General features: G+C 75.0%; 30 protein-coding genes. 20 read left to right on the top strand and 10 right to left on the bottom strand.

Going from position 1 to position 43,363, the window contains the following annotated elements; translation table 11 throughout:
• Positions 1-140 precede the first annotated feature (140 nt).
• Positions 141-3,017: an ATP-binding protein gene (locus ITX44_RS41960; protein WP_236062464.1), complete on the top strand. Its 2,877-nt coding sequence runs from the start codon at positions 141-143 to the stop codon at positions 3,015-3,017.
• Positions 3,018-3,043: 26 nt separating this feature from the next.
• Positions 3,044-3,544: a hypothetical protein gene (locus ITX44_RS39350; protein WP_205364658.1), complete on the top strand. Its 501-nt coding sequence runs from the start codon at positions 3,044-3,046 to the stop codon at positions 3,542-3,544.
• Between the two features lie 116 nt (positions 3,545-3,660).
• Here the strand turns inward: ITX44_RS39350 and ITX44_RS39345 are convergent, their stop codons facing one another.
• A complete protein-coding gene (locus ITX44_RS39345) occupies positions 3,661-5,673 on the bottom strand; it encodes an N-acetylmuramoyl-L-alanine amidase (protein ID WP_205364656.1) in 2,013 nt (670 codons plus the stop codon).
• A gap of 279 nt (positions 5,674-5,952) precedes the next feature.
• Entirely contained in the window at positions 5,953-7,029 is a 1,077-nt protein-coding gene (locus ITX44_RS39340) for an aminoglycoside phosphotransferase family protein (RefSeq protein WP_205364655.1), read from the bottom strand.
• 227 nt (positions 7,030-7,256) lie between these two features.
• Here ITX44_RS39340 and ITX44_RS39335 point away from each other — a divergent pair, with 227 nt between their 5' ends.
• The gene (locus ITX44_RS39335) at positions 7,257-8,750 is read left to right on the top strand and encodes a DNA-binding protein NsdB (RefSeq protein WP_205364653.1); all 1,494 of its coding nucleotides are present in this window, start codon (positions 7,257-7,259) and stop codon (positions 8,748-8,750) included.
• Between the two features lie 120 nt (positions 8,751-8,870).
• On the opposite strand, the gene ITX44_RS39330 is transcribed toward ITX44_RS39335, so the two are convergent.
• Positions 8,871-10,319: a PP2C family protein-serine/threonine phosphatase gene (locus tag ITX44_RS39330; RefSeq protein ID WP_205364651.1), complete on the bottom strand. Its 1,449-nt coding sequence runs from the start codon at positions 10,317-10,319 to the stop codon at positions 8,871-8,873.
• Between the two features lie 467 nt (positions 10,320-10,786).
• On the opposite strand from ITX44_RS39330, the gene ITX44_RS39325 reads away from it, so the two are divergent.
• The 4 genes from ITX44_RS39325 to ITX44_RS39310 all read left to right on the top strand — a co-directional run bounded on the left by ITX44_RS39325 (position 10,787) and on the right by ITX44_RS39310 (position 15,645).
• The gene (locus ITX44_RS39325) at positions 10,787-12,214 is read left to right on the top strand and encodes a HEAT repeat domain-containing protein (protein ID WP_205364649.1); all 1,428 of its coding nucleotides are present in this window, start codon (positions 10,787-10,789) and stop codon (positions 12,212-12,214) included.
• A gap of 151 nt (positions 12,215-12,365) precedes the next feature.
• Positions 12,366-13,487: a glycosyltransferase family 4 protein gene (locus ITX44_RS39320; protein ID WP_205364647.1), complete on the top strand. Its 1,122-nt coding sequence runs from the start codon at positions 12,366-12,368 to the stop codon at positions 13,485-13,487.
• On the top strand, positions 13,484-14,674 hold the full coding sequence (locus ITX44_RS39315; protein ID WP_205364645.1) for a glycosyltransferase: 1,191 nt from the start codon (positions 13,484-13,486) through the stop codon (positions 14,672-14,674). Before ITX44_RS39320 ends, ITX44_RS39315 begins: the two co-directional genes overlap by 4 nt.
• The gene (locus ITX44_RS39310) at positions 14,671-15,645 is read left to right on the top strand and encodes an SGNH/GDSL hydrolase family protein (RefSeq protein WP_205364644.1); all 975 of its coding nucleotides are present in this window, start codon (positions 14,671-14,673) and stop codon (positions 15,643-15,645) included. Before ITX44_RS39315 ends, ITX44_RS39310 begins: the two co-directional genes overlap by 4 nt.
• Here ITX44_RS39310 and ITX44_RS39305 read toward each other — a convergent pair.
• The 3 genes from ITX44_RS39305 to ITX44_RS39295 are packed head-to-tail and all read right to left on the bottom strand — an operon-like array spanning position 15,537 to position 17,817.
• The gene (locus ITX44_RS39305; protein WP_205364642.1) at positions 15,537-16,442 is read right to left on the bottom strand and encodes a 5-oxoprolinase subunit C family protein; all 906 of its coding nucleotides are present in this window, start codon (positions 16,440-16,442) and stop codon (positions 15,537-15,539) included. The two genes, ITX44_RS39310 and ITX44_RS39305, sit on opposite strands and share 109 nt — an antisense overlap.
• Positions 16,439-17,059 (bottom strand): 5-oxoprolinase subunit B family protein, encoded by a 621-nt coding sequence (locus ITX44_RS39300; RefSeq protein WP_205364640.1) that lies wholly within the window; start codon positions 17,057-17,059, stop codon positions 16,439-16,441. Before ITX44_RS39300 ends, ITX44_RS39305 begins: the two co-directional genes overlap by 4 nt.
• Entirely contained in the window at positions 17,056-17,817 is a 762-nt protein-coding gene (locus tag ITX44_RS39295) for a LamB/YcsF family protein (RefSeq protein WP_205364638.1), read from the bottom strand. Before ITX44_RS39295 ends, ITX44_RS39300 begins: the two co-directional genes overlap by 4 nt.
• Before the next feature lie 136 nt (positions 17,818-17,953).
• Here ITX44_RS39295 and ITX44_RS39290 point away from each other — a divergent pair, with 136 nt between their 5' ends.
• The 3 genes from ITX44_RS39290 to ITX44_RS39280 all read left to right on the top strand — a co-directional run bounded on the left by ITX44_RS39290 (position 17,954) and on the right by ITX44_RS39280 (position 25,324).
• On the top strand, positions 17,954-19,483 hold the full coding sequence (locus tag ITX44_RS39290; protein WP_236062463.1) for a hypothetical protein: 1,530 nt from the start codon (positions 17,954-17,956) through the stop codon (positions 19,481-19,483).
• 175 nt (positions 19,484-19,658) lie between these two features.
• Entirely contained in the window at positions 19,659-20,546 is an 888-nt protein-coding gene (locus ITX44_RS39285; protein ID WP_205364635.1) for a hypothetical protein, read from the top strand.
• Between the two features lie 80 nt (positions 20,547-20,626).
• On the top strand, positions 20,627-25,324 hold the full coding sequence (locus ITX44_RS39280; protein ID WP_205364633.1) for a hypothetical protein: 4,698 nt from the start codon (positions 20,627-20,629) through the stop codon (positions 25,322-25,324).
• A 209-nt stretch (positions 25,325-25,533) separates the two neighbouring features.
• Here ITX44_RS39280 and ITX44_RS39275 read toward each other — a convergent pair whose 3' ends face one another.
• Positions 25,534-25,920 (bottom strand): hypothetical protein, encoded by a 387-nt coding sequence (locus tag ITX44_RS39275; RefSeq protein ID WP_205364631.1) that lies wholly within the window; start codon positions 25,918-25,920, stop codon positions 25,534-25,536.
• A 202-nt stretch (positions 25,921-26,122) separates the two neighbouring features.
• Between ITX44_RS39275 and ITX44_RS39270 the strand changes: the two genes are divergently transcribed.
• The 8 genes from ITX44_RS39270 to ITX44_RS39235 all read left to right on the top strand — a co-directional run bounded on the left by ITX44_RS39270 (position 26,123) and on the right by ITX44_RS39235 (position 34,546).
• A complete protein-coding gene (locus ITX44_RS39270) occupies positions 26,123-28,732 on the top strand; it encodes a nitrate- and nitrite sensing domain-containing protein (protein ID WP_307795699.1) in 2,610 nt (869 codons plus the stop codon).
• Entirely contained in the window at positions 28,729-29,154 is a 426-nt protein-coding gene (locus ITX44_RS39265; protein ID WP_205364627.1) for a roadblock/LC7 domain-containing protein, read from the top strand. Before ITX44_RS39270 ends, ITX44_RS39265 begins: the two co-directional genes overlap by 4 nt.
• Positions 29,155-29,185: 31 nt before the next feature.
• The gene (locus tag ITX44_RS39260) at positions 29,186-29,599 is read left to right on the top strand and encodes a DUF742 domain-containing protein (RefSeq protein WP_205364626.1); all 414 of its coding nucleotides are present in this window, start codon (positions 29,186-29,188) and stop codon (positions 29,597-29,599) included.
• A gap of 146 nt (positions 29,600-29,745) precedes the next feature.
• Entirely contained in the window at positions 29,746-30,357 is a 612-nt protein-coding gene (locus tag ITX44_RS39255; protein WP_205364624.1) for a GTP-binding protein, read from the top strand.
• 198 nt (positions 30,358-30,555) lie between these two features.
• On the top strand, positions 30,556-31,425 hold the full coding sequence (locus ITX44_RS39250) for an NUDIX hydrolase (protein WP_205364622.1): 870 nt from the start codon (positions 30,556-30,558) through the stop codon (positions 31,423-31,425).
• Positions 31,426-31,549: 124 nt separating this feature from the next.
• On the top strand, positions 31,550-32,485 hold the full coding sequence (locus ITX44_RS39245; RefSeq protein ID WP_205364620.1) for a hypothetical protein: 936 nt from the start codon (positions 31,550-31,552) through the stop codon (positions 32,483-32,485).
• A complete protein-coding gene (locus ITX44_RS39240; RefSeq protein ID WP_205364619.1) occupies positions 32,466-33,800 on the top strand; it encodes an adenylosuccinate synthetase in 1,335 nt (444 codons plus the stop codon). The genes ITX44_RS39245 and ITX44_RS39240 overlap by 20 nt, the downstream gene beginning before the upstream one ends.
• A 206-nt stretch (positions 33,801-34,006) precedes the next feature.
• Positions 34,007-34,546, top strand: a complete 540-nt coding sequence (locus ITX44_RS39235; RefSeq protein WP_307795698.1) for an NUDIX domain-containing protein — start codon at positions 34,007-34,009, stop codon at positions 34,544-34,546.
• Here the strand turns inward: ITX44_RS39235 and ITX44_RS39230 are convergent.
• Positions 34,513-36,864: a glycoside hydrolase family 31 protein gene (locus ITX44_RS39230; protein WP_205364617.1), complete on the bottom strand. Its 2,352-nt coding sequence runs from the start codon at positions 36,862-36,864 to the stop codon at positions 34,513-34,515. The genes ITX44_RS39235 and ITX44_RS39230 overlap by 34 nt on opposite strands.
• A 244-nt stretch (positions 36,865-37,108) precedes the next feature.
• Here ITX44_RS39230 and ITX44_RS39225 point away from each other — a divergent pair, with 244 nt between their 5' ends.
• A complete protein-coding gene (locus ITX44_RS39225) occupies positions 37,109-39,124 on the top strand; it encodes an acetoacetate--CoA ligase (protein ID WP_205364615.1) in 2,016 nt (671 codons plus the stop codon).
• Between the two features lie 159 nt (positions 39,125-39,283).
• The gene (locus ITX44_RS39220) at positions 39,284-40,384 is read left to right on the top strand and encodes a DUF8829 domain-containing protein (protein ID WP_236062462.1); all 1,101 of its coding nucleotides are present in this window, start codon (positions 39,284-39,286) and stop codon (positions 40,382-40,384) included.
• 345 nt (positions 40,385-40,729) lie between these two features.
• Here ITX44_RS39220 and ptsP read toward each other — a convergent pair whose 3' ends face one another.
• Together ptsP and ITX44_RS39210 are read right to left on the bottom strand one after the other, a co-directional pair.
• Positions 40,730-42,400: a phosphoenolpyruvate--protein phosphotransferase gene (gene ptsP, locus ITX44_RS39215; protein WP_205364613.1), complete on the bottom strand. Its 1,671-nt coding sequence runs from the start codon at positions 42,398-42,400 to the stop codon at positions 40,730-40,732.
• A gap of 4 nt (positions 42,401-42,404) precedes the next feature.
• The gene (locus tag ITX44_RS39210) at positions 42,405-42,854 is read right to left on the bottom strand and encodes a PTS sugar transporter subunit IIA (RefSeq protein ID WP_205364611.1); all 450 of its coding nucleotides are present in this window, start codon (positions 42,852-42,854) and stop codon (positions 42,405-42,407) included.
• Positions 42,855-43,363 lie beyond the last annotated feature (509 nt).

The raw sequence follows: 43,363 nt of genomic DNA, 5'->3' as shown, positions 1-43,363 counted from the left end.
GTAACCGGTCGACCCGGCCGAAACCTTCGCAACCTCCTCACACAGCGCAGTCGGAGGCGTACGCTGTGGGGCCATCGGACGCTTGTCCGTACGGTACGGCCGGCGATGGGGCGCACGGCCGCCGGGTCAGGGGGGTCACGATGCCGCCGCACCGTACGGGTGCGCTGTTGGAGCGCGACGGCGAACTCGCCGCCGTGGACGGCGCGCTGGACGAGCTGGCCACGGGTACCGGTGGGCTGATCGCGTTCGCCGCGCCCGCGGGACTGGGGAAGACGACACTGCTGGCCGAGGTACGGCGGCGCGCGGCCGCACGGGGCTGCACCGTGCTGTCGGCCCGGGGCGGCGACCAGGAGCAGCAGGTCGCCTTCCATGTGGCCCGCCAACTGCTCCAACCCCGGCTGGCCGGCCTGACCGACGCCGAACTGCGCGGCACGCTCGGCGCCTGGTACGGCATCGTCGGCCCGGCGCTCGGCGTGTGCACCGCCGACGGCCCGCCGCCGGACCCGCAGGGCCTGCGCGACGGCCTGGACTGGGTGCTCACCCACCTCGCCGTCAACCGCGCGCCCGTCGTCCTGGTGCTCGACGACGCCCACTGGGCCGATCCCCAGTCGCTCGACTGGCTGGCCGCCTTCGCGCCGCGCGCCGACGACCTCGCGCTTCTGCTGGTGGTCGCCTACCGGCCGGACGAACTCCCGGCCGGCGCGCGGGCGTTCCACGGCCTGTCCGGCCGGGCCGGGCACCGCCCGCTGGGCCTGGAACCGCTGACCGCCGAGGCGGTCGGCCGGCTGGTGCGGGCGTCGCTGGGCCAGCACGCCGACGAGGAGTTCTGCCGCGAGTGCTGGGCCGTTACGGCCGGTAACCCTTTCGAGGCCGTCGAGCTGACCGCCAAGATCCGCGACCGCGGTTTGCGCCCCCATGGGCACAGCGCCCCGCTGCTGCGCGACCTGGCCGCCGCGGTCAAGGGCCCCGGCCTGATCTCGCGGCTGGAGCGGCTCGGCCCGTCCGCGACCCGGCTCGCCTGGGCCGTCGCCGTTCTCGGCGCCGAGGCCCGGCCCACGCTGGCCGCCGCCGTGGCCGGCCTCGGCCCGGAACAGGCCGCCGACTGCGCGGCCCGGCTGCGCGAGGCCCGGATCCTCGCCACCGAGCGGGCTGAGCGTTCCGAGCGGTCGGAGCGGCCCGAATGGTCCGAGCGTTCCGAGCGGTCGGAGCGTTCCGAGCGGTCCGAGAGGCCCGAGCGGTCGGAGTCGCCCGAGCGTTCCGAACGGCCCCAGCGGACCGGCCGGTTCGAGCGGATGGGCCGGCTGGGGCGGCCGGGGTCGCGGCCCGAGCGCGGCGGTCCCACCGAACCCCTGGAGTTCGTCCACCCGCTGATCGCGACCGCGGTCTACCGCGCCATCCCCGACGCCGTACGGGTCGCCCTGCACGGCCAGGCCGCCTGGACCGTGATGGACGCCGGGCTCGGCGCGCGGGCCGCCGCCCGCCACCTGCTGGAGACCCACCCGGAGGGCGACCCCTGGGTGGTCGAGCAGCTTCGGGCCGCCGCCGGGGAGATGCAGCGGGCCGGCGCCGCGGAGGCGGCCCGCGCCCATCTGGCCCGGGCCCTGCGCGAACCGCCGCTGCCCGAGCAGCGCGCCGCCGTCCTCTACGAACTGGGCTGCGCCTCGCAGTTGCTGGAGCCGTCCACCACCGTCAACCACCTGCGGGCCGCGCTGGCCGAGCCGATCGACGACCCGGCACTGCGCGACGGCATCGTCTTCCGGCTGTCCCAGTGCCTGGCGCACACCGACCGGATCAGCGAGGCCGCCGAAGTGGTCGGCGAGGCGGCGCGCACCGCGACCAGTGCCCGTACCCGGCTGCGGATGCAGGCCGAGCAGTTCATGTGGGACGCCTTCCGCTCCGACGAACCCGACTCGCCCAGCCGCTCCCGCCGGCTGACCCGGCTGGCCGACCGGCTCACCGGCCGCGACCTGACCGAGCGGTACATCATCGGACTGCGCGCCTGGGACGCGGTGCTGCGCGGCGAACCCGCCTCCGTCGCGCTGAAGCACGCCGGCCGAGCGCTGACCGGCGGCCTGCCCTGGGCGGACGAGGACCGCGGCTTCGAGGTGCCGGTCCTGGTCGCCATGGCGTACGTCTACGCCGACCGGCCCGAGCGCGCCGAGGAACTGTTCGCCACCGGTATCGCCGACTTCGAGCAGCAGGGCTGGCGCGGCGCCCACCTGTCCTTCGGCTACCTGCTGCTCGGCCACCTGCGCTACCGCAGCGGGCGGCTCGCCGAGGCCGAGAAGCTGGCCCGGCAGGGCGTGCGGCTGGCCGACCGGGTCGGCCGCGGCACCCCCGCGCAGTGGTACTCGGTGGCCGTGCTGATCCAGATCCTGGTGGCCCGCGGCCGTATCGAGGAGGCGACGGCGCTCGCCGCCGAGTACGCCTTCGGCGCGCCGTTCCCGGCCGCGGTCACCTTCCCCGACGCGCAGGCCGTGTACGGCGAGCTGCTGCTGGCCCGCGGCCGGCACCGGGACGCGGCGGCGGAACTGGCGGCCGTCGGGCGCCGGCTGGACCCGCGCGGCATGCGCAACCCCGCCTGGTGCCCCTGGCAGCTCCACCTGGCGCTGGCCGAGGCGCCGGACGCCCCGGGCAGGGCCCGGGCCCTCGCCGAGGATGCGCTCGCGCGCGCCCGCCAGTTCGGCGCGCCCTCCACCGTCGGCATGGCGCTGCGGGTCACCGCCGAGGTGACCGGCGGCCCGCAGGCGCTGCCCCTGCTGGAGGAGGCGGTCACCCGCCTGGAGAACTCGCCCGCGACCCATGAGCTGGCCCGCGCCCTGATCGCCCACGGCGCCGCGCTGCGGGCGGCCGGCGCGCACTCCGCGGCGGCCCGGCGGCTGCTGCGGGGCCTGGAGGGAGCGCGGGACAGCGGCGCCGACGGGCTGGCCGAGCTGGCCCGAGCGGAGCTGGCCCTGCTGCCCCGGGCAGGACTGCCGGAGCGCACCCCGCAGGCAGCCGCTCCCGGGTCCCCGTGACGTCACGCTGCCCGTACGATGGCGGCATGGCCTTCCTCCGCCGGCGCACCCCGGCCACGCCCACCGGTCCGGACTTCGATGTCCTCGCCATGGACCCGGGGGACTGGCCCGGCGACCTGGGCGCCGGGCTGCTGCCCGGGCCCGACGGAAGCTGCCAGGGCATCTACCTGCGCTACGACCTGTTCGGCGGGCGTGGCCCGGCGATGCTGATCGGGAACCTGCCCGAGGGGTCGCCGGCCCGGGAGCTGGAGGAGGGCCAGGTGCCCTTCGAGGTGGCGCAACTGCTGGCCGCGCTCGGCAACGACGAGCCCGCCGAGGTCACCGGCGTCGAGGACACCCCGGTGATGCACGGCGACAGCCTGCTCATCGTGCGCCGCGTCAAGATCTCCGAGTCGCGCGTCGCCTGCGCCCAGTTCGACCGCAGCGACGGCGTCCAGGTCACCATCGCCACCTGGGACCGGCCGATCACCGACGACCTGTACCAGCTGCTCAAGCCGCTGCCCGCGGAGATGTTCCGGGCCGGCTGAGTCCGCGGCACGCTCGCGACGTACGAACGACGTACGAAAGCCGCACGAACGACGTACGAAAGGCGCCGCCGGACCGGATCCGGCGGCGCCTTCTCGCGTACGAGCGGTCTGAACCGTCAGTGCGACGCGCCCACCGGCGACAGCCGCAGGTCCACGTCGTCCGCCCGGACCCACTCGACCCGGTGGCCGAGCTGGACCTCGTAGTAGAGCTGCTTGCCGCGCACTACGGTGTGGCTGGTCGAGGGGTCGTACGTCACGGCGTAGTAGTACTCGCCGTGCACCGCGCCGCCGACCACGTACCGCTGCCCGGCGAGCACCTGGTACGGCATGGCGTACAGGCCCTGCACCGGCACGCCGGCCGGGTAGGCGGACGCCTCGGGGTAGGCGCGGCCGTACACCGGGATGCTCGCCAGCCCCGGCTTCGGGGTGGCGACCAGGGCGAGCGCGTTGACGGCGGTGGGCGCCGCGGCCGGGTTCCAGAACCAGGCCTCCTGGCCCAGGTACCAGATCGCCGTCCAGTCGCCCTGCCGGTCCGCGACCGCGAACTGCTGGCCGGTCGAGGCCCGCGCGCCCACGTCGTTGACGTCGGTGGTGCTGGCGCCGGTCGCCCCGTGCAGGCCGATGTCCTTCACCAGCGGCGCGTCGAAGCTGGGCGCCGTGTACAGCCGCACCGCGTCCGAGCCGTGCGCCGGGCAGGGGGTACCGGCCTTGACGCAGCCGGTGTACAGCGGCTGGTTGGTCTCGTACTGCGGGTCGATGGTCACCGCGCCGCCCCAGGGGCCCGCGGTGGGGTGCACCGGCGCGCCCAGCAGCTCCATGTAGTGGCCCCAGTCCCAGTACGGGCCCGGGTCGGTGTGCATGCCGCTGATGTACGAGGCGGTCGGGCCGGGCACGTTGTCGTGGCCCAGGATGTGCTGGCGGTCCAGCGGGATGTCGTACTTGGCGGCCAGGTAGCGCACCAGCCGGGCCGACGAGCGGTACATCGCCTCGGTGTACCAGGTGCCCGGGTCGACCAGGAAGCCCTCGTGCTCGATGCCGATCGACTTGGCGTTGACGTACCAGTTGCCCGCGTGCCAGCCGACGTTCTTGGTCAGCACGTGCTGGGCGACATGGCCGTCGGAGGAGCGCACGGTGTAGTGCCACGCCAGGTACGTGGGGTCCTGGACGAGCTGCATCGCCGTGTCCCAGTAGCCCTCGGTGTCGTGGATGACGATCGTGTCGATCTTCTCGTCCACCGGCCGGTTCGCCAGGTCGTAGTTGCCGTAGTCGCCGCCGCCCAGGTCCTGGTACGGCGCCGGCACCCACTCGCAGCCCAGGCCCGGCGGGCACTCGGTGCCCGCGTCGTTGGTCTTGCGCAGCCCGATCCTGGCGCTCTGGCCGGCGGCCGGCTTCAGCCCGGGGTCGGCGGCCAGTGTGACCTGCTCGCCGGTGTCGGTGAGCCGGCTCTGCCCGCCGGCCAGGACGTCGAAGACGTCGTCGGCGAAGGAGGCCGCGGTCTGCGCGTCGTCGGCGCCGGAGTACCGGGCCACCGCCGCGTACCAGTCGGCGGGGTCGGAGCCGAGCGGCTCGCCGAGCCCGCGCTGGGCGTCGGCCAGCAGCGCCGCGCCGCCGGCCACATTGGCCGCGGGGTCCTCGCGCAGGGCCTGGTCGGACAGGCCGGTGAGCGTGGCGGCCTTGTCCACGGTCGTCAGGTTCGCCGGCAGCGCGGCGACATCGGGGGCCTGCGCGGTGGTCCGGGTGATCAGCGGGCGGGAGTCGTCGCCGCGCCCGTCGTCGCCGCCGTCGCCCATGGCCTGCTGGGGGAAGTCCGCCAGCGCGGTACGGGCGTCGGTCAGGTGCATCGGACCGTAGCCGCCGGTGACGCTCGGCAGGCCCTGGTGGGTGTCCCAGCGGGACTCCATGTACGACACGGCCAGCAGCACGCTGCGCGGCACCTGGTAATGCGCGGCGGCGTCGGCGAAGGCCTGCTGCAACGGGCCGGCCTGCGGCGCGGCCGGTTCGGCCGCGTGCGCGGTGCCGAGGACCGGCAGCAGGGCCGCCGCGGCCGTGGCGGCGGTCAGCGTACGCAGCGTGCGCCGGCCGCGGGGTCTGTCGGACGGGGGAGCGGTTCCTTGCACAGCCACCTCCATGGATGCCGGTTCATTGGCATCACACAGGTATCGGCTGGCGAACCGCCCGTCAACTATCCGTATACGACGTCGTCTTCGCACGTCAGTGCCGGTGTGGCCGCCTCGTGCGGTACTTTCGGCGGCCTTGGCGCGCCGACCTGGTGCGCATCAGTGGTGTGGACCAATGGGGCGGGTGGGGCGCTCCGTATCGGAGCCGTGACAGTCCCGCCCGTAGGCCGCACGGGGGTCGCGCAAGGCACCGCGGGAGATCCCGCGGAGAGTGGGGGGATGACGCCGGGGTCAGCGGGTGCCGACCGCGGCCCGTACCGCGCGGCGGGCCATGCCGCAGTCGTCGTGCAGCCGGCGCAGCAGCAGCCGCTGCTCCTCGCCGGCCTCGACCGCGCCCGGCGTCACCGGTCCTGGGCCCTGCATGGTGCGCTGCACGGCCGTCTCGTAGGTGCGGATCTCCCGGGTGAGCACCAGCATCAGGTTCACCAGGAAGGCGTCACGGGCGTCGGGGCCGGCCGCCTGCGCCTGCTGGCTGATCTGCCGCCGGGCCGCCGGGTCGTCGCCCAGCACCGACCACAGCACCGCCAGGTCGTAGCCGGGCAGATACCAGCCGGCGTGCTCCCAGTCGACCAGGGACGGCCCGGCCGGGGACAGCAGCACGTTCGACAGCAGCGCGTCGCCGTGGCAGAACTGGCCCTGGGTGTGCGCCAGTCCGTGCAGCAGCTTGTGCAGGTCGCCCTGGTCCCGGTCGGTGAGCAGGCCGAGCTCGTGGTAACGGCTGATCCGGGCCGGGTAGTCCACGGGCGCGTCGAACGATCCGGCCGGCGGGCGCCACAGGTTGATCCGGGAGTACGCGGACAGGGCCGCCCGCACGTCGCCGCGGGTCGGCTGCTGGGACGGGTGCCGCTGCGGGGAGACCATCCGGCCGGGCATCCGCTCCAGCACCAGGACGCAGCTGTCCGGGTCGGCCGCGATCAGCCGCGGTACCCGGACCGGGGGCCGGTGCCGGACGAAGGTGCGATAGGCGGCTATCTCCTGGCGGAAACGTTCCGCCCCCGTGGGTGAGTGGTCCAGCAGGCATTTCGCGACCGCCGGGGCCCGCCCGGAGGTCCCGATCAGCAGCGCGGTCCGCCCGCCGCGGCGCAGCAGTTGCACGGGGGCGAACTCGGGGCAGATCCGTTGCACCGCGGCGACGGCGGTGCGGATCTGGCCCCCTTGCGGGCCGGTCAAGTCGAGTCTCCCGCTGAGCGGATGGGATGTGCCGGCCATGCCGCGCCGCACGGCCGGTGGCCGTGGTCGCAGCGCCGGCTCCGCCACCGGCCGGACGGGCCGGGCCGGGACGGACACGGAGGTGGATGCCGAGTACATGATGAAGAAGCAGATCCCTTCGCGCGCCGACGACTTCGGGGACGCCGCCCCGGCCCGCCGGCGCACCCTGGGGAATGCGGCGACGGAGCGGGGTGGCGCGTTCCTACCTGACACCCGGGCGCGGGTGGCAGACCATCTGGCGGACCCTGGCGAACCCTGGCGAATAGTCGCGGGGCGATTGTCGGGGGGATTACTGTCAACGCAGCCGAGGAACCTGGGGGCTTGACGTGGGCAACGCAGCCAACACCCGACTCGCGGATCTGTTCGGCCTCACCGGGTGGTCCAAAGGCGAACTCGCACGGCTGGTCAACCGGCAGGCGGCGGCCATGGGTCATCCCCAGCTCGCCACCGACACCTCGCGGGTACGCCGCTGGATCGACACCGGGGAGACGCCGCGCGACCCCGTGCCGAAGGTGCTGGCGGCGCTGTTCACCGAGCGTCTCGGCCGTGTCGTGACCATCGAGGATCTCGGGTTCGACCGGCGCCGGCAAACGGGGAACAAACCGACCGGAGACGGCCTGCCGTGGCCGCCGGAGCGAACCGCCGCGGTCCTCACCGAATTCACGGGAATGGACCTCATGCTGAACCGACGCGGTCTGGTGGGCGCGGGCGCCGCGCTCGCCTCCGGCTCCGTACTCAGTTCCGCCATGTACGACTGGTTGCACTCCGACCCGGCGCTGGCCGCCGACGCCCCGGTGCTCGACGACCCGCTGCACGCCGACCCCGCCGCCTACGACGCCTACGAGGCGGCGCCGGTCGGCTCCCAGGAGATCGAGTCCCTGGAGCACTCGGTGGAGGTGTTCCGGCGCTGGGACGCCTCGCGCGGGGGCGGCCTGCAGCGCAAGGCAGTGGTCGGCCAGCTCAACGAGGTGGGCGGCATGCTCTCCTACCGGCATCCGCCGCACCTGCAGCGCCGGCTGTGGGGCGTGGCGGCCAACCTCGCGGTGCTCGCCGGCTGGATGTCCCACGACGTGGGCCTGGAGCCCACCGCGCAGAAGTACTTCGTGATCGCCGCGCACGCCGCCCGGGAGAGCGGCGACCGGCCGCGGGCCGGCGAGGCGCTGTCCCGGGCCGCCCGCCAGATGGTGCACCTGGGCCGGCCCGACGACGCGCTGGACCTGATGAAGCTGGCCCGGTCCGGCGCGGGCGAGGAGGCCCTGCCGCGCACCCGGGCCATGCTGCTGACCATCGAGGCGTGGGCACAGGCGGCCATGGGCCAGGGCCAGCAGATGCGGCGCACCCTGGGCCAGGCCGAGGACCTGTTCGCCGCCGATTCCGGCGACGTGCCGGCGCCGAGCTGGATGCAGAACTTCGACGCGGCCGACCTGCACGGCATGAACGCGCTGGCCCACCGCACCCTGGCCGACCACGACCCGGCGGCCGCGGTGCAGGCGCAGTACCACGCGAAACAGGCGATCGACCTGCGCACCGGCGGCCACGAACGGTCGATGATCTTCGACTACCTGTCGCTGGCCTCGGCCTGCTTCATCGCCGGTGACCCCGACCAGGCCGACCGCTACGCCCGGATGGCGCTGCTGTCCATTGGCCAGACCTCCTCGCACCGCACCTGGGACCGGCTGCGCGAGATGTACCGGCTCACCGGCCGCTACTCCGACCAGGGCACGGTACGGGACCTGCGGCGCGAGATCGAGACCGCGCTGCCCAGGCCCGGCCGCAAGGGGACCGGGCGGGGCGGCACCGCCGGGCGGATGAACGTATGACCCGAGCACGCACCGGAGCGGTGCGGTCAACAGAACAGGTGCGGTCGACGGAACCGGTGCGGTCAATGGAAGGAGATTCCGGGGCGGCATCCCGGTACGGCCCGTACGGTGCCGGCGCGCTCAGCCGATCCTGGCGATCAGCACGCAGGCGTCGTCCTCGCGCTCGGGGGTGCTGAACTCCTCGGCGAGCATCCGTAGGCACTCCTGCGCGGACCTGGCGGCCGTGAACCGCGCGGCCATCGCCAGCAGCCGGTTCGTCCCGGCGTCGGCGTCCGCTGTGCTGCGGCGCGGCACCAGCCCGTCGGTGTGCAGCACCAGCAGGTCGCCGGTGGCCAGTTGCTCGCTGGCCTGACCGTACCGGGCGCCGGAGGTCGCCCCGAGCAGCACGCCGTCCGGCGGGTTCAGCACGCGCCCCGCTCCGTCGCGGAACAGCAGCGGAGCGGGGTGCCCGGCCTGCGCCCAGTGCAGCGTCCTGGTGTCCGGCTCGTACCGGCAGCACAGGGCGCTGCCCAGCGCGGGCTGCGGGGAGGTGTCCAGCAGGTCGTTCAGCCGGCCCATCAGCGGGCCCGGCTGCAGGCCCGCCACGGCCATCCCGCGCAGCGCGCCTATCAGCATCGCCATCCCGGAGGTGGCCGCCACTCCGTGCCCGGTCAGGTCGCCGACGGTCAGCAGCGAGGAGCCGTCCGGCAATTGCAGCGCGTCGTACCAGTCGCCGCCGATCAGCGCGCTGGTGCCGGACGGCAGGTAATGCGCTGCCAGGTCCATGGTGGTGGGCCCTCCGTCCTGCGGGAACCGCAGGCTGCCGCGCCACGGGGGAAGCACGGCCTCCTGCAGTTCGACCGCCAGCCGGCGCTCGGTCTGCGCGATGTGCCACTGGCGCTCCAGGGAGTCACGGGTCTCCCGAAGCGTCCGCTGGCTGCGGCGCAGATCACTGACGTCGCGCAGCACGGCCCACAAGGACTCCGTGCCGCCGTCGGCGCCCAGCACCGGCTCGCCCACCATGTGCACCGTGCGCACCGATCCGTCCGCGCGCACGATGCGGAACTCACCGTCGATCGGCCGGCCGTCCACCAGGGCGGCGGTCACCATCTCGGTGAGCAGATGCTGATCCTCGGAGAACAGCCACGAGGGCAGCTCGTCCAGGGTCAGCGGGTCGTCCTCCGGGTCCCGGCCGAAGATCCGGTACAGCTCGTCCGACCAGACCACCGCGTCGGTGAGCAGAACCCACTCGGCGCTGCCCGCCCGGCCCAGCGCGCCCACGGCCGCCGCGTCCGGGACCCCGCGGCGCGCGGCCGGTTCCACCACCGGCTCGCCGGCGGCCGGGGTCTCCGGCTCGAAGCCGTCCCTGAGCTGGCCCAGGTGCGTGCCGAGGTCGTCGAGCTGGTGCACCGCCAGGTCGCACAGCGCGCGCTGCCAGCGCACCTGCGGGTCCTCGAGCGCGGTCGCGCTGTCCCGCAGCACCGCGTCGACCCGGGTGCGCAGTTGACGTGCCTGAGTGATCAGCGCATCCACGGCACCGGGATCCGGTGGCTGTGCCGCGGAGTGATCCGCGTGCGTGGGCGACGGCATGACGCACTCCGAACGTGTCTGCTGGCAGGCGCCCTTGGGGCGGAGCGGGGCGACCGGTAACGACTGTTGCACAGGGAGCGACGACCCGTAAGGGTTTCGGCGATACCCGATCCGGTGGTGCTGGCGGCATATGCCGAACGTCCAGCACATTTCCGGCCACCAGCGGCGGGGGCCGCGGAACCGCGGTCAATGACGGCCCTCAGCACTCACCCGGACAGCCGTCACTCTCCCGTGGCGCTCCCGGACCGGCCGGTGCGCCACGGCCCGGTGTACGCCCCGTCCCGGGGCCCGCTTCCGCCGCGCCCCGAAGCGACATCCAGTACCGCGAATCGGTAGGCTTCCGCCGCCCGTCCCCACGCAAACCTGCCCCCCGCCAGGTGTGAATCGCCCGGTCGCCGGTAAGGATGCCGGGCATCGGCAGCGGAAATCCCGTTGCCATGGAATCCCCCGCACCGGATGCTGACCTCATGTTCGACCCAGACATAGCGCCCAGCGGCACCCTTCTCGGCCTCCTCCAGAGAGGACGCGGGGACGGGCCGCTGCACGCCCTGGCGGCGCCGAGGGCCGAGGCCCTCGCCGCCCTGGAGCAGTGCGTGCTGCGCGACCCCCGCCTCGACTGGCGGGTCGAATCGCGCTCCTTGTACTACGCACGGCTCTACTCCGACCTGGAGGGCCCGCTCGACGGGATCGAACAGCATCTTTTCCACCCCGACGACCTGATCGTCCCGGACGAGCACCGCTGCGGGCTGGCGCTCTCCGTGCTCGGCCATCTGGCCGGATACGGCCGCCGCGACGCGCTGCGTCTGCTGCGCCGCTATGCCGCGACCGGCGGCTGCTGGGAATGGGCACTGGACGAGCTCGCGCTGCGTGACGACGAGGCGGGACTGCGTTCCCTGGGCCCCGCGGTCGTGGCCCGCTTCCCCGAGAGCCCCGAGGGCGACGCGGCCCTGGCCGCCGCGGTGCGCGAGGCGTACGAGCCGCGCCCCTGGCAGCTGTGGGCCGAGGACGCCGCGCATCCCGCCACCGCCGGCCGGGTCCGCAAGGCCACCGAGCAGGTCTCCTTCGACCGCTGGCAACGCCAGTTGCGGACCGCGGGGCCCACCCCGGGCTGGAGCGTGGCCGCCGTCCTGGACTGGGCCGAACAGGGCCTGACCGAGTGCCCCCCGGTGGAGCGCGACCAGGCCGCCGCCCGCTGCCTGCACGCGGTCGCCGGACCCGAGGACCGCCCCGCGCTGCTGGCCGCCGCCCGCCGCGGACCCTCCGCCGCCCGCGCCGCCGCCCTGCGCCACCTCGCCGACCGCCTCGACCCGGACCGCCTCGACCTCATCGAGGCCGCCGCCGAGAGCCCTGAGGAACGGGTGGCCCGCGCCGCCGTGGAATCGCTCGAACGGCTACGGGACGACCAGGCCCTGGACCGGGCCCGCCGCTGGGCGGTACGCACCGATCCGCTCGGCGCCGCCGCGGCCCGCCTGCTGGCCCGGCACGGCGACCCGGACGACGGCGACCTGGTACTGGCCGCGCTGCGCCGCACCGTGCAGGGCGGCGGCGCCGACGCCGAAGGACTCGACGCCCTGGTCGAGGGCGTCGGCCGGCTCGGCGAGTGCCGCGCCGCCCCCGTACTGCGCCACCTGTACCGGGAGACCGCCTCCTCGCAGTTGCGCGGCACCGCCGCCCGCGCCCTGGCCGGCGCCGACCCCGGCTTCCCGGCCGGCTTCGCCGTGGAGTGCCTGTGGGACTGCGAGGAGAGCACCAGGGAACTGGCCGCGCGCACCGCCGCCTCCGGGGACGTACGGGTGCTGACGCAATTGCGCCGGCTGGCCGCCGACCCCGCCGAAGAGGCCGAGGTGCAGACCGCCGTACGCGGCCGGCTCAGCTCCGGCGGCTCCGCCAGGTGATGTCCGGGTGACCGCCGGGACCCGCCCGGCGGCACAGCGTCGCACATGACGACGCCCAGGTGGGCTCGCGTGTCCCAACGCTCATGGGGCGTTCCCCTCCGGGTAAGATCCACGTGGCCCTGACAACGTCCAGCCCGGCGACAACCACCGTATGCGTGTCGCCATCGTCACCGAGTCCTTCCCACCCGACATCAACGGGGTGGCCCACTGTGCCCTGCGCACGGCCGAGCACCTTGTCCAGCGTGGTCACGAACCGCTCGTCGTGGCCCCGGCCGGACCCCAGCCGCCCGACCCCGGACAGGACCCCTGCCCGGTCGTCCGGGTCCCGTCCCTCCCGCTCCCCGGCTACCCGCAGGTGCGGGTGGCGCTGCCCGGCCGCCGCACCGCCGCGGCCATCGCCGCCCACCGCGCCGACCTGGTCCACCTGGCCAGCCCCTTCGTACTCGGGGTCCGCGGCCTGGCCGCCGCGACCCGGCTGCGCATCCCGGCCGTCGCGGTCTACCAGACCGACCTGGCCGGATACGCCAAGACCTACCTGAACGCCGGGGAGTCCGCCGCCTGGCGCCGGATCCGCGCCGTCCACACCGCCGCGGCGCGCACCCTGGCCCCCTCCAGCGCCTCCATGACCGCCCTGGAGGACCAGGGCATCCCGCGGGTCCACCTGTGGCCGCGCGGCGTGGACTCCGAGCGCTTCCACCCGCGCCACCGCGACCACGCGCTGCGCCGGGAACTGGCCCCGCGCGGCGAGCTCATCGTCGGCTACGTCGGCCGGCTCGCCCCGGAGAAGCACGTCGAACTGCTCGCCGAGACCTGTGCCCTGCCCGGTGTGCGCGTGGTGATCGTCGGCGACGGCCCCAGCGCCCCCGCGCTGCGCGCCGCCCTGCCCGGCGCGGTCTTCCTCGGCCGCCGCACCGGCGCCGACCTGGCCCGGATCTACGCGTCGCTGGACGTGTTCTGCCACACCGGCCCGTTCGAGACGTTCTGCCAGACCGTCCAGGAGGCCATGTCCAGCGGCCTGCCGGTGATCGCCCCCGCGGCCGGCGGCCCGCTCGACCTGGTCGACCACGGCCGCACCGGACTGCTGGTCCCGCCCGGCGACCCCGCCGCGGTGCGCGCCGCCGTGCGCCTGCTGCACGCCGACCCGCGGCTGCGGGTCCGCTACGGCAGCCAGGCCCGGCCGGCCGTCGCCGACCGCACCTGGGAGGCCGTCGGCGACCAACTGCTCGACCACTACGCCCAGGTGCTCGGCGAGCGCCAGGAGGCCGCGGCATGACCAGCACCGCCGTCCCCTTCGAGCGCGCCCCCCGCAGCGGCCTGCGGATCGTCCGCGTCGCCAACTTCGTCACCCCCACCTCCGGCGGCCTGCGCACCGCCCTGCGCCACCTGGGCGAGGGGTACGCGGCGGCCGGCCACGAACCGGTGCTGATCGTGCCGGGGCCCGAGGCAGGCGACGAACGGACCCCGCAGGGCCGGGTCATCACCGTGCCAGGACCGGAGATCCCCGGCACCGGCGGCTACCGGGTGCTGGCCCGCCGGGCACCCGTCGAGGCCGCGCTGAACGCCCTGGCCCCCGACCGGCTCGAGGTCTCCGACCGCACCACCCTGCGGTGGACGGGGGAGTGGGCCCGGCGCCACCGGGTGCCGTCCGTCATGGTCTCCCACGAGAGCGCCGACGGCGTCCTGGGCACCTGGGGCGTGCCGTCCGGCGCCGCCCGCCGCCTGGCCGACGCCCTCAACCGCCGTACCGCCCACGCCTACACCAAGGTGGTGTGCACCACCGCGTGGGCCGAGGCCGAGTTCGCCCGCATCGGCGCCCGCAATGTGGTGCGCGCCCCGCTCGGCGTCGACCTGGACACCTGGCGGCCGGACTTCCGGAGCGCGGAGGTACGGGCCCGCTGCGACCTCGGCGCGCCGGTCCTGCTCGCCCTGTGTTCCCGGCTGTCCCCGGAGAAGCGCCCGTACACCGCTCTGGACGCACTGGCCGAACTGCGCGCCTGCGGAGTCGACGCGGCACTGGTGGTGGCCGGCGACGGACCGCTGCGGCCCCGGCTGGTCCAGCACGCCAAGGACGCCCGGCTGCCCGTCGCCTTCCTCGGCCACGTCGCCTCCCGCGCCGAGCTGGCCGGGGTGCTCGCCAGCGCCGACGTGGCCCTGGCCCCCGGACCGGTCGAGACCTTCGGCCTGGCCGCGCTGGAGGCCATGGCCTGCGGCACCCCGGTGGTCGCCAGCAGCCGCTCCGCCCTGCCGGCCATCATCGGGCCGGCCGGCGCTGCGGCGACCACGCCCGCCGAGTTCGCCGAAGCCGTACGGCGGCTGCTCGACGTCCCCGAGGAGCAGCGGCGCGCCCGGGCCCGGGCCCGCGCCGAGCGCTACACCTGGCCGGCGGCCGTGACCGCCTTCCTGACCGCCCACGACGCCGCGATCCCGGCCGGACTCGTCACCGATCGGATCCCGTCATGAACGAGGAGACCCGCCGGGTACGGTTCGCCGTGCTCGGCGACTCGCTCAGCGAGGGCCTCGGCGACCCGCGGCCCGGCGGCGGCTGGCGCGGCTGGGGGGTGCTGCTCGCCGAGAGCGTCGTCGCCGACCCGCGGGACGCCGATGTGCTCAACACCGCGTCCAGCGGCGCCCGTTCCTACGACGTGTCCGGGCCGCAGCTCGACGCCGCCCTGCGGCACCGCCCGCACCTGGCCTCGGTACTGGTCGGCGGCAACGACACCCTGCGCGGCGGCTTCGACATCGCCGCCGTCGCGCGCGACCTGCACCGCACCATGGGGGAACTGCGCGCGGCCGGCACCGAGGTGCTGACCGCGTGCCTGCCCGACGCCGGCACGGTGCTGCGGCTGCCCTGGCCGCTGTCCCGCCCGCTGGCCCGGCGGATGCGGGCGGTCAACGACACCGTGCACGCCCTGTCCGCCCACCACGGCGCGATCCACCTGCACGCCGCCGACATGCCCTGGTCCAGCCGTCCCGGGGCGCTGAGCGCCGACCGCCTGCACCCCAGCGAGATCGGCCACCGCATGCTCGCCCGCGACTTCCACGCCCTGCTGGCCGCGCGCGGCCTGACCACCGGGCCCGCGCCCCGGCTCGACCCCGACGGACCCGCGCCCGGCACCGCCGCCTCCGTGCTGTGGATGGCCACCCGCGGCACCAAATGGGTGCTGGACCGCTGCACCGACCTGCTGCCCGACCTGCTGCGGCTGGCCGCCGAGGAGTACCGGCACGAGGCCCGGGGCACCGCGCCCCTGCTGGACTTCGCCGCCCACGAGGCCACCGCCAACGCCCTGGACGTCCTCGGTCTCACCGCCCCGCCGCCGGTGATCTACATCAAACGGGTCGGCCGCAGCAGCACGAACCGGATGCGGGTGCCCGGCGGCGACTGGGCCGCGGCGGGCAGCGAACCCTCCGGCACTACCCCGATCACCGGATAGCCGCCCGTGGTCGGATGATCGGCGAGGAACACCACCGGACGGCCGTCCGGCGGCACCTGCACGGCGCCCAGCACCATGCCCTCACTGGGCAGTTCACCGTCCCGGGCCCGGTCCAGCGCCGGGCCCAGCGTGCGCAGCCCGATCCGGTTGGAGTCCGGCGAGACCGTCCAGCGGCCCGTCACCAGGGTGCGCAGCGCCTGCGGGGTGAACCAGTCGTCCCGCGGCCCGGGCGCGAGCGGCAGCACCAGTTCCCGTACCGGACCGGGATACGGCACCGCGTCCGCCGCCCGGCTCGGCCCGTGCCGCGGCCCCACCGGCAACCGCGCGCCCTCCCGCAGCGGTTCGGGGCCCAGGCCCGAGAGCAGGTCGGTGCTGCGGCTGCCCAGCACTCGCGGGACCGCCACCCCGCCCGCCACCGCCACATAGCTGCGCAGGCCGCCGCCCGAGGGCGCGCCCACGTCCAGCACCGACCCGGCCGGCACCAGCACCGGCGCCCCCCACGCAGCCGGCCGCCCGCCCACCCGTACCGGGCAGGGCGCGCCGGTCACCGCGACCACCACCGGCCGTGAGGGGCGCAACGCGCAGCCGCTGATCGTGGTCTCCAGCCCGGCCGCGTCCGCCGCATTGCCCACCAGCCGGTTGGCCAGCCGCAGCGCCGGCGGGTCCAGCGCGCCCGAGCGCGGCACGCCCAGGTGCGCGTGACCGGGCCGGCCCAGGTCCTGCACGGTGGTCAGCGCGCCGGCCCGCACCACCGTCAGGACCGGCTCTACCAGGGGCGTTTCGGGGGCCGCGGTCATGACGCCGCCGTGAACCGCACACCGGCGCCCGGCGTCAGCAGCGCCGCGGGCTCCCGCGCCGGATCCCACAGCGACGCCTGCGTGGTGCCGACGAGTTGCCAGCCGCCCGGCGACGCCCGCGGGTACACCCCCGCGTAGGGCCCGGCCAGCGCCACCGCGCCGGCCGGCACACTGGTGCGCGGCGAGGACCGGCGCGGCACCCGCAACTGCCGCGGCAACCCGGTCAGATAGCCGAAGCCGGGAGCGAACCCGCAGAAGGCGACCCGGAACGCGGTGCCGGTCACGATGCCCGCGACCTCGTCCTCGGCCACCCCCCACACGGCCGCCACCTCCGCCAGGTCCGGCCCGTCGAACCGCACCGGCACCTCCACCACCGCGCCGCCGTCCCGCGGCACCGGCGGTATCCGCCAGGACCGCACCTGCGCGGCAAAGGCCCGCGGATCGGCCAGCCCGCACACCAGCACGGTGCGCGCCGCCGGCACGATCTCGGTGACCTCCGCGAACTCCCCCAGTGCCCGCCGCCGCAGCAACTCCGCGTGCAGCGCCTCGGCCGCGTCGCCGTCCTCGGCCTCCACCAGCACGCCGTCCGCCCCCGCGGGCAGCACCCGTACGGTCATACGAACGCCTCCACCCGCATCCCGGCGGCCGCCAACTCCCGCCGCACCCGCGCCGCCAGCAGCGCAGCGCCCGGGGTGTCCCCGTGCACGCACAGCGAACGCGCCGCGACCTTCACCTGCTCCCCGCCGTCCGCGGTCACCACCCCGTCCCGGGCGATCCCCACCGACCGGGCCACCACCTCGTCCGGAGCCTCGATCACCGCGCCCGGCCGGCCGCGCGGCACCAGGGTGCCCGCCGCGGTGTACGCCCGGTCCGCGAACGCCTCGCCCACCGTGCGCAGTCCGGCCCCCTCGGCCGCCGCCAGCAGCATCGAGCCCGGCAGCCCCAGCACCGGCAGCCGGCCCGCCAGCGCCACGCCCGCCACCACCGCCTCGGCCTGCTCGGCGTCGTGCACCGCCCGGTTGTACAGCGCGCCGTGCGGCTTGACGTACGCCACCGAGCCGCCCGCCGCCCGGGCGAACACCTCCAGCGCGCCGATCTGGTACGCCACTTCGGCCGCCAGTTCCTCGGCCGGGACGTCCATCGCCCGGCGGCCGAAGCCCGCCAGGTCCCGGTACGAGACCTGCGCGCCGATCCGCACCCCGCGCCGCACCGCCGCCTCGCACACCCGCCGCATGGTCACCGGATCGCCCGCGTGGAAGCCGCACGCCACATTCGCGCTGGTCACCACGTCCAGCAGCGCCTCGTCGTCGGTGAGCCGCCAGCGGCCGAACCCCTCGCCGAGGTCGGCGTTGAGATCGACGACCGCGTCCGTCATGATGATCCCCCCGGGGTCCGGTGGCAGCGCCCTGCGCGTCGTACCGGGAGAGCGGGCGCTCCCCCTGGGCACCGATCATGGCATCCCCCACCGACAACGGGCGTCCGCCACATGCCGGTCCGCGCCGTTTCGGCCGATGTCGCAGGCACCGCCTAGTGTGTGGGGTGTGACCCAGACCGTCCCGTACACGCTGCCGGACGCCGTGCGGCCCGCTCCCGGGCCGGCGGCCGACGAGGGCCTGGCCCGCCGGCTCAAGGCCCTGGCCTGCACCGCGCCGCTGCACGACCTCGACGCGCGCAAGGCCAACCTGGCCGGCGAGTACTCGGTGTACGCCATGGCCGAGATCGCGCTCGCCGCGATCGACCTGGTCACCCTCCACATGGACTTCGACACCGGCGCCGACCACGACCAGATAGTGACCCGCCTGCTGCCCCGGGTCGCCGCCCAGGCGCCCGCCAGGACCGTGACCGAACACGAGCGGGTGGCCCGCTGGGTGCTGGAGAACCTGATCAACGTCGGCAGCGCCGACCGCGGATTCCGCGCGGTCTACGGCACGTTCGGCGCCGACGGCCACTATGTGCGCCGGGACTACGACTTCAAGCTGATCGAGGAGGTGCCCGGCCCCGGCGGGGGCGTCTACCTGCGCACCACCGACGAAGCGGTCAACGTCCTGGTCGGCGCCCTCGACACCGACGTCACCAGCGCCCAGATCGCCGCCGAGGTCAAGCTGGAGGTGCTGATCAGCCGCGGCCGGCTCGCCGACGCCCAACTGGCCGCCGAACAGGCCCGCTACCGCACGGTGCAGTACGCGGAGACGCTGCGCCGCACCCTGGAGGCCACCCGGCGCAATGTCCGCGCGGTGGACTGGCTGCGCCGGGTGCCGGACATGATCGCCGAGGCCCTGGACCACGTCGCCGACCGCTACCGGCACGAGAACGCGATCCTCACCAACATCCGCAAGGCGCGCGACGAGGCGGAGGACCCCGAGCACAAGCGCCGCGCCGCCGAACTCGTCGACATCGTCAAGGACTGCATCCGGCGGCACACCCAGCTCCAGTCCCGGCTGCTGGAGGCCGGCCCGCTCTTCCGCGCCGAGCAGGACCGGCAGGCGTTCGCCGCCCCGCCCGCCCGGGCCGGCCTCGACCTGTACGGGCAGCTCGTCGCGCCCCTGCTGCCGCTGCCCGTCGAGCAGGCGACCCGGGTCACCGACGTGTACTTCGCCCGCGGCGCGGGCCTGCGCACCCCGGCGGCCGTCCGCGTCGCCGACCTGGTCGAGCTGCTGCTGACCCCGCCCGCCGAACGCGACCACCTGGGCGCCGAGATGCCCGAACCCGACCTGGTCGCCACCCCGGACGACTCCCGCTTCTCCGACGAGCAGCTGGAAGCCGCCCTGGCCCTGCTCGACCTGCCCGCCGACGCCCCCCGCCGGCTGTCCGGCCTGCTCGCCGAGGCCCGCCGGCGCCACCCCGCCGACGGCGACCTGCCCTACCTGATCGCCCTGCTCGCCGTCCACGCCGCCTCCCCGCCGGTCGGCACCGCCCACCGCCAGGGCGAACCCACCCTGCTCTTCGCCGTGGACGACGGCGCCGAACTGGACGACCCGGAATTCGGCGGCGCCGACCTGATCGTCGGCACGGCCCGGATCGCCGCGGGGGCGCCGCAGTGACCCCGGCCGCCGGGACCACCCGGCGCGGTCTGTCCGCCGGGGCGCCGGGCGTACGGCGAGGGCAGCGGCGTACCGCGGAGGTACGGCGTGCGTTTCCGCGACCGGCCCAAGCGCGGCGCGGCGCGCACGGCATGAGCACCACGAGGACCACCAGGACGAAGACGGACGACAACGCATGAATGACGTACGGGACGAGACCGGCGAGGCCGCGGGCCGGGCGGCCGCGACCGCCGCGGCGGTGACCGCGGCCGATGTGGCCGACGCCGCCCGCCTGGTGGGCTTCGGCCTGCAGCCCAGGCTGCTGCCTGCCAGGGACGTGGAGTACGCCGAGCTGATCCGGCGGTACCGGGAGGACCCCGCCTTCGCGCGGCTGGCCGACGCGGTGGCCGCCGGCCTCGGCGTGGTCGTCATGGAGGTCTCGCCGCGGGCCGGCATGGCGCTGGCCGCCGCCGAGGACTCGGTGTTCGCGGTTCGAATGGGGGATTACGCCCGGCGGGCGGCCTCCGACGCCGGCGACCGGTTCCTGCACGGCCTGGCGCACCTGGCGGTCGCCGCCCTCGCCTTCCCGCGGCCGGAGGACCTGGCCGACGACGGCTACATCGGCCGGATCACCGTGCACGGCGTGGACGCCTTCGTCCGCCAGGCCTGCCGCCGCCTGGAGGAGCGGGCCGACGAGGACGGCCGCACCACCGACCCGGCCAGCGACGCCCCCGGCCTGGAGGCCGCCTGGCGGGTCTACGCCCGGCGCAGCTCCACCGGCGCCACCAAGGACGCCCGCCGGCTGGCCAGTTCCACCACCGGCATCATCGGCAAGGCCGTCGCCTTCCTGGTGGACTCCGGCTTCCTCCAGCGCACCGGCGACGAGTCCGGCGGCACGTACCGCACCACCGCTCGTTACCAGTTGCAGGTCCGCGACATGGCCGGCAGCGCCGCGATGGCCGAACTGCTGGACCTCGGCGTCGTGCCCACCAGCGACGGCACCCCCACCCTGGTGCCGGCCGCCGACGGCGTCGACGACGACCTCGCGCTCGACGCCGGCCTGCCGTTCCACAGTCACTCCTGACCCGACCCGCCCCCGACCCGCGACCCGCCGGTCCGCACCGCCCACTTCGTCCCCGACCCCGCCACGAGAGCCTTTCCCGCATGTACGAGCTGTCCCGCCTCCGCCTCTACTCCATCGGGCCGGCCGGCGCACGCTACGCCGACACCGTGCTCGACCTGCGGGGCGTCGGCGACCCCGTGCCACAGCCCGCGCCCCTCCAGGGCGAGTTCTTCGCGGACGAACCCACCGGGCCGCCCCGCCGGCCGGCCCCCGCGGGCGTGCTCTTCCTGGAGAACGGCGGCGGCAAGTCGGTCCTGCTGAAGCTGATCTTCTCGGTGATGCTGCCCGGCCACCGCAACACCCTGGGCGGCGCCAGCTCCGGGGTGCTGCGCAAGTTCCTGCTCGCCGAGGACTGCGGCCACGTCGCCCTGGAATGGCAGCACACCCTCACCGGCGAACTCGTGGTGGTCGGCAAGGTCAGCGAATGGCGCGGCCGGCAGGTCTCCTCCGACCCGCGCAAGTTCGCCGAGGCGTGGTATTCCTTCCGCCCGGGCCCCGGCCTCTCGCTGGACTCGCTGCCGGTCGCCGAGGCCACCGCGATGCGCCCGCCCGCCGAGGGCACCTCCGGGGCCCGCGGCCGCCGCCGCACCATGAAGGGCTTCCGGGACGCCCTCACCGAGGCGGGCAAGGCCTACCCGCACCTGGAAGTGGTCTGGGAGGAGATCCACGACCGCTGGAACGAGCACTTGGGCGACCTGGGCCTGGACCCGGAACTCTTCCGCTACCAGCGGGAGATGAACGCCGACGAGGGCGAGGCCGCCGGCCTGTTCGCGGTCAAGAAGGACTCCGACTTCACCGACCTGCTGCTGCGCGCGGTCACCGACACCCGCGACACCGACGGCCTGGCCGACCTGGTGCACGGCTTCGCCGGCAAACTCGGCCGCCGCGCCGAACTCACCGCCGAACGCGACTTCACCGCCGGCTCCCTGGACCTGCTGGAACGCATCGTCGAGGCCACCGGCGCCCGGGACCGGGCCCGCGCCGTGCACGCCCAGTCCGAGCGCCGCACCCGCGCCCTGGCCCGGCGGCTGTCCGCCCGCGCCCGGGAGGAGCGTGGCCGCACCGCCGAACTCGCCGCCCTCGTGGCCGACGCCGGGCACGCCGTCACCGACGCCGAGCAGGCCCGCGCCGGCAGCGCCCTGATCGCCGCCGAACTCGCCTACCGGCACGCCTCGCTGGCCCTGGCCGCGGCAGAGAAGGGCGCCGCCGCGCTGCGCCGCGAACTCACCGACGCCCGAACCCTGCACGCCGCCTGGCAGACCGCCGAGACCGTGCTGCGCCACCGCGCCGCAGGCGACCGGCTGGAGCGGGTCACCGCCGCCATCCGCGAGGCCGAACGCGACGCCGCCCCCGCGCTGGCCGCCCGTACCCGCGCCGCCGCCGACCTGGTCCGGGCCCTCCAAGCGGCCGCGGCCGGCGCCGAACAGCAGGCCGACGCGGAGGAGGAGCGTTCGGCGCGGCTCCAGGAGGAGTACGAGGCCGCGCACCGCGACGCCACCGCCGCGGCCACCGAGGCCGAACGGGCCCGCAGCGAGAGCGGTCACCTGGGCCAGCGGCTCGCCGAGGTCGAGCAGGAGACCGCCGACGCGGTACGGGCCGGCTGGCTCGACGACTCCGCGCCCGACGCCGACCCGGCCCGCGCCGCCCTGGCCGCATCCGACGCGGAGAAGGCCGCCGAGGCCGGCGCCCGGGCCGCCGCCGAGACCGCCGCGGCCAGTGCCGGCCGGGCCCGTGAGGCGGCGGCAGCCGAGACCCGGGCCGAACTCGCCGCCGCCCGCGCCGCCGACGCGCTCGCCACCGCGGAGGCCGCCCACAGCGCGGCGACCGTGGCGGCCGGCGCCCTGGCCGCCGACCCGCGGCTGTCCGCCCTGCTGAGCCTGCCCCCGGCGGGCGGCGCCCCGGCCCGTACCGCCGCCGTCCCCGCCGCCCGCACCCCCGGCGGCGACCATGCCGGCACCCATGGCGAGCAGCGGGAATCCGCCGCCATGGCCGCGCCCACCGCCCGTACCCATGGCGACGCCCCGCTCACCCCCGCCGAACTGGACTCCTTCGCCGAGCCGCTGCGCGAGCTGCTGGAGGAGTCGGTGACCGCCGCCGAGCGCCAGTTGTTTGAGCTCAGGACGGCCGCCGCGGACGACACGCGGATCCTGGGCGCGCTCGGCGACGGCGGGCTGCTGCCGCCGTCCCCCGACGTGCTGGCCACCGTGGAGCACCTGGGCGAGCACGGCATCCCCGCGCTGCCCGGCTGGCGCTACCTCGCGCAGGCCGTCGATCCGGCCGACCACGCCGCGGTGCTCGCCGCCCGCCCCGAACTCGTCGACGGCGTGGTGGTGACCGACCCCGACAGCTACGTACGCGCCAAGGAGGCGCTGGCGCGGGCCGCGCTGCTGCCCCGCTCGGCCGTCGCCGTGGGCACGGCCACCGCCCTGCTCGCCCCGCCGCCCGCGGCCGGCGCCGCCCCGGACCTCTTCCTCGTCACGCCCAACCCCGCGATGCACGACGAGGTCGCCGCCGACGGCGAACGGCAGGCGCTGCGCGAGCGGGCCACCGCGCGCGAGGAGGAGATCCGCGTCCTGGCCGCGCGGCTGGCGCACGACCGCACCCTGGCCGCCCGCCTGGCCTCCTGGCGGGCGAGCTACCCGCAGGGCCGGCTCGGCGAACTCGCCGCGGAAGTCACCGCCGCCAAGGACGCGGCGGCCCGGGCCCGCGAGAGCCTGGCCGCGGCCCGCGAGGAACGCGCCGAGGCCGACGCGGCCGCCGCCGAGGCCGCGGCCGACAGCGACACCCGGCGGGCCGCCGCCGAGCAGGCCCGGCGGCGCGCCGATGCCCTGGCCGGCCTCGCCCACCGGCTGCGCGAGCGCGCCGCCTGGCAGCGCCGGGCCAGGGAACTGGCCGCCGACGCAGCCGAGGCCGAGGCGCGGGCCGAGACCTGCCTGGCCCGGGCCCGCGCCGCCGACGAGGACCGGCGCGCCGCCCAGCGTGCCTCCGACGACGCCCGCCGCACCGCCCGCGTGCTGCGCGCCGAACGCTCCGAGATCGCCGGCGCCCCTGAGGACGACCAGGACGGCGCCGCACCGGTGACCGCCGCGCTGCCCGCCCTGCGCGAGGCCTACCGCGCCGCCTCCCAGGTCTACGAGAAGGTCGGCGTCGGCGCCGACCTGCGCGCCGAACAGGCCCGCGCGGAGAGCACCGAGCACGCGGCCCTGGCCGAACTGGAACGCCTCAGCAACAAGGTGCGCAGCCGCGCCGCCCAGTTGCTGGAAGGTCCGGACGGCGCCGACGGCCCGGCCCGGCAGGCCGCCGCGGCCCGCGCCGAACAGCTCGTACAGACCCTGGAGTCACGCCAGTCGGCCGCCAGCGAGCAGCTCGGCCGGCTGCGCGGCGAGGCCGAGCGGCACGCCCCGGCCGACGGCGGCGCCCACACCGCGCTGCCCGAGGAGCTGGAGCCGCGCGACGCCGGCCACGCGCAGGAACTGCTGCGCGCCGCGAGCGCCGAACTGGCCGGCCGTACCGAGGCGCTCGAGCAGGCCAGGGCCGCGCACGCCGACGTGGTGCGGGACCACCGCGCCGCCGAGGACGCGGCGAGCGGCTTCGACGAGACTGCCGCGCTGCTGCGCGACCTGCTGCGGGAGCCCGCCCAGCCGACGGAGGACGACGAACCGGAGCCGTACCCCGGCGCCCTGGAGGACGCCCGGCGCGCCGCCGCCGAGGCCCGCCGGTCGCTGCGCGGCTGCGCCGCCGACCTGTCCACCGCCGAGACCCACCTGCGCGAGGCCGCCGACGTCCTGGTCCGGCACGCCAACGCGGTCCGCTACGAGCAGGTGCGCACCCCCGCCCGGCAGCAGATCCGGGAACTGCCCGCCGCCGCGCTGCCCGACCACGCCGCCGCCTGGGCCGCCGCCTTCGCCCCCCGGCTGCGGGTGCTGACCGACGAGCTCGGCCAGCTGGAGCGCAACCGGTACAGCATCGTGGACCGGCTGCGCGGCCTGGTGGAGTCCTCGCTCGCCACCCTGCGCTCGGCCCAGCGGCTGTCCCGGCTGCCCGAAGGGCTCGGTGAATGGTCCGGCCAGGAATTCCTGCGGATCCGGTTCGAGGACCCCGACCAGGCACTGCTCAGCGAACGCCTCGGCGAGGTCATCGACGAGGCCACCCGCGCGGCCGTGCGCAAGAACTCCGACCTGCGGCGCGACGGGATGACCCTGCTGCTGCGCGGGGTGGCCGCCGCCCTCCAGCCGCGCGGCATCGCCGTGGAGATCCTCAAGCCCGACGCGGTGCTGCGCGCCGAACGCGTCCCCGTCGGCCAGATGGGCGACGTCTTCTCCGGCGGCCAGCTGCTGACCGCGGCCATCGCCCTGTACTGCACCATGGCCGCGTTGCGCAGCAACGACCGCGGCCGGGACCGCCGGCGCCACGCCGGCACCCTGTTCCTGGACAACCCCATCGGCCGCGCCAACGCCACCTACCTGCTGGAGCTCCAGCGGGCCGTCGCCGACGCGCTCGGCGTCCAGCTCATCTACACCACCGGCCTGTTCGACACCACGGCGCTCGCCGAATTCCCCCTGGTGGTACGGCTGCGCAACGACGCGGACCTGCGGGCGGGCCTGAAGTACATCAGCGTCGAGGAGCACCTGCGCCCGGGCCTCCCGGTGCCCGACCCCGGCGGCGAGCCCGTGCACGGCGAGATCACCGCGACCCGGATGTTCCGCCGCCCACCGGAACCGGCGCCAGCCGAGGCGTGACACCGGCGCGGGGCGCCGTGACGACCGCCGCGTACGCCGACGCCGGTCGCCATCAACGACAAGCACACCGATGCCGGCCGGTGGTGACGACTGCCGCGCATGACGGTGCCGGGTGCCCCGCGCGGGGCACCCGGCACCGTCATGCGCGGCAGTCGTCCCGGGCGCGCGGAGCCGGACCATCCGGCACCCGCGCCCCCGGGGACGGCCGGTCAGACGCTGTGCGCGCGCGGTATGTGCGGACGGCCCTCCCGGGCCGCGGCACGTTCCCGTCGCCGGGCCCGGCGGCGCTCCCGGCGCAGTGTGTGCGCGGCGCTGCTCGGGGTGGACAGCACCCCGGCCCGCTGGGCCCACACCTGCCGGGTCACCCACACATCCAGCACCGCCCAGCTGGCCACCACGCTGGTGACCACCGTGCACAGCATCATGGGCGCGGTCAGCCACGACCCGCCGGCCACCAGCAGCAGTACGATGACCGCCTGGGTCACCGCAACCGCCACCAGGAGCACGGCCCGTACGGCCGCGTCCCGCACCGGGTCCGGCAGCCGCTCCCGGCTCGCCGGCTCTTCCTCCCACAGCGTGCGGCGTTCGAACTCCATGAGTGGTCCCTGCCCCGAAATTTCCGGTTGCATTCAGCAGTACGTATCGGTTCAGAACACCCCAACTCTACTGCGTGACTTTCAAGTTACGTCTGGGGCAGTAGTAGGCTCACGCCGTTCGGACGGGACGGAAAGACCCCCGCCGCGGGGGAGACGTGGGGAGGCCATGCGCTTTCGCGGTACGACGATCCGGCGGAAGATCGTGGCACTGCTGCTGATCCCACTGGTGTCCCTGACCGCCATCTGGGCCTACGCGGCGGCGCTGACCTTCCGCGCGGTCCTGGACCGGCCCGACATCGGGCGGATCGTGACCCACCTCGCCCTTCCCGTCACCGACTCGGTGCGCAACTTCCAGATGGAGCGCAGGGCCGCCCTGGTTTACACGGCCAGCCCGCACGACACCCAGGCGGCGATCAGCTACGACAAGCAGGAGCGCGCCACCGACCAGTCGCTGGCCAAGCTCCGCACCCAGCTCGCCACGGGGGTCCGCGGCGCCATCGACAGCCGCGCCCGCTCCCGGCTCGACACCTTCCTCTCCACCGCGCAGGGCCTGACCGCGCTGCGCGGCCGCGTCGCCGCCCGGCACATCTCGCTCAACGACGCCTACGCCGGCTACAACGCCCTGGTCGGGCCGGCCTACGACCTGTTCGACGAGCTGATCCCGATCGGCAACAGTGTGCACGACGGCCAGCGCCGCGCCGTCGCCGGCCTCGAGCGGGCGCGCGAGGACGTCAGCCGGCAGGACGCGCTGATGGCCGCCGCCATCACGACCGGCCGCATCAGCAGGACCGAGCTGACCTCCTTCACCTTCGCCGTCGGCCAGGAACGCAACTACTACACCGACGAACTCCCGGTGCTGGACGGCGCGATGCGCGCGCCGTACGACGCGTACTGGAAGAGCGGCAGCGGCCGGGCCCTGCGCCGCGTCCAGGACGCGGTGATCGCCGCCGGCCCGAGCACCGCGCCCGTCGTGGCCGCGCACATGTCCTGGCCCTCCGTCGAGGGCACCGCCTTCGACGACCTGAACCGGATGAACAACACCTCCACCGCGCAGTTCAGCAAGGAGGCCCGGCCGATCCCGCGTACCCTGCTGATCGAGGCGGCCGTGACCGGCATCGTGGGCCTGGTGGCGGTGATCGCCTCGCTGATCGTCTCGGTACGCATCGGCCGCAGCCTCATCCGCGACCTGACCGGCCTGCGCCGCGAGGCCCAGGAGGTCTCCGGCACCAGGCTGCCGCGCGTGATGCGCCGCCTGGCCGCGGGCGAGGAGGTCGACGTCGAGACCGAGGTGCCCCGGCTCAGCTACGCCGACGACGAGATAGGCCAGGTCGGCAAGGCGCTCAACACCCTCCAGCGGGCGGCCGTCGAAGCCGCGGTACGCCAGGCCGACATGCGCAAGGGCGTTTCCGACGTGTTCGTCAACCTTGCCCGCCGCAGCCAGGTGCTGCTGCACCGGCAGCTCACCCTGCTGGACGCGATGGAACGGCGCACGGAGAACGCCGAGGAACTCGGCGACCTCTTCCGCCTGGACCACATGACCACCCGCATGCGGCGGCACGCCGAGGGCCTGGTCATCCTCTCCGGCGCCGCGCCCTCCCGGCAGTGGCGCAAGCCGGTCCAGCTCATGGACGTGGTCCGCGCCGCGATAGCCGAGGTCGAGGACTACGAACGCATCGACGTACGTCGCCTGCCCCGCCTCGCGGTGGCCGGCGCGGCGGTCGCGGACCTCACCCACCTGCTGGCCGAACTCATCGAGAACGCGGCCGTGTTCTCCCCGCCGCACACGCAGGTGAAGCTGCACGGCGAGCCGGTGGCCAACGGCTTCGTGCTGGAGATCGACGACCGAGGCCTCGGCCTGACCCCGGACGCGCTGCTGGAAGCGAACCTGCGGCTGGCCGAGACCCCCGAGTTCGAGCTGTCGGACACCGACCGGCTCGGCCTGTTCGTGGTCAGCCGGCTCGCCCGGCGGCACGGCGTGCGGGTCTCGCTGCGGCAGTCCTCGTACGGCGGGACCACCGCGGTCGTCCTCATCCCGGCCGGCCTGCTCACCGACACCGGCGAGGACACCGGCGCCACCCGGATCTCCGAGGCCGACCGGCCGGGCGCCACCGACCCCACCGGCGACACCGAGCAGGACTTCCGCACCTGGGGACTCGGCGTCGCCGCCGAATCGCAGCGCGAGCACACCCGGCAGGACGACCTCGCACAGCAGGACGACCTCACCCGTCCGGACGAGCCGCCGACGGTCGACGTGGACGAGCCGGAGTTCGACGCGCCCGTCCCGCTGCCGCGCCGCCGCCGCTCGCGCAGCGCCCCCGTCCTGGTCTCCGACCACGGCCGGGACGTCGATCCGGACCGGGACATCACCCCCGGCCGGGACATCGACCCCGACCACGGCCGCGACTCCGGCCGTGACTTCGGCCGGCGCCCCGCGCCCGGACCCGTTCCGCGCCACGAAACCGCCCCCGGGAGCGAGGCCCCGGCCGGCGGGAGCGCCGGAGCACAGTCGGCGCCGGCGGGCGGCGCACTGCCGCGCCGGGTCCGGCAGGCGAACCTCGCCCCCCAACTGCGCGCCGCCCCGGCCCCGGAGACCGCCCAGGACACCGACGACTCCGGCCCGGACTGGTCCGCGGACGAACTGCGGGACCGCATGGCGGCGTTCCAGCGCGGCTGGCAGCGCGGCCGGGAAGTCGCGGAAGCCGAAACGGAAGCCGGGCCCGGTGACGTACCGCCGGGCACCGCGGCGCCGGCCGGCCCCGCGACCGAAACGCCATCAGCACCGCGAACCACATCTGAGGGGAACAGCCGATGACTGCCGAACCGACCAGCCAGACCGGCGAGCTGAGCTGGCTGCTCGACGACCTGGTCCGCCGCGTCGCCAGCATCCGCAAGGCGCTCGTCCTCTCCGGGGACGGCCTGGCCCTCGGCTCCTCGGAGGGACTCACCCGTGAGGACTCCGAGCACCTGGCGGCCGTCGCGTCCGGCTTCCACAGCCTGGCCAAGGGCGTCGGCCGGCACTTCTCGGCCGGCCGGGTCCGGCAGACCATGGTCGAACTGGACGAGGCCTTCCTGTTCGTGACCTCCGCGGGCGACGGGAGCTGCCTGGCGGTGCTGGCCGACGCCGACTCCGACGTCGGCCAGATCGCCTACGAGATGGCCCTGCTGGTCAAGCGGGTAGGCGCCCACCTGGGCACGGCGCCGCGGCACGAGGGCGGCGCGACACTCAGCGGCTGACCATGGGGTGACAACGGGGTGACGGGGAACGATGACTTCTGAATCGTCCGAATCGCAGGAGGCGGACCGCTGGTACGACGACGCCGCCGGGCCGGTGGTGCGCCCGTACGCGATGACACGTGGCCGGACCAGCCACGCGGCTGACGCGCGGATCGACCTGATCGCTTTGGTGGTGACCGGTGCCGAGGCGGGGGAGGGCGGCGCCGCGCTGGACGACCCGTCGCTGTCCCCGGAACACCTGGACATCATCGACCGCTGCAAGGTCCAGGCCACCTCGGTGGCCGAACTGGCCGCCGACCTCGACCTGCCGGTGGGGGTGGTACGGGTGCTCGTCGGCGATCTGCTCGAAGCCGCCCATGTGCACATCCACCGCCCGGTGCCGCCGGCGGAACTGCCCGACGAGAGCATCCTTCGGGACGTCATCAACGGGCTGCGGGCCCTGTGACCGGCCGTTTCCGCGGTGGCCCGGGGGGAGCGGTCCGGCGCTGCCCAGGCTAGGCTTCCCCGCAGCGTTCTCCCGTGACACCCCGTGAGTCCCACGAGCCGCCCGGCGCGAACGGCGGCCATCCGAAGGGAAGAAGAGAAGACACCATGGCCCTGGTGCGTGCCGAACGCCGTGACGACCGGTCCCCGGCGGAGCCGGTGGCGCTGAAGCTGCTGGTGGCGGGCGGGTTCGGCGTCGGGAAGACCACTTTGGTGGGAGCGGTGAGCGAGATCAGACCGCTGCGCACCGAGGAGGCGCTGACCGAGTTGAGCCGTTCCGTGGACGACACCGCCGGTGTGGAGGCCAAGCGCACCACCACCGTGGCCATGGACTTCGGCCGGATCACCCTGCGCGACGACCTGGTGCTGTACCTGTTCGGCACGCCGGGCCAGGACCGGTTCTGGTTCCTGTGGGACGAGTTGGCGCAAGGAGCCCTGGGTGCGGTGGTGCTGGCCGACACCCGCCGGCTCCAGGACTGCTTCCCCGCCGTCGACTACTTCGAGCGGCGCGGCATCCCCTTCGTCGTGGCCGTCAACTGCTTCGACGGCGCCCGGCTGCACTCCGCGGACGACGTCCGGGACGCGCTCGACCTCGACCAGGAGGTCCCTGTCGTGCTGTGTGACGCGCGTAAACGGGACTCGGCGAAGAAGGTGTTGATCACCGTGGTCGAGCACGCCGCCGACATGGCGGCCCTCCGCCGGGAGCCCGCGGCCAACTGACATCCCGCCAACCACCTCTCACTCAGCCCCGGTCCGTCTCCGGACCGGGGCTTCGTGCTGCCCGGGACGGTGGCCGCTGACCGCTGCCGGTCCGGCTGCCCGCCGAAAGCCCATGGACGGTGGTGGACCTGCGTGCTACCGTATTCTCGTACTGAGAAAGACTCATACTGAGAACAACTTGGCCGGAGGAGGGCCGCCGTGGATCCGGACCGGGAGCGGGAGTTCCTCGCGGAGTACGATCCGCGGGCCTTCGACCCCATCGCCGTCACCGTGGACGTGGTGGCGCTCACCCTGCGGGAGGAGCGGCTGCACGTACTCGCGGTGCGGCGCGGCGGCCCGCCGTTCGAGGGGGAGTGGGCGCTGCCCGGCGGGTTCGTGCAGGCCGGCCGCGAATCGCTGGACGAGGGCGCCGCCCGTGAACTCGCCGAGGAGACCGGCCTCGACCCCGCCGCGCTCGGCCGGGTCCACCTCGAACAGCTCGGCAGCTACGGGCACCCGGACCGCGACCCGAGGATGCACGTGGTCTCCATCGCCTACCTCGCCTTCGCTCCCCGGCTGCCCGACGCGCGAGCGGGCAGTGACGCGGCCGGGGCGGCCTGGCTGCCGGTGGAAGCGTTTTCCCCCGCCGGTCAACCCGGACCGGTACGCTCGCGTCCCATCGACCAGGGTCGGCGGCCCGGGGCCTACGGGGGTGGTACCGGCCGCCGGCCCCTGCCCGACGAGGACGGCCCCCGGCTCGCCTTCGATCACGACCGCATCCTCGCCGACGGCCTGGAGCGGGCCCGCGCCAAGATCGAATACACCCCGCTGGCCACGGCCTTCCTCCCCGAACCCTTCACCATCGGCGAACTGCGCGCGGTCTACGAGGCGGTGTGGGGCGCCCCGCTGCACGCGGGCAACTTCCACCGCAAGGTGCTGTCCGTGCCGGGCTTCGTGGAGTCCACGGGCGAGACCGCCACCCGCCCCGGCAGCCGCGGCGGCCCCAAGGCTCGCCTCTACCGGGCCGGCGACGCCCGTCTGCTGCACCCGCCACTGCTCCGCCCGGACCGCGAGGACGACGTGCGCTGACCGGCCGCGGCCCGGAACCGCCGAGCACCTGCTGTCCCGTACGCCGCCCCACCGCGGCGCTCCAAGCACCCACGACACATCTCTTTGTCGATACGCACACTCGGACACACTCAGGGGGACCCTCATGGGCAGCGGAAGCTGGTCGAGCAATGTCTACGACGCCGCCGCGCGCTACCGCGCGGCCCAAGGAATGGGCGCCTTCGCGTACAGCGACCGCGTCACCGCCTCGGCCCCGCGTGCCGCCTGGCGGCCGCATCCCTCGCTCGACCCGATGGGCCTGACCGTGCGGGAGAGCCGCGACTCGGCCGAGCACCCCGCCTCGCTCGCCGTCGCCGTGCTGTTCGACGTCACCGGCTCCATGGGCGGCGTCCCGCGCGTGCTCCAGACCAAGCTGCCCGACCTGTTCGGGCTGCTGCTCCGCAAGGGCTACACCCCGCACCCGCAACTCCTCTTCGGCGCGGTCGGCGACGCCACCTGCGACAAGGTGCCCCTGCAACTGGGCCAGTTCGAGTCCGACAACCGGATGGACCAGGACCTCGGCAACATCCTGCTGGAGGGCGGGGGCGGCGGCCAGATGACCGAGTCCTACGAACTGGCCATGTACGCCATGGCCCGGCACACCTCCATCGACTGCTGGGAGCGCCGCGGCCGGCGCGGCTACCTCTTCCTCATCGGCGACGAAATGCCGTACGGCAAGGTCAAGGCCCGCGAGGTCCGCGCCGTGCTGGGCCATCCGCTCCAGCGCGACATCCCGGTCACCGAGATCGTCGCCGAACTCCAGCGCCGCTACCACGTCTTCTACATCCTCCCGGCCGGCGCCTCCTACGCCGGCAACCCCGAAGTGCTCGCCGTGTGGCGCGGCCTGCTCGGGCAGAACGTCATCGAACTGGACGACCTGGACGCGGTCTGCGAGACCATCGCCCTCACCGTCGGCCTCGGCGAGGAGTCCATCGACCTCGCCCAGGGCCTGGCGGACCTGCACGACATCGGCTCACCGGCGGTCGGTTCGGTCGCCCGGGCCCTGAACCGGGGCGACTTCGGTGCACACGGCCGTCGTTGACCTGGGCTTCGGCGACGCCGGCAAGGGCGCAGTCGTCAACCTGCTGTGCCGGGAAGGCGATTGGCACACGGTCGTACGGTTCAACGGCGGCGCCCAGGCCGCGCACAACGCGGTGCTGCCCGATGGACGCCACCACACCTTCGCCCAGTTCGGCTCCGGCACCCTCCAGGGCGCCCGCACCTTCCTGTCCCGCTTCACCCTGGTGGATCCGCTCGCCCTGGCCGCCGAGGCCGACCACCTGCGCCTGCTCGGCGTGCCGGACCCGTACGCCCTGATCACCGTCGACCGCCGGGCCCTGCTCACCACGCCCTACCACGCCGCGGCCGGCCGGCTGCGGGAACGGGCCCGCGGACAGCACCGGCACGGCTCGTGCGGCATGGGCATCGGGGAAAGCGCTCGCTACGCCCTGGCGCACCCGGACGACGCGCCCACCGCCGGTGACTGCGCCTCACGGCCCCGCCTCATCCGGCGGCTGCGGCTGCTGCGCGACCGGCTGGCCGACGAACTCGGCCCGCTGGACGGCCCGCCCGTCGAGGACTGCGTGGCCGCCTTCACCGCCTTCGCCCGCACCGTCGCCCTCACCGACGAGGACGAGCCGGCCCGCCTGGTCCGCCGCGGACCGCTGCTCTTCGAAGGCGCCCAAGGAGTGCTGCTCGACGAGTGGCACGGCTTCCACCCCTACACCACCTGGTCCACCACCACCGCGGCCAATGCCGACGCGTTCCTGGCCGAGGCCGGCGAGCCCGCCCCGGCCCGGCGGCTCGGCGTCCTACGCACCTACACCACCCGGCACGGACCCGGCCCCCTCGTCACCGAGGACCCGGGACTGACCGCCCTGCTGCCCGAGCCCCACAACGGCGACGGCCCCCACCAGGGCCCCTTCCGCACCGGCCACTTCGACGCCGTGGCGCACGCCTACGCCGTCTCGGTGTGCGGCGGCGTCGACGCCCTGGCGATCACCCACCTGGACGCCCCCCGCCGCGTCCCGGCCCTGCGCATCTGCCGCGCCTACACCGCCGCCGGCCGCCGGATCACCACCCTCCCACCCGGCCCGCCCGGTGCCCCCGGGGACCTGGACCGCCAGGCTGCCCTCACCGACCTGCTGCTCCGGGCCCGCCCCGCCGAATGGGACACCCCGGGCCGCGACCCGGGCCGGTGGCGCGAGGCGATCGCCGGCCTCCTCGGCGCTCCGGTGGCCATCGAGTCCGCCGGACCGTCCCGGCAGCACGTCACCGACCGGCGCTGGGTGGGGAAGCCGGCGCGGGGCAGGTCGGTGCGCATGTCGGGACGGTCCGGCTCGCCCGCGAGCGCATAGCCGCAGCCCGGCGCGGGGAAGGACCGTACCCCGCGCCGGGCACCTGTCGCTCGGCACCGGCTTCGGCTTGGCCCGCTCCTGTCCCGCCGCGCCGCCCGGCATCCGGTTCGACCCGCCCCCCGTCTTCCCCCCCGGCCCCGGTTCCGCCCCGCCCCCAGTTCCGGCATCGCCCCGTCCCCGTCCCCCCGATCGGATACAGTCCGCCCGTGCTCCCCGCTGTGAAGGACTCCCACTGCGCCGCCTGCGGCACGCGCTTTCCCGAGGACGCCGGCTGGCCCCGCCAGTGCCTGGGCTGCGGCACCGTCAGCTACCGCAATCCGCTGCCGGTCGCCATCGCGCTGCTGCCCGTGCGTGACGGCGACCGCACCGGGCTGGTCGTCATCCGGCGCCGCACCCGGCCCGCGTACGGGCAACTCGCGCTGCCCGGGGGCTTCGTGGACTTCGGCGAGACCTGGCAGCGGGCCGTGGTGCGGGAATTGGCGGAGGAGACCGGGATCGGGGCCGAGCCCGAGGACGTCGTCCTCGCCGACGCGCTCACCGACGTCGCCGGCGGATACCTGCTGCTGTTCGGCCTGCTGCCGGGGCGGGACGCCGCCGATCTGCCGCCGTCGGTGCCCACCGACGAGACCGACGGGCACTACCTGCTGCCCGCACCGGCCGACCTCGGCTTCCCGCTGCACACCCTGGCCGCGCGCCGCTGGTTCGACGGGGTCTACGACGCGCTGCCGCGCACCCGTACCGCGTAGCCCACCTCGCCGCCGCCCTCGCGCTCCACCACGACCTCGCCGTCCGCCCAGCGGGTGGTGAACCGTTCCATGACCGGCGCCCCCCAGCCCTCCGGGTCGCCGCCGAACACCACTCCACTGCCGCTCCGTCCTTCCAGCGGCGGCCACACCTCCAGCTCCACCGAGCCGTCCGCCCCGGCCACCGGCAGCACCGACCCGGCCCTGGCCAGCACCGGCACCCGCCCGAGCGGCGCGTCCAGCAGCACCTGCCCGGGGCCGCGGTGCAGCCGGCCGGTCGCCGTGTCGTACCACGCGCCGCGCGGCAGCCGTACCGTCTTGCTCACCGCCCCGGGCTCCAGCACCGGCGCCACCAGCAGCGCGTCCCCCAGCAGGAAGGCGTCGCCGCACTCCCGCAGCGCCCGGTCGGCCGGTGCGGTCCACCACAGCGGCCGCACGTACGGGGCGCCGGTGCCGCGCGCGATGTGCGCCAGCGTCTCCAGGTACGGCAGCAGCCGCATCCGCGTCTCCAGCGCCTCCCGCGCATGCCCCAGCACCTCGGGCCCGAACTGCCACGGCTCGCGCCGGCCGCCGTCTATCGCCGAATGGGTCCGGAACAGCGGCAGATAGGAGCCGAGTTGGAACCACCGCAGGTACAGTTCCGGCTCCGGCGTACCGGTGAAGCCGCCCACGTCCGGGCCCGAGTACGGCACCCCGCACAGCCCGAGCCCCAGCACCAGCGCCAGCGAGGCCCGCAGCCCCTCCCAGGCGGTCGCCACGTCACCGGACCACGTCCCGCCGTAGCGCTGCATCCCCGCCCATCCCGAGCGGGAGAACAGGAACGGCCGCTGCTCGGGCCGCAGCCGGCGCAGCCCGTCCCAGCCGGCCCGGGCCATGCCCAGCGCGTACACGTTGTGCGCCTCGCGGTGGTCGCCGCCGCGCCCCTCCAGACTGTGCCGGGCCGAGCGCGGCAGGGTCGGCTCGCCGAACGACGCGAAGGACACCGGCTCGTTCATGTCGTGCCAGAACCCGGCGAACCCCCGGTCCAGCCGCTCCCGGTACAGCCCACCCCACCAGGAGCGCACCGCGGGGTCGGTGAAGTCGGGGAAGACCGAGTCACCGGGCCACACCACCCCGCGCACCTCCCGCCCGCGCCCGTCCCGTACGAACATCCCGCCGGCCCGGCCGCTCTCGTACAGGTCCAGCCCCGGTTCGGCCTTCACCGCCGGGTCCACGATCGACACCAGCCGCACCCCCTGCTCGGCCAGCTCCCGGGACAGCCCGGGCAGGTCGGGAAAGCGCTCCGGGTCGGCGGTGAAGATCCGGTGCCCGTCGAAGTGGTCGATGTCCAGGTGGATCACCGACAGCGGCAGGCGGTGCTCCCGGTACGCGGCGGCCACCCGGCGCACCTCGGACTGGGTGTCGAAGCCCCACCGCGAGTGGTGGTGGCCCAGCGCCCAGCGCGGCGGCAGCGCGGGCCGCCCGGTCAGCGCCGTCCAGGTGCCCAGCACCCGCGCCGGGTTGCCGGGGATCACCCAGTACCGCAGCGGCCCGCCCTCCATCCGCACCTCGCTGCCGCCCGGCCGGTCGTGCCCGGAGCCCGCGCCCTCCTCGCCGTCCCGCAGCGTGACCTGCCCGTCCCAGGTCGAGTCGTGGAACACCAGATGACAGCCGGCGTCGGCCACCACGAACTGCACCGGCATGGTGATGTAGAGCGGGTCGTCACCCGGCCGGAACGACCCGCCGGGGTCGGTGTTCCACAGCCGGTACGTGCCCTCCGGCAGCCGCGGCCCCGCCGCCCGCCCGCCCAGCCCGAACACCCGGGCGTCCGCCGGGGTCTGTGCGCGCTGCACCCAGCGCGCCCCTGGCGCACCGGCCGGCCCCGTCGCGTCCCACCAGCGCGGCGGCAGTTCCCGGCGCAACAGCAGCCCACCCGGGGTGCGGAACTCCACCGCGCCGTGCCGCGACACCAGCACCGTCACCCGCTCCGAGACCACCCGCCAGCCGTCCTTGTCCGGCTCGAGCACCGCCCGCCCGTCGGCCTCGGGCGCGGCGCCGGCCAGCGCGTACGACGGCTCCGGCGCCGCCCCGTCCCAGCCGCAGAACACCGCGCCGCCCACCGCGACCCGCACCTGGAGCCGGGAACGGGCGAACCGCACCACCCCGCCGCCCGGCATCGGCTCGGCCCCCAGCGCCGTCCCCGGCACCCGGGCCCGCTCCGGGCCGCGCCGCGGCAGATCCCGCGCGTCCGTGCGCTGCCGGCGCCAAGCCGCCCTGGTCGCACGCCATCCATTGGCGGAACCCGCCATCCGTACCGAACGCAGCAGGTCCCGAGCATCCATGCGTCCACCCTTTCACCGTCACCCCAAGGCGCGCCGCCCGTTCAACCACCGTTCACCTGGGAGAGAGCACCCTCGCCGACCGTCCGCGGGTACCCGCCCTGGCGTAGCGGACGATCACATGGCATCGTCCCTTGCAGCCCCCGCGGCGGGCCACCCGCCCCCGGGCCACCGCGTCCGGCCGCCCGCCCCGGCCGGACCGTCCGACACGCAACAACGCGCAACGACGCGCCGTCCGGGAGCCGCCATGACCGCACCGCAGACCGCACCCGTACCGGAACCGCTGTGGACGCCCGGCCCCGAGCGGATCGCCGGTGCCCGCATCACCCGCTTCCAGGAGTGGGCGGCCGGCCGGCACTGCGCGCCGGCCGCGGTCCCCGGCGACCCCGCGGCCAGTTACGCCGCCCTGCACGCCTGGTCGGTCAGCGAGTCCGAGACGTTCTGGCAGGCGCTCACCGAATGGTTCGACGTCCGCTTCTCCACCCCGTACGAGCGGGTGCTCGCCGACCCGGCGATGCCCGGCGCCCGCTGGTTCCCCGGCGCGCGCCTCAATTACGCCGAACACGCCCTGCGCCCCGCCCTCGACCCGGCCCGCGCCGCCGAACCCGCCCTGCTGCACCTCGACGAGAGCCACGAGATCGGCACCGTGAGCTGGGCCGAACTGCGCCGCCACGTCGCCTCACTGGCCGCCGCCCTGCGCCGGCTCGGCGTCACCCCCGGCGACCGGGTCAGTGGCTACGTCCCCAACATCGCCCAGGCCGTCGTCGCCGTGCTCGCCAGCGCCGCCGTCGGCGCCGTATGGACCTCCTGCGCCCCCGACTTCGGCGCCCGCAGCGTCCTGGACCGCTTCCAGCAGGTCGAACCGGTCGTCCTGATCACCGTGGACGGCTATGTCTACGCCGGCAAGCGCCACGACCGCACCGACGTCGTACGGGAACTGCGCGCGGGCCTGCCGACATTGCGCGCCACCGTGCACATCCCGCTGCTCGGCACCCCCGCCCCGGACGGCGCGCTCGCCTGGGACGACCTGGTCGGCGACGACACCGAGGCCGAGTTCGCCCAGGTCCCCTTCGACCACCCGCTGTGGGTCCTGTACTCCTCCGGCACCACGGGCCTGCCCAAGGCCATCGTCCACTCCCAGGGCGGCATCCTGCTGGAACACCTGAAGCAGACCGGCCTGCACCTGGACCTCGGCCCCGGCGACCGGTTCTTCTGGTACACCTCCACCGGCTGGATGATGTGGAACTTCCTCGTCTCCGGCCTGCTGACCGGCGCCACCGTCGTGCTCTACGACGGCAGCCCCGGCCACCCCGACATCGCCGCCCAGTGGCGGGTCGCGGAACGCACCGGCACCACCGTGTTCGGCACCTCCGCCGCCTACGTCATCGCCTGCCGCAAGGCCGGCATCCACCCCGGCCGCGACACCGACCTGTCCGCCGTGACCTGCGTGGCCACCACCGGCTCGCCACTGCCCCCGGACGGCTTCCGCTGGCTGCACGACGAGGTCAAGGCCGATCTGTGGATCGCCTCCGTCAGTGGCGGCACCGACGTGTGCAGCTGCTTCGCCGGCGGCGTGCCCACCCTGCCCGTGCACATAGGCGAACTCCAGGCCCCCTGCCTGGCCACCGATCTGCAGGCCTGGGACCCCCAGGGCCGGCCGGTCACCGACGAGGTGGGCGAGCTCGTCGTCGCCAACCCGCTGCCCTCGATGCCGATCCGGTTCTGGAACGACCCCGACGGCACCCGCTACCGCGAGAGCTACTTCGAGATGTTCCCCGGCGTCTGGCGGCACGGCGACTGGATCACCCGTACCTCCCGCGGCACCGTGATCATCCACGGCCGCTCCGACTCCACCCTGAACCGCCAGGGCGTACGGATGGGCTCCGCCGACATCTACGAGGTCGTCGAACGCCTCCCGGACATCGCAGAGTCCCTCGTCATCGGCATCGAACAACCCGACGGCGGCTACTGGATGCCGCTGTTCGTCAAACTCGCCCCCGGCGCCGTGCTCGACGACGCCCTGCGCGACCGGGTCCGCTCCGCCCTGCGCACCCAACTCTCCCCCCGGCACGTGCCCGACGAGATCATCGAAGTGCCCGGCATCCCGCACACCCTCACCGGCAAGCGCATCGAAGTGCCCGTCAAGCGCCTCCTCCAGGGCACCGCGCTGGACCGCGCCGTCAATCCCGGCTCGGTCGACGACCTGGAAGTGCTCCGCTTCTACGAGCGGCTCGCGGCCGAGCGGGCGACGGCCGGGGCGTAGCGGGGGCGTCCGGTCCTACGGAGCGCCGGCGTCAGGGCGTCGCGTGGTGGATGCGCGGCTCGGTGACCTGCGGGGGAGTCCCGTTGTCAGTGGTGTCGGTTACGGTCGGTGAGCAAGAGGGGCCGGTGCGTGTCCGGCCCCATGACCGAGGGGGGAACCATGTCCCACACCAGCGGCAACGACCACGCCGAGCGCCCGCAGCGGGCCGCGAACCGGTCCGGCCGGCACACCGGGCCCGACCCGATGGGCCCGGCCGACCGCCCCGGGGCCAGGGCGGACGCCGGGACCGGGCCGCGTGGCGGCCGGACCGGGCGCGGCACACCACGCGGCGGCGGCACCCGCTACCGAAGGGCCCTGCGCAAGGAAGCGCCCACCGTCGTGGCGGTCCTGCTCACCGTCGCGGACTTCACGGTCATGACCGGCCACCCGAGCTTCCCGTTCACGGATTACGGACGGTATCTGCACCACTTGGACGGCCTGCTCCGCAGCCTGTACGCCCAGGGCGTCCACGTCGCCGTCACCGTCTTCGACCCGGAGGGCTACGCCGACTACTGCGCCACCACCGGCCGGCCGGTCGACGCCGCGGCCACCCGTACCCGATACGCCGCCGAGGTCGCCGCGGGCCGCGCCACGGTGCCGTACACCCGCCAGCCCCTGCCGGTGCTCTGCGCCGAACTCGCCCACGCCGCCGACCGCCGGGCCACCTGGGAACACGCCACCGACCTCCTGATGGACGCCGGCCCGTGCCCCGATTGCGGGCAGGACCTCGCCCACTGCGCCTTCGACCGCGCTTCCCAGGCCCTGCTCGCCGTCATCGAGGCCGTCGGCCCCGGCGCGCACCACGTGGTGTGCAGCCTTCCCACGGATGACGGACCGCCGCTGCTCGCGGCCCTGCACGTCGAGGCTGCGGACACGGACACGGACACGGACACGGACAGGGACGCGGGCGGGGGCAGCGGCAGCGGCAACGGCCTGCGCCTCGTCGAGACGGACGCGCTGGTCCTGTGCACCGTGATGGCCGCCTCCACCGCGACCGCCCGGCCCGGCGGGCTCGTCGTCCGTACCACTGACGCCGCGGGCACCGACACCGTCCGCGGCTGGGCGCTGCGCCACGGCGAACCCCACCCCCTCACCGAGGCCCAGGTCTTCGACGCCTACTGCACCGACCCCGCCACCGGTGACCCCATCCCACCCGAACCCGGCGTCCGCTACCGAGCGGGCCTGCCCCTGCCCACGGAATCGGACCCGCCGGTGGGATGAGCGGGGAGCGGGCCAGGGGGCGGGCGCGGCCCCTGCCGGTTCTGAATCGGGTATCGCCGCCGGCGTCGGCACGCGACCGCGACCGCACGCGGTCCGGCCGGTTCCTGAACCGGACCGGCCGGTGGGATGTGGGGCCCGCCCAGGGGCCGGGCTCCGGACCCGCGGGCTCTGAACCGGGCACTGTCGTCGAGGCCGGGCGCGGGTCCGGACGGTCCCGGAACCGGATGCGGGCGTACGGCATCGGCGGAGCCATCCGGGTGCGGGCCGGACTCCGGCCCAGCCCGCACCCGGGGCGCGTACACGACGGGACCCGCCTGCCCTCCCGTCATCGGGCGTGCCGGGCGGCTACTCCCCGGAGAGCACGCCATGGGCGGCGCGCCGGGCCTCGTCGGCGCCGTCCGTGGCGCGGGCGGCCGCCGCGGCGCGCTCGCACTGGGCCAGCGTGTACTTCGCGAGGGTGGCCCGTACATAGGGAATCGACGCCGCACCCATGGAAAGGCTGGTGACCCCCAGACCGGTCAGCACACACGCGAGCAGTGGGTCCGACGCGGCCTCACCGCACACTCCGCAGCTCTTGCCCTCGGCCTTGGCGGCCTCCGCGGCCAGCGCCACCAGGTCCAGGAGCGCGGGCTGCCAGGGGTCCTGGTAGCGGGACACCGCGCCGACCTGCCGGTCGGCCGCGTACGTGTACTGCGCGAGGTCGTTGGTGCCCAGCGACACGAACTCGACCTCCTGGAGCACCGACCGGGCCCGCAGCGCCGCCGAGGGGATCTCGACCATCACCCCGAACTTCGCGTGCAGCCCCGCCTCCCGGCAGGCGTCCGCGAACGCCTTGGCGTCCTGGCGGTCGGCCACCATGGGCGCCATGACCTCCAGATACACCGGCAGCCCGGCCGACGCCTCGGCCAGCGCGCTCAGCTGCGTCCGCAGCACCTCGGGGTGGTCCAGCAGGGTCCGCAGCCCGCGCACGCCCAGCGCCGGGTTCGGCTCGTTCCCCGGGGTGAGGAAGTCCAGCGGCTTGTCCGCTCCCGCGTCGAGCACCCGGACCACCACCCGGCCCTCGGGGAACGCCTCAAGCACCTGGCGATAGGCCGCCACCTGCTTCGCCTGCGAGGGCGCCTTCGCCGAGTCGTCCAGGAACAGGAACTCGGTACGGAACAGGCCCACGCCCTCCGCGCCGGCCGCCAGCGCCGCGGCGACGTCCGCCGGGCCGCCGATGTTCGCCAGCAGCGGCACCTTGTGCCCGTCCGAGGTCGCGCCCGGCCCGGTCGACGCCGCGAGCGCCGCCTTCCGCTCGGCGGCCTCCGCCTGCAGCGCGGCCTGCTTCTCCGCGGTGGGCGTCACGAACACCTCGCCCGTGCTGCCGTCCACCGCCACCACCGTGCCCTCGGCCAGCTCGCACGCACCCGCCAGTGCCACCACGGCCGGAACCCCGAGCGCCCGGGCGAGGATCGCACTGTGACTGGTCGGCCCGCCCTCCTCGGTCACGAAGCCGAGCACCAGCGTCGGATCCAGCAGCGCCGTGTCCGCCGGCGCCAGGTCCCGCGCGAACAGCACATACGGCTCATCGCTGTCCGGCACGCCCGGCATCGGCACGCCCAGCAGCCGCGCCACGATCCGGTTGCGTACGTCGTCCAGGTCCGCGACCCGCCCGGCCAGGTACTCCCCGGCTCCGGCCAGCAGCGCCCGGTACGAGGCGAACGCGTCGTACGCCGCGCGCTCGGCCGTACTGCCCACCGCGACCCGCCGCTCGATGTCCGAGAGCAGTTCCGGGTCCTGCGCCATCAGCGCCTGTGCCTCCAGTACCGCCTGCGCCTCACCGCCGGCGAGCTGCCCGCGCGCGCTGAGATCGGCGGCCACCGCCTCCGTCGCCTGCCGCGCCCTGGCCTGCTCCCGCTCCGCGTCTTCCGGCCGGATCTGCTTGGCCGGCGGCTCGAGTACCGCGGTCCCCATGTGCCGGACTTCTCCGACGGCCACACCGTGACTGACCCCGACGCCCCGCAGCGTTGTCTCCATGTCACTACTTCCAGGTGAAGAGGGTGTCCCCGACCACTACGTTGCCGCTCTCGGCCACCTCGGCGAGCGCCTCGGCACTCGCTTCCAATGCGATCACCGGGCAGATCGCGGACTTGCCCGCCGCCTCGACCGCCGCCGGGTCCCACCGGACGACGGCCTGGCCGCGGGTGACCGCGTCTCCCTTGTCCACCAGCAGCTCGAACCCTTGGCCATTGAGCTGCACCGTGTCGATCCCCAGGTGCGTCAGCACCCCGCGTCCTTCGTCGTCGACCACGACGAAGGCGTGCGGGTGCAGGGACACCACGATCCCGTTCACCGGGGACACCGCCTCGCCCGGCCCCCGTACCGGATCGATGGCCGTACCCGGACCCACCATCGCCCCGGAGAACACCGGGTCGGGCACTGCGGCGAGTCCGATGGCCCGCCCGGCCAGCGGCGACGAAACGGTCGTCATAAAAGCCTCCTGTATGCGGAGTCAAGACCCACCGTCACAGCCTGTCACCGGACGGAGAGCCGCGAGAGCAGCCTAAGTCATGTCAAGTATGGATTCCCTCCCCTCCGGAACCCATCACCAGGGGCAATGTCCCGTCGTGCCCACCACCTCCGTGCGCCCTCAGGGTCCCCGTGCGCAACCGATGCGCCCCCTGTCGATCACGCTCCGTCGTCCTATCCGGAAACCTCCCCTCCGATTTGCTCCGCGCGGTCCACTCCAGTACGTTGGCACGACCGCTTCAACGGGACCCGTGGAATCGCGCTGCGAACGCGAGGACCCAAAGAGGCTGGTAATTCCGACCGGAAAGCATCTGCTAAAGTCGGAGACACGACGAAGGGAAAGTCCGGAGGGGTGCTGGGGACAGCAACCGAAGGCAGCTTCCGTTCTTTGAGAACTCAACAGCGTGCCAAAAGTCAACGCCAGATATGTTGATACCCCGTCCCCCGCAATATTGCGTGGGATGTGGTTCC

Source organism: Actinacidiphila acididurans (assembly GCF_016918855.1).
Classification (GTDB): Bacteria; Actinomycetota; Actinomycetes; order Streptomycetales; family Streptomycetaceae; genus Actinacidiphila; species Actinacidiphila acididurans.
The sequence above is the reverse complement of the archived record's forward strand: the minus strand, read 5'-3'. Positions and strand labels throughout refer to the sequence as shown.

Excerpts from the sequence above, each read along its gene's own strand:
- ITX44_RS39285 (WP_205364635.1), top strand. The coding sequence starts at position 19,659 with ATGAATGACGTACGGGACGAGACCGGCGAGGCCGCGGGCCGGGCGGCC.
- ITX44_RS39345 (WP_205364656.1), bottom strand. The coding sequence starts at position 5,673 with ATGGAGGTGGCTGTGCAAGGAACCGCTCCCCCGTCCGACAGACCCCGC.
- ITX44_RS39245 (WP_205364620.1), top strand. The coding sequence starts at position 31,550 with ATGGGCAGCGGAAGCTGGTCGAGCAATGTCTACGACGCCGCCGCGCGC.
- ITX44_RS39315 (WP_205364645.1), top strand. The coding sequence starts at position 13,484 with ATGACCAGCACCGCCGTCCCCTTCGAGCGCGCCCCCCGCAGCGGCCTG.
- ptsP (WP_205364613.1), bottom strand. The coding sequence starts at position 42,400 with ATGGAGACAACGCTGCGGGGCGTCGGGGTCAGTCACGGTGTGGCCGTC.
- ITX44_RS39300 (WP_205364640.1), bottom strand. The coding sequence starts at position 17,059 with ATGACCGTACGGGTGCTGCCCGCGGGGGCGGACGGCGTGCTGGTGGAG.
- ITX44_RS39290 (WP_236062463.1), top strand. The coding sequence starts at position 17,954 with ATGTCGCAGGCACCGCCTAGTGTGTGGGGTGTGACCCAGACCGTCCCG.
- ITX44_RS39310 (WP_205364644.1), top strand. The coding sequence starts at position 14,671 with ATGAACGAGGAGACCCGCCGGGTACGGTTCGCCGTGCTCGGCGACTCG.
- ITX44_RS39350 (WP_205364658.1), top strand. The coding sequence starts at position 3,044 with ATGGCCTTCCTCCGCCGGCGCACCCCGGCCACGCCCACCGGTCCGGAC.
- ITX44_RS39260 (WP_205364626.1), top strand. The coding sequence starts at position 29,186 with ATGACTTCTGAATCGTCCGAATCGCAGGAGGCGGACCGCTGGTACGAC.
- ITX44_RS39265 (WP_205364627.1), top strand. The coding sequence starts at position 28,729 with ATGACTGCCGAACCGACCAGCCAGACCGGCGAGCTGAGCTGGCTGCTC.
- ITX44_RS39305 (WP_205364642.1), bottom strand. The coding sequence starts at position 16,442 with ATGACCGCGGCCCCCGAAACGCCCCTGGTAGAGCCGGTCCTGACGGTG.
- ITX44_RS39210 (WP_205364611.1), bottom strand. The coding sequence starts at position 42,854 with ATGACGACCGTTTCGTCGCCGCTGGCCGGGCGGGCCATCGGACTCGCC.
- ITX44_RS39230 (WP_205364617.1), bottom strand. The coding sequence starts at position 36,864 with ATGGATGCTCGGGACCTGCTGCGTTCGGTACGGATGGCGGGTTCCGCC.
- ITX44_RS39320 (WP_205364647.1), top strand. The coding sequence starts at position 12,366 with ATGCGTGTCGCCATCGTCACCGAGTCCTTCCCACCCGACATCAACGGG.
- ITX44_RS39340 (WP_205364655.1), bottom strand. The coding sequence starts at position 7,029 with ATGTACTCGGCATCCACCTCCGTGTCCGTCCCGGCCCGGCCCGTCCGG.
- ITX44_RS41960 (WP_236062464.1), top strand. The coding sequence starts at position 141 with ATGCCGCCGCACCGTACGGGTGCGCTGTTGGAGCGCGACGGCGAACTC.
- ITX44_RS39220 (WP_236062462.1), top strand. The coding sequence starts at position 39,284 with ATGTCCCACACCAGCGGCAACGACCACGCCGAGCGCCCGCAGCGGGCC.
- ITX44_RS39330 (WP_205364651.1), bottom strand. The coding sequence starts at position 10,319 with ATGCCGTCGCCCACGCACGCGGATCACTCCGCGGCACAGCCACCGGAT.
- ITX44_RS39280 (WP_205364633.1), top strand. The coding sequence starts at position 20,627 with ATGTACGAGCTGTCCCGCCTCCGCCTCTACTCCATCGGGCCGGCCGGC.
- ITX44_RS39255 (WP_205364624.1), top strand. The coding sequence starts at position 29,746 with ATGGCCCTGGTGCGTGCCGAACGCCGTGACGACCGGTCCCCGGCGGAG.
- ITX44_RS39225 (WP_205364615.1), top strand. The coding sequence starts at position 37,109 with ATGACCGCACCGCAGACCGCACCCGTACCGGAACCGCTGTGGACGCCC.
- ITX44_RS39295 (WP_205364638.1), bottom strand. The coding sequence starts at position 17,817 with ATGACGGACGCGGTCGTCGATCTCAACGCCGACCTCGGCGAGGGGTTC.
- ITX44_RS39275 (WP_205364631.1), bottom strand. The coding sequence starts at position 25,920 with ATGGAGTTCGAACGCCGCACGCTGTGGGAGGAAGAGCCGGCGAGCCGG.
- ITX44_RS39325 (WP_205364649.1), top strand. The coding sequence starts at position 10,787 with ATGTTCGACCCAGACATAGCGCCCAGCGGCACCCTTCTCGGCCTCCTC.